General features: G+C 64.4%; 49 protein-coding genes (2 of these 49 running past the window's edge). 30 read left to right on the top strand and 19 right to left on the bottom strand.

What is annotated here, in order from left to right; all coding sequences use genetic code 11:
- From MC381_RS15680 to MC381_RS15665, 4 genes are all read left to right on the top strand, one after another.
- Positions 1-393 carry the 3' portion of an OmpA/MotB family protein gene (locus MC381_RS15680; protein WP_251978699.1) on the top strand. 273 nt of this gene lie to the left of the window's left edge, so 393 of the gene's 666 nt are visible here — the last part of the coding sequence; its start codon lies off the left edge, out of view; its stop codon occupies positions 391-393.
- A 241-nt stretch (positions 394-634) separates the two neighbouring features.
- The gene (locus tag MC381_RS15675; protein WP_251978698.1) at positions 635-1,138 is read left to right on the top strand and encodes a sugar dehydrogenase complex small subunit; all 504 of its coding nucleotides are present in this window, start codon (positions 635-637) and stop codon (positions 1,136-1,138) included.
- A gap of 41 nt (positions 1,139-1,179) precedes the next feature.
- Positions 1,180-2,784, top strand: coding sequence for a GMC family oxidoreductase (locus MC381_RS15670; RefSeq protein ID WP_251978697.1), 1,605 nt, complete (start codon positions 1,180-1,182; stop codon positions 2,782-2,784).
- Positions 2,777-4,153, top strand: coding sequence for a cytochrome c (locus MC381_RS15665; RefSeq protein ID WP_251978696.1), 1,377 nt, complete (start codon positions 2,777-2,779; stop codon positions 4,151-4,153). The genes MC381_RS15670 and MC381_RS15665 overlap by 8 nt, the downstream gene beginning before the upstream one ends.
- Positions 4,154-4,267: 114 nt before the next feature.
- Here MC381_RS15665 and MC381_RS15660 read toward each other — a convergent pair whose 3' ends face one another.
- The 3 genes from MC381_RS15660 to MC381_RS15650 are packed head-to-tail and all read right to left on the bottom strand — an operon-like array spanning position 4,268 to position 5,905.
- Positions 4,268-4,624, bottom strand: coding sequence for a branched-chain amino acid transport AzlD family protein (locus tag MC381_RS15660; RefSeq protein ID WP_251978695.1), 357 nt, complete (start codon positions 4,622-4,624; stop codon positions 4,268-4,270).
- Positions 4,621-5,361 (bottom strand): AzlC family ABC transporter permease, encoded by a 741-nt coding sequence (locus MC381_RS15655; RefSeq protein WP_251978694.1) that lies wholly within the window; start codon positions 5,359-5,361, stop codon positions 4,621-4,623. The genes MC381_RS15660 and MC381_RS15655 overlap by 4 nt, the downstream gene beginning before the upstream one ends.
- A complete protein-coding gene (locus MC381_RS15650; RefSeq protein ID WP_251978693.1) occupies positions 5,354-5,905 on the bottom strand; it encodes a helix-turn-helix domain-containing protein in 552 nt (183 codons plus the stop codon). The genes MC381_RS15655 and MC381_RS15650 overlap by 8 nt, the downstream gene beginning before the upstream one ends.
- 396 nt (positions 5,906-6,301) lie before the next feature.
- On the opposite strand from MC381_RS15650, the gene MC381_RS15645 reads away from it, so the two are divergent.
- The 6 genes from MC381_RS15645 to MC381_RS15620 all read left to right on the top strand — a co-directional run bounded on the left by MC381_RS15645 (position 6,302) and on the right by MC381_RS15620 (position 14,546).
- Positions 6,302-7,279, top strand: coding sequence for a dipeptidase (locus MC381_RS15645; protein WP_251978692.1), 978 nt, complete (start codon positions 6,302-6,304; stop codon positions 7,277-7,279).
- Between the two features lie 193 nt (positions 7,280-7,472).
- Positions 7,473-8,003, top strand: coding sequence for a DUF5943 domain-containing protein (locus MC381_RS15640; protein ID WP_251978691.1), 531 nt, complete (start codon positions 7,473-7,475; stop codon positions 8,001-8,003).
- Positions 8,004-8,120: 117 nt separating this feature from the next.
- Positions 8,121-10,190, top strand: coding sequence for a dimethylglycine demethylation protein DgcA (gene dgcA / locus MC381_RS15635; RefSeq protein WP_251978690.1), 2,070 nt, complete (start codon positions 8,121-8,123; stop codon positions 10,188-10,190).
- 219 nt (positions 10,191-10,409) lie between these two features.
- Complete coding sequence (locus MC381_RS15630) at positions 10,410-12,407, top strand: (Fe-S)-binding protein (RefSeq protein ID WP_251978689.1); 1,998 nt, start codon at positions 10,410-10,412, stop codon at positions 12,405-12,407.
- Positions 12,404-13,702: an electron transfer flavoprotein subunit alpha/FixB family protein gene (locus tag MC381_RS15625; protein WP_251978688.1), complete on the top strand. Its 1,299-nt coding sequence runs from the start codon at positions 12,404-12,406 to the stop codon at positions 13,700-13,702. Before MC381_RS15630 ends, MC381_RS15625 begins: the two co-directional genes overlap by 4 nt.
- The gene (locus tag MC381_RS15620) at positions 13,689-14,546 is read left to right on the top strand and encodes an adenine nucleotide alpha hydrolase family protein (RefSeq protein WP_251978687.1); all 858 of its coding nucleotides are present in this window, start codon (positions 13,689-13,691) and stop codon (positions 14,544-14,546) included. The genes MC381_RS15625 and MC381_RS15620 overlap by 14 nt, the downstream gene beginning before the upstream one ends.
- Here MC381_RS15620 and MC381_RS15615 read toward each other — a convergent pair.
- Complete coding sequence (locus tag MC381_RS15615) at positions 14,540-15,166, bottom strand: transglutaminase-like cysteine peptidase (RefSeq protein ID WP_251978686.1); 627 nt, start codon at positions 15,164-15,166, stop codon at positions 14,540-14,542. The genes MC381_RS15620 and MC381_RS15615 overlap by 7 nt on opposite strands.
- Before the next feature lie 221 nt (positions 15,167-15,387).
- Here MC381_RS15615 and MC381_RS15610 point away from each other — a divergent pair, with 221 nt between their 5' ends.
- Entirely contained in the window at positions 15,388-15,633 is a 246-nt protein-coding gene (locus MC381_RS15610; protein ID WP_251978685.1) for a hypothetical protein, read from the top strand.
- 108 nt (positions 15,634-15,741) lie between these two features.
- Positions 15,742-16,542 (top strand): sugar phosphate isomerase/epimerase family protein, encoded by an 801-nt coding sequence (locus tag MC381_RS15605; protein WP_251978684.1) that lies wholly within the window; start codon positions 15,742-15,744, stop codon positions 16,540-16,542.
- Positions 16,543-16,605: 63 nt separating this feature from the next.
- Here the strand turns inward: MC381_RS15605 and fhuB are convergent, their stop codons facing one another.
- Together fhuB and MC381_RS15595 are read right to left on the bottom strand one after the other, a co-directional pair.
- Complete coding sequence (fhuB, locus tag MC381_RS15600) at positions 16,606-18,603, bottom strand: Fe(3+)-hydroxamate ABC transporter permease FhuB (protein WP_251978683.1); 1,998 nt, start codon at positions 18,601-18,603, stop codon at positions 16,606-16,608.
- The gene (locus tag MC381_RS15595; RefSeq protein WP_251978682.1) at positions 18,600-19,508 is read right to left on the bottom strand and encodes an ABC transporter substrate-binding protein; all 909 of its coding nucleotides are present in this window, start codon (positions 19,506-19,508) and stop codon (positions 18,600-18,602) included. The genes fhuB and MC381_RS15595 overlap by 4 nt, the downstream gene beginning before the upstream one ends.
- Before the next feature lie 280 nt (positions 19,509-19,788).
- Between MC381_RS15595 and MC381_RS15590 the strand changes: the two genes are divergently transcribed.
- Entirely contained in the window at positions 19,789-21,960 is a 2,172-nt protein-coding gene (locus MC381_RS15590) for a TonB-dependent receptor (RefSeq protein WP_251978681.1), read from the top strand.
- A 144-nt stretch (positions 21,961-22,104) separates the two neighbouring features.
- On the opposite strand, the gene MC381_RS15585 is transcribed toward MC381_RS15590, so the two are convergent.
- From MC381_RS15585 to MC381_RS18315, 3 genes are all read right to left on the bottom strand, one after another.
- A complete protein-coding gene (locus tag MC381_RS15585) occupies positions 22,105-23,589 on the bottom strand; it encodes a sugar porter family MFS transporter (RefSeq protein ID WP_251978680.1) in 1,485 nt (494 codons plus the stop codon).
- 307 nt (positions 23,590-23,896) lie between these two features.
- Complete coding sequence (gene gbca / locus MC381_RS15580; RefSeq protein WP_251978679.1) at positions 23,897-25,186, bottom strand: glycine betaine monooxygenase oxygenase subunit; 1,290 nt, start codon at positions 25,184-25,186, stop codon at positions 23,897-23,899.
- Positions 25,187-25,336: 150 nt separating this feature from the next.
- Positions 25,337-25,462, bottom strand: coding sequence for a hypothetical protein (locus tag MC381_RS18315; protein ID WP_264297451.1), 126 nt, complete (start codon positions 25,460-25,462; stop codon positions 25,337-25,339).
- 86 nt (positions 25,463-25,548) lie between these two features.
- On the opposite strand from MC381_RS18315, the gene gbcB reads away from it, so the two are divergent.
- From gbcB to MC381_RS15535, 9 genes are all read left to right on the top strand, one after another.
- Positions 25,549-26,655 carry a glycine betaine monooxygenase reductase subunit gene (gene gbcB, locus MC381_RS15575; protein ID WP_251978678.1) on the top strand — a complete coding sequence of 369 codons (1,107 nt, stop codon included), beginning with the start codon at positions 25,549-25,551 and terminating at the stop codon, positions 26,653-26,655.
- Positions 26,656-26,892: 237 nt separating this feature from the next.
- The gene (fdhA, locus tag MC381_RS15570) at positions 26,893-28,086 is read left to right on the top strand and encodes a formaldehyde dehydrogenase, glutathione-independent (protein ID WP_251978677.1); all 1,194 of its coding nucleotides are present in this window, start codon (positions 26,893-26,895) and stop codon (positions 28,084-28,086) included.
- A 142-nt stretch (positions 28,087-28,228) separates the two neighbouring features.
- Positions 28,229-28,819 (top strand): DNA-3-methyladenine glycosylase I, encoded by a 591-nt coding sequence (locus MC381_RS15565; RefSeq protein WP_251978676.1) that lies wholly within the window; start codon positions 28,229-28,231, stop codon positions 28,817-28,819.
- 379 nt (positions 28,820-29,198) lie between these two features.
- The gene (locus MC381_RS15560) at positions 29,199-30,449 is read left to right on the top strand and encodes a sarcosine oxidase subunit beta family protein (RefSeq protein WP_251978675.1); all 1,251 of its coding nucleotides are present in this window, start codon (positions 29,199-29,201) and stop codon (positions 30,447-30,449) included.
- Positions 30,450-30,461: 12 nt separating this feature from the next.
- On the top strand, positions 30,462-30,851 hold the full coding sequence (locus MC381_RS15555; RefSeq protein WP_251978674.1) for a sarcosine oxidase subunit delta: 390 nt from the start codon (positions 30,462-30,464) through the stop codon (positions 30,849-30,851).
- Complete coding sequence (locus tag MC381_RS15550) at positions 30,848-33,889, top strand: sarcosine oxidase subunit alpha family protein (protein ID WP_251978673.1); 3,042 nt, start codon at positions 30,848-30,850, stop codon at positions 33,887-33,889. The genes MC381_RS15555 and MC381_RS15550 overlap by 4 nt, the downstream gene beginning before the upstream one ends.
- Positions 33,882-34,559 carry a sarcosine oxidase subunit gamma gene (locus MC381_RS15545; protein WP_251978672.1) on the top strand — a complete coding sequence of 226 codons (678 nt, stop codon included), beginning with the start codon at positions 33,882-33,884 and terminating at the stop codon, positions 34,557-34,559. Before MC381_RS15550 ends, MC381_RS15545 begins: the two co-directional genes overlap by 8 nt.
- A 45-nt stretch (positions 34,560-34,604) precedes the next feature.
- Entirely contained in the window at positions 34,605-35,489 is an 885-nt protein-coding gene (gene purU, locus MC381_RS15540; RefSeq protein ID WP_251978671.1) for a formyltetrahydrofolate deformylase, read from the top strand.
- 234 nt (positions 35,490-35,723) lie between these two features.
- A complete protein-coding gene (locus MC381_RS15535; protein WP_251978670.1) occupies positions 35,724-36,722 on the top strand; it encodes a TerC family protein in 999 nt (332 codons plus the stop codon).
- On the opposite strand, the gene MC381_RS15530 is transcribed toward MC381_RS15535, so the two are convergent.
- A complete protein-coding gene (locus MC381_RS15530; RefSeq protein ID WP_251978669.1) occupies positions 36,682-38,325 on the bottom strand; it encodes an alkaline phosphatase family protein in 1,644 nt (547 codons plus the stop codon). The genes MC381_RS15535 and MC381_RS15530 overlap by 41 nt on opposite strands.
- Positions 38,326-38,478: 153 nt before the next feature.
- On the opposite strand from MC381_RS15530, the gene MC381_RS15525 reads away from it, so the two are divergent.
- The 3 genes from MC381_RS15525 (at position 38,479) to MC381_RS15515 (ending at position 40,100) form a co-directional block, all read left to right on the top strand.
- Positions 38,479-39,156: an alpha/beta hydrolase gene (locus MC381_RS15525; protein WP_251978668.1), complete on the top strand. Its 678-nt coding sequence runs from the start codon at positions 38,479-38,481 to the stop codon at positions 39,154-39,156.
- On the top strand, positions 39,153-39,782 hold the full coding sequence (locus MC381_RS15520; protein WP_251978667.1) for a DUF938 domain-containing protein: 630 nt from the start codon (positions 39,153-39,155) through the stop codon (positions 39,780-39,782). Before MC381_RS15525 ends, MC381_RS15520 begins: the two co-directional genes overlap by 4 nt.
- A 78-nt stretch (positions 39,783-39,860) precedes the next feature.
- On the top strand, positions 39,861-40,100 hold the full coding sequence (locus MC381_RS15515; RefSeq protein WP_251978666.1) for a hypothetical protein: 240 nt from the start codon (positions 39,861-39,863) through the stop codon (positions 40,098-40,100).
- A 101-nt stretch (positions 40,101-40,201) separates the two neighbouring features.
- On the opposite strand, the gene MC381_RS15510 is transcribed toward MC381_RS15515, so the two are convergent.
- Both MC381_RS15510 and MC381_RS15505 read right to left on the bottom strand, forming a co-directional pair.
- Positions 40,202-41,617: a PhoH family protein gene (locus tag MC381_RS15510; protein ID WP_251978665.1), complete on the bottom strand. Its 1,416-nt coding sequence runs from the start codon at positions 41,615-41,617 to the stop codon at positions 40,202-40,204.
- A 321-nt stretch (positions 41,618-41,938) separates the two neighbouring features.
- Complete coding sequence (locus tag MC381_RS15505; RefSeq protein ID WP_251978664.1) at positions 41,939-43,594, bottom strand: peptidoglycan DD-metalloendopeptidase family protein; 1,656 nt, start codon at positions 43,592-43,594, stop codon at positions 41,939-41,941.
- 495 nt (positions 43,595-44,089) lie between these two features.
- On the opposite strand from MC381_RS15505, the gene MC381_RS15500 reads away from it, so the two are divergent.
- A complete protein-coding gene (locus tag MC381_RS15500; protein WP_251978663.1) occupies positions 44,090-45,022 on the top strand; it encodes a LysR family transcriptional regulator in 933 nt (310 codons plus the stop codon).
- Between the two features lie 97 nt (positions 45,023-45,119).
- Positions 45,120-46,148: a glutathione S-transferase family protein gene (locus MC381_RS15495; RefSeq protein WP_251978662.1), complete on the top strand. Its 1,029-nt coding sequence runs from the start codon at positions 45,120-45,122 to the stop codon at positions 46,146-46,148.
- On the opposite strand, the gene MC381_RS15490 is transcribed toward MC381_RS15495, so the two are convergent.
- Positions 46,131-46,580 carry a YaiI/YqxD family protein gene (locus MC381_RS15490; protein WP_251978661.1) on the bottom strand — a complete coding sequence of 150 codons (450 nt, stop codon included), beginning with the start codon at positions 46,578-46,580 and terminating at the stop codon, positions 46,131-46,133. The genes MC381_RS15495 and MC381_RS15490 overlap by 18 nt on opposite strands.
- A gap of 434 nt (positions 46,581-47,014) precedes the next feature.
- On the opposite strand from MC381_RS15490, the gene MC381_RS15485 reads away from it, so the two are divergent.
- Together MC381_RS15485 and MC381_RS15480 are read left to right on the top strand one after the other, a co-directional pair.
- Positions 47,015-48,730, top strand: a complete 1,716-nt coding sequence (locus MC381_RS15485) for a DEAD/DEAH box helicase (RefSeq protein ID WP_251978660.1) — start codon at positions 47,015-47,017, stop codon at positions 48,728-48,730.
- 225 nt (positions 48,731-48,955) lie between these two features.
- Complete coding sequence (locus tag MC381_RS15480) at positions 48,956-49,936, top strand: GntR family transcriptional regulator (protein ID WP_251978659.1); 981 nt, start codon at positions 48,956-48,958, stop codon at positions 49,934-49,936.
- Positions 49,937-50,003: 67 nt separating this feature from the next.
- On the opposite strand, the gene MC381_RS15475 is transcribed toward MC381_RS15480, so the two are convergent.
- The 5 genes from MC381_RS15475 to MC381_RS15455 all read right to left on the bottom strand — a co-directional run bounded on the left by MC381_RS15475 (position 50,004) and on the right by MC381_RS15455 (position 55,810).
- Positions 50,004-51,431, bottom strand: a complete 1,428-nt coding sequence (locus MC381_RS15475; RefSeq protein ID WP_251978658.1) for an FAD-binding oxidoreductase — start codon at positions 51,429-51,431, stop codon at positions 50,004-50,006.
- A 30-nt stretch (positions 51,432-51,461) separates the two neighbouring features.
- Positions 51,462-52,718: a TRAP transporter large permease gene (locus tag MC381_RS15470; RefSeq protein ID WP_251978657.1), complete on the bottom strand. Its 1,257-nt coding sequence runs from the start codon at positions 52,716-52,718 to the stop codon at positions 51,462-51,464.
- Entirely contained in the window at positions 52,715-53,203 is a 489-nt protein-coding gene (locus MC381_RS15465) for a TRAP transporter small permease (protein WP_251978656.1), read from the bottom strand. Before MC381_RS15465 ends, MC381_RS15470 begins: the two co-directional genes overlap by 4 nt.
- Before the next feature lie 88 nt (positions 53,204-53,291).
- On the bottom strand, positions 53,292-54,377 hold the full coding sequence (locus MC381_RS15460; protein ID WP_251978655.1) for a TRAP transporter substrate-binding protein: 1,086 nt from the start codon (positions 54,375-54,377) through the stop codon (positions 53,292-53,294).
- Positions 54,378-54,490: 113 nt separating this feature from the next.
- Positions 54,491-55,810, bottom strand: coding sequence for an L-fuconate dehydratase (locus tag MC381_RS15455; protein ID WP_251978654.1), 1,320 nt, complete (start codon positions 55,808-55,810; stop codon positions 54,491-54,493).
- A 254-nt stretch (positions 55,811-56,064) separates the two neighbouring features.
- Between MC381_RS15455 and MC381_RS15450 the strand changes: the two genes are divergently transcribed.
- A complete protein-coding gene (locus MC381_RS15450) occupies positions 56,065-56,994 on the top strand; it encodes a LysR substrate-binding domain-containing protein (protein WP_264297450.1) in 930 nt (309 codons plus the stop codon).
- 62 nt (positions 56,995-57,056) lie between these two features.
- On the opposite strand, the gene MC381_RS15445 is transcribed toward MC381_RS15450, so the two are convergent.
- Positions 57,057-57,671: the 3' portion of a fumarylacetoacetate hydrolase family protein gene (locus tag MC381_RS15445; protein WP_251978652.1), read on the bottom strand. It continues 561 nt past the right edge of the window; only the last 615 of its 1,176 coding nucleotides appear in the window; its start codon lies beyond the right edge, outside the window — the gene reads right to left on this strand; it ends in the stop codon at positions 57,057-57,059.

Below are 57,671 nucleotides of genomic sequence, written 5' to 3'. Positions count from 1 at the left end.
CGGGTCCTTCAGGGACAGGAAGGCATTACGCTGCGGATCGACGACAATCTGCTGTTCCCCAGCGGTCAGGCGACGCTGATTGCTCAGGGGCGGCACGTGATCGCCAGTCTGGTCGACGACCTGAAGACCTTCGACGGTCGCATCTCGGTCGAGGGGCACACCGACAATGTGCCGATCGCGACCCGGCGGTTCCCCTCCAACTGGGATCTCTCCGCGGCGCGAGCGATTGCAGTCGTGCGCTATCTCTCCGCCCAGGGCGTTGATGCCACGCGTCTGCGTGCGATCGGCTACGGCGATACCCGGCCGATGGCCGATAACGCCAGCGCCGAGGGGCGCGCGGCCAATCGGCGTGTCGATATCCTGCTGCATCGCGCCGCGCAGTCCAGGCCTTAGCGATGGGTCATCTCTTCACGCCGTCAAGGTGAAGAAGAGGCTATTGGGCCTTGGCGAAGACTCTCTTTGTCCGGCTAAATTGATCTAGTCATATGAATAATTGATGCTGCGACGTTTCGCCTCGGGTATCCTGACGCGCTTTCATAGCGTGGTAACGAGTTTGGCTTTTGCGTCGCCCCGGACGCGAAGCGGTCATCCGTCGCCTGGAAACCCACGGGCGACGTTCAGCAAGGGATCGACAATGACAGACATTTCACGCCGCCGCGTCATCCAGATGGCAGGCGGTTTTGCCTTGACCGGGGTCGCTGGGCGCTGGCTGGCGGTGCCCGAGGCACTGGCGGCGGCAGAGGCCCCGGCCACCGATCAGATGAACGACTTTCTCGCCATTTCGCGCCAGCTGACCCAAAACGAGTCGCTGGACGAGAATCTTGCAGGCGCGCTGCTCCAGGCCGGGAAACTGGCGCTGGCGGACTTCGACGACAGGCTGGCACGCCTGAAGTCGTTGCTGAGCGAGCAGCCACAATTGCTGGCGCAGCCGACCCTGGCGTTCGGCGAGGCGCATGCGGCGGAGGAAACCCTGGCGCGCGACATGCTGAGCGGTTGGTACACCGGCGTGGTTGGCAGCGGTGAGCAGGCGGTCTACGTCACCTACCTCAATTCGCTCTCCAATCAGGTCGTTGCCGACACCTTGGTTCCCCCGAGCTTTTCCTACGGTCCCTGCGGCAGCTGGCACCGGGCGCCTTGAGCTTCAAGCCGTCGCTTTTTGAAGAGAACAAGTGATATCCCATGAGTAACGAACAAGTCGCCGACGTCGTCGTGGTCGGCGCGGGCATCTGTGGTTCCCTGCTGGCGACCCGTCTGGCCAGGGCCGGACGCTCCGTGCTGCTGCTGGAATCCGGCCCGCGCAAGAGCCGCGGCGAGCTGGTCCAGCGCTACCGTGAATCGGCCTTCAAGTCCGACTACATGTCGCCCTATCCCTATTCGGAGATGGCTCCCCAGCCGCGCTTCACGCCGGAGCCGAACCACTACCTCGAGCAGGCCGGGCCGAACCCGTTCCACGCCCAGTACATCCGCATGTTTGGCGGCACCACCTGGCACTGGGCCGCGCAACTTTGGCGTTTCGTGCCCAACGACTTCCGTCAGCACAGCCTCTACGGGGTCGGCAAGGACTGGCCAATCAGCTATGACGAGCTCGAAGACTATTACTATCAGGTCGAGGTGATAGCCGGTGTCGGCGGTGAGCCGGACAACGGCTCGCCGCGCGCCAAGCCCTTCCCCATGGAGCGGGTGCCGGCCTCTTATCTGCAGCAGCGGGTCACCGACCGTCTGGCGCCCGACTACCGCGTCATCGACGACGCCACCGGACGCAACAGCCGTAGCTACGACGGTCGCCCGGCCTGCTGCGGCAATAACAACTGCATGCCCATCTGTCCGATCGACGCCCAGTACCATGGCGGCCTTGCTGCTCAGGAAGCGGAAGCCGCCGGCGTCGAAGTGATCACCGAAGCGGTGGTCTACCGGCTTGAGCATGATGACCGCGGTGCGATCAGCGCGGTGCACTATTACGACTGGCAGAAGAACAGCCATCGGGTGAGCGGGGCGACCGTGGTGCTCGCGGCCAACGCCATCGAGACGCCCAAGCTGCTGCTGATGTCGACCAGCGAGCGCTTTCCCAACGGCATCGCCAATGCCAGCGACAACGTCGGTCGTCATCTTTGCGATCATCCGGCGATCAAGGTCAGCTTCGACGTCGACGAGCCGATCTGGCCCGGTCGTGGCCCGGTCAGCCCCTGCTCGATCGGCCAGTTCCGTGACGGTGACTTCCGCGCCGAGCACGCGCCGTTCCGCATCGACATCTCCAACGGCTCCAAGGTCGCTTCGGTGACCAAGGAGCTGATCGCCGAGGGCTATCACGGCCGCCACCTGGAAGAGCAGGTGCGCTACCGCGCCGCTCGCCGTCTGGCGATCAAGAATGCCATGGAGCAGCTGCCCGACCCGAACAACCGCGTCACGCTGAGTGACAAGCGCGATGCGCTTGGCCTGCCGACGCCGCGCCTTTACTGGAGCATCGGTGAGTACGAGCGACGTGGTACCCAAGCGACACGTGAGAACTACGATCGCATCGCTGAGCGGCTCGGCGCGACCAACGTCAAGCACAGTGCCGATGGCGCCTTCTCCAATCGCCAGCACATCACCGGCACGCTCTCCATGGGCGACGATCCGGCGACCAGCGTGACCGACCGCTGGGGCCGCGCCCACGACCACGACAATCTGTACATGGTCGGTACCGGCGTGATGCCCACGGTCGGCACCTGCAACGTCACGCTGACGGCTGCGGCGCTGGCACTGCGTACCGCGGATCGCATCCTGGAGGAGACGCAGCATGGGTAATCGCCTCAACGCGCGTACCGGCCTGGTCGCCAGCGCGCTGCTGCTGATCGGCGGCCTGGCTCAGGTCGCCCAGGCCGACAGCGACGACCAGACGCTGATCGAGCGTGGCGAGGCGGTCGCCATCGCTGGCGACTGCGCCGCCTGCCATACCGAGCACGGGCAGCCCGCCTTCAGCGGCGGTCACCCGATCCAGAGTCCCCTCGGCACGATTTTCACCACGAATATCACGCCATCGAGCGAGGCCGGTATCGGCGACTATTCGCTCGAGCAGTTTTCGGACGCCCTGCGCCAGGGCGTGCGCGCGGATGGCAGCCACCTCTATCCGGCGATGCCCTACACTGCCTATGCCAAGCTGAGCGATGACGATGTCGAGGCGCTGTACGCCTACTTCATGCACGGGGTTGCGCCGGTCGACGCGACGCCTCCGCAGACGGATCTGCCGTTTCCGTTCAACCTGCGCTTCTCGATGGCGGCCTGGAATCTGTTGTTTCTCGACGATCAGCCGTATCAGCCGGACTCCAAAAAGTCCGATGCCTGGAATCGGGGCGCCTATCTGGTCCAGGGCGCGGCGCACTGCGGTACCTGTCATACTCCGCGTAACCTGCTGATGGCGGAGAAGCCGGATCAGGCCTTGGCCGGTGCTTCGCTCGGGACCTGGTACGCGCCGGATATCACCGCCGATCCGGAAACCGGTATCGGCGACTGGCGTCGTGACCAGCTGGTCGACTACCTGCAAAGTGGTCACGCCAGCAATGGTGCCACCGCCGGCGGGCCGATGCTCGAGGCGATCGACAAGAGCTTCTCTCGCCTGCCGCAGTCGGATCTCGAGGCCATCGCCACCTATCTGCTGCCGGCAGATAGCGGCGAGGGCGAGCCGGTGTCCGAACCCACCGAGGCGAGTCAGGGCATCGCCCCGCTGACGGATAACGATACCCCGGCGGCGCTGGCCGAAATCGGTTCGGGCGAGCGGGTCTACCGCGACAACTGCGCCGCCTGCCATGCGCCTGACGGGCGAGGTCTGAACGGTCTGCCGGCGCTGACGGGGCATCCGGTGCTCGACAAGCCCAATGCCGACAACGTGGCGATGGCGGTGCTCGAGGGTGTCTGGCCGGAACATGGGCAGGGCATGCTCGGCTTTGCCGACGAGCTCGATGACGCGCAGGTTGCCGACGTTACCCATTACGTCATGACCGCCTTTGGCGACAGCGACGTGACTATCGATGCGGCCCGCGTCGGCGAGCTGCGGGCGGGCGGGGCACCGTCGCCGCTGCTGCCGCTGGCCCGGGCCGGCATGGCAGTCGGTGTCGTGGCGTTGCTGGCACTGCTGGGTGGCTGGCTGTGGCGCCGTCGCCGACAGCATCGGCGCTAGGTTTACGCTGCCCCGCGCTGATCCCGGCCTTCGGTCCCGGTCTTGCGTTCACGAACCCCAGTGCCCTCGGGCGCTGGGGTTTTTGCGTTCAGGGCTGTCTCCCCGGTGGCGGGTTTATCCCGGGGGAAACAGGGCGCCGATCATCACGATGGCGACGCCGAAGATCGCGACGCCCGCTGCCACCGGCAATCCGAGCGAGCGGGTGCGTCGCCAGACCAGCCAGGTCGCGACCAGACCGAACAGGGTGGCCAGCCAGCCGCTCGCGTCTGCTGTCTTTGGTACCAGCGAGACACCCAGAACCGCCGCGATCATCATCGGCCCGAGCACGGCGAGCCACTCGGGCATCGCATCGACGCGCGACTGGGGATCGCGCCGTTTTAGTCGTCGCTGCATCCACCAAAGCGGCAGCAGGCGAATCAGATAGGTGCCCAGTGCCGCGGCGAGCAGGCCGAGCCAGAGTGACAGACTCATGGTTGCCTCCCGTCACGCGGCGGCAAGCGGATCAGGAAGAAGCAGAGTGCGCCCAGGGCGGCCGCCAGTGGAATCCCCCCGTTGGTGAAACCGCTCAGCGTGCAGACAAGCGCGGCGAGGATCGCGACCGCCAGCGCCAGCGACCAGCGGCGGGAGGTGAAACGAGGCGCGACCAGCACCAGAAACAGTGCCGGCAGGGCGAAGGGCATGATCTCTCCCAATAGCGGCCAAGCGGCTGTCATCCGCTCGCCGGCGACCGCGCCGAGCAGCGTCCCGCCGATCCACGCCAGCCACGCTAGCAGCGCCGCCCCGAAGAACCAGCCGACGCGTTGTCTCTCCGGCAACTGTGGCAGGCGAACATGTGCCAGCGCGAAGATCTGGTCGGTCAGGCCGTGCATCAGCCAAGGCCACCAGCGGCTGCGTGGCAGCCAGGGAGCGAGATTGGGGGCGTAGACGACATGGCGTAGGTTGATCAGCAGGGTCATTGCCACGGCCAGCCAGAGCGGCGCACCGCTGGCGGCCATGCCGACGAACAGGAACTGGGAAGCGCCGGCGTAGATCAGCGTGGAGATCGCCAGCGTTTCCAGCGTGTCGAAGCCGGCCTGGAGAGAGACCAGACCGAACGAGATGGCGACCGGGATATAGCCGCCCAGCAGGGGCAAGGCTTCCCGGACACCGGTACGCCAGCCGCTCAGCTGGCCAGCCGGCGGTTCACGTCGGTGCGTCGGGTCACTCATGCGTATCGGCTCCCTCATGGTGCTCTCCCGGCGTGGCGTAGAGGACGGTCACGAGCACGCTGGCTGCGTTGTCGCGGGTGCGATAGTGGTGAGGCCGGTCGGCGGCGAAGCGGTGCAGATCGCCTGCGCCGAGTATCCGGGCGGTATCGCTAGTGCCTGCTTCCAGCTCGCCGGCGATCACCTGCAGTGTCTCCCGCGTGCCGGTGGGGTGTGCCTCCGCCCGACGCAGGGTATTCGGCGCCAGATGCATCAGGTAGGCGTCGACTGCGGGTATCGCGTCGCTGCGTTCGATCAGCGTGACGCTGACGCCCGGTTCTTCCACCGGCGTCGCGATCGGTGCCACCAGGCTGCCGAACGAGGTATCGAGTTCCCGGGCCAGGCGCCACAGCGTGTCCAGCGTGGGGTTGCCTTGTCCCTGCTCGAGCCTCGACAGGTTCGATTTGGCGATGCCAGCGCGCCCGGCCAACTGCGATAGCGACAGCCCCCGCTCCTGACGCAACCCCTGCAGATGTTGGCCGAGCGACAGCCGCGCGGCGATTTCCATGAATCTCTCTCCTGCTTTTTCACCCGGCCCGTCGGCTCTCGCCACGTTCCTCGCGCACGCACCACGTTGATCAGGGCCACGCGCCGGTCATCGAACCGGCTAGGCAGTGCCTGAATCCGCAAGTGCAAGGCGCATGCCGAAGTGTTCTGTAAAAGGAACGTTCTATTTATAGAACGTTTTAGCCGGCGCCGAACACCTCGTCAAGCATCGCGGTCGGCACGCCGCTCAGGCAGGCGTGTCGTGGGCAGGCAAAACGGCGTGACGCAATCGGAACACTCGGATTCGCTTTCGGTCGGCGGGCGCTTCGGGTGCGGGGATATGCTGCGCGGAACAGTCGTCCCGCTGCTTCACCACAAGGCCAACTCGCGCGGACGCCAACCCGAGGAGGAACTTCGCATGTCGACACCATCCCTGCACGACGACGCCATCGTCATCGACGGTCTGATCATCGCCAAGTGGGACCGCTCCCTGTTCGAAGACATGCGCAAGGGCGGCCTGACCGCCGCCAACTGCACGGTGTCGGTCTGGGAGGACTTCGAGTCCACCGTCGACAACATCGTCTCGGTCAATCAGCTGATGCGCGACAATGCCGAGCTGGTGCGCCCGGTGCACACCACCCGCGACATCACCCGCGCCAAGGAAGAGGGCAAGACCGGCATCATCCTCGGCTTCCAGAACGCCTACGCCTTCGAGGACAAGCTCGGCTACATCGAGATCTTCAAGAAGCTCGGCGTGGGAATCACCCAGCTCTGCTACAACACCCAGAACCTGGTCGGAACCGGCTGCTACGAGCGCGACGGCGGTCTCTCCGGCTACGGCCGCGAGGTCATCGCGGAGATGAATCGCGTCGGCATGATGTGCGATCTCTCTCACGTCGGTGCCAAGACCTCCGAGGAAGTGATCCTCGAATCGAAGAAACCGGTCTGCTATTCCCACTGCCTGCCGACCGGCCTCAAGGAGCACCCGCGCAACAAGTCCGACGAGGAGCTCAAGTTCATCGCCGACAACGGTGGCTTCGTCGGCGTCACCATGTTCACACCTTTCCTCAAGGCCGGTGTCAACGCTACGGTCGAGGATTACGTCGAAGCGATCGTCTACATCATGAACATCGTCGGCGAGGATGCGATCGGCATCGGCACCGACTTCACCCAGGGCCAGGACGAAGCCTTCTTCGAGTGGCTGACCCACGATAAAGGCTATGCCCGCCGCCTGACCCGCTTCGGCGAGATCATCAATCCGAAGGGCATCCGCACCATCGGCGAGTTCCCCAACCTGACTCAGGCGCTGCTGGACCACGGCCTTTCCCAGTCGGTCGTGCGCAAGATCATGGGCGAGAACTGGATGCGGACCCTGCGTGACGTCTGGGGCGAATAACGCGATATGAGCCGGCTGTGCGTCGCGAATACGGCGTTGAAGGCTGCCGGTCTGTGCTCATGGACAACCGCGTCCACTGCGCGAGCCCGGCAGCCTTCGCCTTGTCTTCGCTAGCTCGCTCGGCTCCGCAGTATACCAAGCACAATCCAGCTCGAAGCCCGAAGCTCAAGAACATCTTCCGAGGTACACCGATATGACTCAGATGGCCCCTGAACTACCGATCAGCGTCGATAGCGACACCGGTGTCTGGACCACCGATGCGCTGCCGATGCTCTACGTGCCGCGCCACTTCTTCATCAACAACCATGTCGCGATCGAGGAGGCGCTGGGCGTCGAAGCCTACGCCAAGATCCTCTACGACGCCGGTTACAAGTCCGCCTGGTACTGGTGCGAGAAGGAGGCCGAGCTGCATGGTCTCGAGGGTGTCGCCGTGTTCGAACACTACATGAACCGGCTGTCCCAGCGCGGCTGGGGGCTGTTCATCACCGAGGCGATCGATCTCGACGCCGGTACGGCGACAGTGCGCCTCGAACACTCCTGCTTCGTCTACCAGCTCGGCAAGACCGGCAAGCATGAGGAGTACATGTTCACCGGCTGGTTCGCCGGCGCCATGGACCAGATTCTCGAGGCCCGCGGCAGTGCGCTGCGGACGCGTGCCGAGCAGACGCAGAGCGGTGCCGAACCGGGCTGCGAGGTTGGCTACTTCGAGGTCAAGCCGCGCTGATCGACAGGGGTGCCGACTCGCTCGGACCCAGACATTTTGCAATTCCGTGTACCAGAACGCTCGAGGCGACACACCTTTCCATAACGATGTCGCCCGAGTCCGAGGAGATGACCGGCCATGGCCCATGAAGCGCTATTCAAGCCGATCCAGATCGGCAAGTTGACGATCCGCAACCGTGTGGTCAGCACCGCCCACGCCGAGGTTTATGCCACCGATGGCGGCATGACCACCGACCGCTACGTCAAGTACTACGAGGAGAAGTCGAAAGGCGGCTGCGGCCTCTGCATCTGCGGGGGCTCCTCGCCGGTTTCCATCGACAGCCCGCAGGCGTGGTGGAGCTCGGTCAACGTCTCCACGGACCGTATCATTCCGCATTTCCAGAATCTCGCCGATGCCGTGCACAAGCATGGCGGCAAGATCATGATCCAGATTACCCACATGGGCCGTCGTTCGCGCTGGGATGGTCACGACTGGCCGACGCTGGTGTCGCCCTCGGGGATTCGCGAACCCGTCCATCGCGCCACCTGCAAGACGATCGAGGAAGAGGAGATCTGGCGCATTATCGACGACTTCGCCCAGGGCGCACGCCGGGTGAAGGAGGGGGGGCTCGACGGCTGCGAGCTCTCCGCGGTTCACCAGCACCTGATCGATCAGTTCTGGAGTCCGCGCGTCAACAAGCGAACCGATCAGTGGGGCGGCAGCTTCGAGAACCGCATGCGTTTCGGCATGGAGGTCTTGAAGGCGGTGCGCGCCGAGGTCGGCGACGACTTCTGCGTCGGCCTGCGCATCTGCGGCGACGAGTTTCATCCGGACGGTCTGTCCCAGGATGACATGAAGCAGATTGCCGCTCACTACGATGCCACCGGCATGGTCGACTTCTTCGGCGTCGTCGGCTCGGGCTGCGACACGCATGACACCCTGGCCAACGTCATTCCCAACATGTCCTACCCGCCGGAGCCTTTCCTGCATCTGGCCGCGGGCATCAAGGAAGTGGTGTCGGTGCCGGTCATTCATGCCCAGAACATCAAGGATCCGACACAGGCGGAACGCGTCCTCGAAGGCGGTTACGTCGACCTGGTGGGCATGACCCGGGCGCACATCGCCGACCCGCACCTGATCGCCAAGATCAAGGCTGGCGAGACCGACCAGATTCGCCAGTGCGTCGGCGCCAATTACTGCATCGACCGCCAGTATCAGGGGCTCGACGTGCTCTGCATCCAGAACGCCGCGACGTCGCGCGAATACATGGGGCTGCCGCACATCATCGAGAAAACCAGCGGACCCAAGCGCAAGGTGATCGTCGTCGGTGGTGGCCCCGGCGGTATGGAAGCGGCGCGCGTCAGCGCCGAGCGTGGCCATGACGTCACCCTGTTCGAGGCCGAGCCGCAGTTGGGCGGGCAGATCACGCTCGCCGCGAAAGCGCCGCAGCGCGATCAGATCGCCGGTATCACGCGCTGGTACGAGATGGAGCTGGCGCGTCTGGGCGTGGATGTCCGCCTCGAGACGCGAGCCGATGACTCGACCCTCCGCGATCTGCAGCCTGATGTGGTGGTGCTCGCCAACGGTGGTCACCCCTATCTCGAGCAGGTGCCGGGCTGGGGCTACTCGGACAATCCTGACGAGAGCCTGGTCGTCAGCAGCTGGGACATTCTCAGCGGCAAGGTCGAGCCGGGCAAGAACGTGCTGGTCTACGACACCATGTGCGAATTCAGCGGCATGTCCGCCGCCGACTATCTCGCCAGCAAGGGCGCGAAGGTCGAGATCGTCACCGACGACACCAAACCTGGCGTGGCGATCGGCGGGACGACCTTCCCGACGTACTACCGTAGCCTCTACCAGCAGGCGGTGGTGATGACCGGTGATCTGGCCCTGGAGAAGGTCTACCGCGAGGGCGACAGCCTGGTGGCGCTGCTCGAGAACGAGTACACCGGCGAGCACGAGGAGCGTGTCGTCGATCAGGTCGTGATCGAGAACGGCGTGCGCCCTGATGAGGGGCTCTACTACGCGCTCAAGGAACGTTCGCGCAACCACGGCCAGGTCGACCTCGAGGCGCTTTACGCGATACAGCCGCAGCCCACGCTGGCGGCATCGGGCGAGTTCGCACTGTTCCGGCTGGGCGACTGCGTGGTGCAGCGCAATACGCATGCGGCGATCTATGACGCGCTTCGTCTCTGCATGCACTTCTAGCGGAATGCGATTGCGCTCGACGAGTCGATGTTGAACCCCCCTCGTCGCCGTGCTCAGGGACAAACAGGTCCACTCCGCTGGCTGCTCGGCATGCGCCTGGTCTACGCGTCCCGATCTCGTCGTCGCTCGTTATCGTATCGAGGCGACGGCGAGCGTCAGGGCTCTTCTGACAGGGTGTGCCGTAATGACTGATGTCAGCGACTTATTCGGAGAAGTCCGATGCTGCAGACGCTACTCCCCATTCTGATCTTCGCGGCGCTGGCTGTAGGCGCGGTGGGTGCGGCGCGCCGTATCCGCCTGTGGCGTCGCGGTCAGCGCAGCCCGATGGGCTGGCATCGCCTCGTGCGCATGCCCAAGCGCTATCTCAATGACCTTCACCACATCGTCGCCCGCGACAAGGCGATGGCCCACACGCACGTCGCCACCGCCGGCGGGTTCGTCGCGGCCATGGCGCTGGCGCTGGTGGTGCATGGTTTCGGCTGGCGCAACCCGATCCTTGGCGGGCTGCTGCTGCTGGCGAGTCTCGGCATGTTTGTCGGGGCGCTGGCGGTCAATAGGCGCCGCCTCGACCCGCCGGCCAAACTTTCCAAGGGCCCTTGGCAGCGGCTGTCGAAGAGCCTGCTCGCCTACTCGGTCGGCATGTTCCTGGTCAGCCTGCCGCTGGTCGGGGTGGCACCGACGACACTGGGCGGCGGCGCGCTGGCCCTGGTACTGACGTTGCTGGTTGCCTGGGGCCTTCTGGAAATGATCGTCGGCATGGGCTGGGGCGGCCCGATGAAGCATGCGTTCGCCGGTTCCCTGCACCTGGCGTTTCACCGTCGCCCCGAGCGCTTCGATGACCAGCACGGCGAGCCTCAATCGAAGATCCCGCACGACGTACATCGCGGCAGCCGCTCCACGGCGTTGTTCCCGCTCGATCTCGCGGCGCCGAAGCTGGGCGTCGAAAAGCCGTCGGATTTTCAGTGGGAGCAGTTGCTGGGCTTCGACGCCTGCGTGCAGTGCGGCCGCTGTCAGGCGGTCTGCCCGGCATACGCCGCCGGACAGCCGCTCAATCCCAAGAAACTGATTCAGGACATGGTCGTCGGCATGGTCGGCGGTAGCGACGCCCGCTACGCCGGTAGCGCCTACCCGGGGATCGAGGTCGGCAAGCACCGGGGCGCGCCCGCCGAGCCGATCGTGCCGCAGCTGGTCGAGGCGGAGACGCTGTGGGCCTGCACGACCTGCCGCGCCTGCGTCGAGGAGTGCCCGATGATGATCGAGCATGTCGATGCCATCGTCGACATGCGTCGGTTCGTGACGCTGGAGCGGGGCGAAACGCCGGAGAAGGGCGCCGCGGCGATCGACAACCTGATCGCCACCGACAACCCCGGCGGGCTCGACAACGCCTCGCGGCTCGACTGGGCGGCGGATCTCGACATCCCGCGCATCCAGGATCGTCCGGAGGGAGTCGACGTGCTGCTGTGGCTCGGTGACGGCGCCTTCGATATGCGCAACCAGCGTACCCTGCGCTCGCTGGTCAAGATCCTGCGCGCCGGCGGCGTCGATTTCGCGGTGCTCGGCGACGAGGAGCGCGATAGCGGCGACGTCGCCCGCCGCCTGGGCGACGAGGCGACGTTCCAGCGACTCGCCGAGCGCAATATCGCCACACTCTCGCGCTATCGCTTCCAGCGCATCGTGACCGCCGATCCGCACAGCTTTCATGTGCTGGGCCGCGAGTACGGGGCCTTTGGTGGCCATTACACGGTTCGCCACCATTCGACCTTCATCGCCGAGCTGTTCGACGCCGGTCGCCTGCACGTGAAGGCCGCCGAGCAGCGCGAGACGGTGACCTATCACGACCCCTGCTATCTCGGCCGTTACAACGGCGAGTTCGCCGCGCCGCGTCAGGTGCTGGCCGCGCTTGGCGTCGAGTTCGCCGAGATGGAGCGCTCGGGATACCGTTCGCGCTGCTGCGGCGGCGGCGGCGGGGCCGCGCTCTCCGACGTGCCCGGCAAGGCGCGCATTCCCGACATGCGTATGGAAGACGTGCGTGAGACGGGGGCGTCGACCGTTGCCGTGGCCTGCCCGCAGTGCACTGCCATGCTCGAGGGGGTGGTCGAGCCGAGGCCCCAGATCAAGGATCTGGCCGAAATGGTCGCAGAGGCACTGATCGAGCCAGCGAGCGACACTGCGTCGCCGACCGCTACCGCCGACACGCGAGAGGAGATTCCGGCATGAGTGTCAGACGAGTCGACCCCCACGCCGAGCGGATAAGGCGCAACCGCCTGCATCCGCGTCATCACGAGTTCGCCCGCCCGGCCTGGCGCTGGACAAGTGCGGCCGGCGTGACGCGGATCAACCCGCATGCCGTCGGCGCCATTGGCCCCAATGGGGTCAAGCGCATCGATCGCAGCGGGGCCTCGGTAGAGGCAAGTAGCGCCGGTGGTGCTCAGACCAGTACCGAGCCGGCGCGGCGCCCGATCACGCTCGACGCGCCGAGCGGTTACCTCATGGTGGTGCCGGAGCTGGCGGAGGGACGCCTGAGCGATCACGATCGCGACCTCCTCGGTCTGGCACGACAGCTGGCCGCCGATACCGACCTTGCGGTGACCGCGGTAACCTTTCAGCGTGAGGTTGCCGGCCTCGAGGATGCCGGCGCCGACCGCCGGCTCGAATTGGCGGATCTCGTCGATGCCGACGCCTACGACCCCGAATCCCGGCTGGCGGCACTGGTCACGGTCGAAAGAGAATTGGCGCCGTTGCACTGGATCTTTGCCGACGATTTTCCCGGTGGTGGCGATCTGGGCCGTCGTCTGGGCGCCAGACTGGCAGCCGGCGATTCCGGCGACACGCGCGCCCGCCCGGCGACGCGCGTGTGGCAGGTGGTCGACGGCCAGACGCGTTCGCGGGCCGGTGACCGTCAGGATATTCAGCGCGACGTGCCGAAGATTCTGATCGCGCTGGCGGAGTGCGCGGAGCCGATCAGCGAGACGCGTCACGAGGCCAGGCCGATCACCTTGGCGAGCGCGGCATCGACTACGGCACCCGCGCCCGAGGCGCGCAGCGAGGCCGGCAGCGCGGGCGTTGTCGATCGCGGTCGGGTAGCGGTCGATCCGCAGCAGATCCCGCTGGCCCAGGCGCCATTCATTCTCTCCGCCGGCCGCGGCATCGGCGACTGGGACGGCTACCACCACGCCGCGCGCGTACTGGGCGCCAGCGAAGGCGCCTCGCGCGTGGCGGTCGACGACGGTTACATGCCGCGCGCCCGCCAGGTCGGCGCCACCGGCACGTTTGTCACCGCCAGCTGCTATATCGCCGTCGGGATTTCCGGTGCGGTCCAGCACCTGCAGGGCATCACCAAGTGTCAACGAGTGATCGCCATCAACAGCGATCCGAGCTGCGACATGGTCAAGCGCGCCGATCTGGCGATTATCGGTGACGGCGACGCCGTGCTGGCGGCGGTTTGCGAACGCCTGGGGCAACCTCGGGCGGCGCAGGGCGAACCTCGGGAGGTGCAGCATGACGCAGCCTGACAACGTGACGGTTGGCGCGGCGGTCAAGACCGTGGCACTGGTTTCCAGCGGGCGCCATCCGGTCTCCGGCCGCGCCGGACGCGCCCGTGAAGATGCGCGTGCGGTGGAGATGGGGCTGTCCCTGAGCGGCGGAACGCTCACGCTGCTGCACGCCGGCGATGCCGACGATGCGGCGCTGCCGGAATATCTGGGCATGTATCACGGTCTGTCCGCCGGCGCCGGGCCAGGCCGACTCGACTTGCTGCCGATGGCGCCGGATGGCGATGCCTTGCCGGCTCTGGCCGCGCGGCTGCGGCAAAGCGATGCCCGTCTGGTCCTCACCGGCCAGCGGGCCGAGTGCGGCGAAGGGTCCGGTATGCTGCCCTATTTGCTGGCGGAAACGCTGGGGTGGTCGATCGCGACCGGGATTGCGGCGATCGAGCAGTGTGACGGCGACCACGTGACGGTGCTGCAGGCATTGCCGCAGGGACAGCGCCGTCGCCTGGAGGTCGCGCTACCGTGCCTGCTGGCGGTGGATGGCGTGGCGCCCGCGCCGCGTCAGAGCGCTTTCGGCCCGGCGCGTCGCGGTATTACCGATAGCGTGGCCACCGCCGCGCCGGCTGCGGATCCAGGCTGGGCGGCCTGGCAGTGGCAGCCGGCGCGTGCCAGACCCAAGCGGCTCAAGGTGGTCAAGTCCACCAATGCGCGCGACCGTTTCAAGGCAGCCGCAGCCAAGTCAGCCGCGTCCGGTGGTCAGGTATTGACGGACCTGGCGCCGGACGAGGCTGCCGATCGGCTGCTCGCCTATCTGCGCAGCGAGAAGGTGCTGGCGCCGGTCAGCGACGCCGAAGGTGCCGATCAGTAGTCCAGTAGATGCGGCATGCGCTGGGCCAGGCGCTCGCCGCCCAGCTCGATGCGCGCGGGGGCGACCGCGTGGAAAGTGCCATCGTGAAAGTAGGTGGCGCGCTCCCGGTCGAACGTCACCAGCGGCGTCAGGTCGGTGCGCTGGCGCTGGGGCAGCATCATCGGCGTGAGATTGTCGAGAATCAGGTGACTGCCGTCGTCCTCGCGATAGCGCAGTACGGCATGGTAAGTCGGTGTCAGCGTGTCCTCGGCCGCTAGAAAATCGAGTCGGGCCGAGGGCGTGCCCGCCTCGATCAGGATCTGGTACTTGGCGATGGCAAAATCCTCGCAGTCACCGAAGCCGTCGCGGACCAGGCGGTCGAATCCCTTCCAGACATCTTCTTCTTCAAAGCGCTGACGCGCGGCATTGTTGACCACACGATTGACGAATCGTAGGCGGGCGAGTCCCTCACGTTGACGGGCCTGCGCCACGAATTGATCCCGCCGCAACGAGATGGCCGAGGCACTGGGGTCGTCCCAGTAGGTAAAGCGCGTCGTGTCCGCCTGCGCCGACGGCATCGGTATCAGCAGGCCAAGCGAGGCGGCGAGCAGGGCGTGTCGACAGAAAGCGGGCGCGGGCATGACCCCTCCTGGAAGCACTGTCTGGCCATGACACCCTGGCCATGACATCGGATGTCGCGAAACCGACACGGCGACCTCGAGCCTCTCGACGTCAGCGTGGCGAATCGGATACATAATGACCGACAGGTGCCGAAAGTGCGACGCACCCGGCAGCAATCCATTCGAGACGACAATCGGCCGAGCGGGGCGAGCGCGAAGCCGATAGGCGAAGGAGGTGGGGCATGATGATCGTAGATCTTATCGATGGCGAGGACTTCCGTCAGCGGCTGGTGGGGCTCGGCATTCATATCCCCGAGGAGGCGTGCCCGGAAACCTGCGCCCGACTGGCGGCGGGCTGTCATCGGGCGCGCGGCGTCGAGGGGCTCGAGGCGAGCATCCGCGAGCTGATGCAGCAAACCGACGTCATGCTGCCCTCGGTGCGCGAGGCGATCGAAAGGCATCTGCTGCCCGTGTTCGGCACCGCCTGAGGCGATTCCGGTCGGCGTCGATTGTCGTCGTCGCGATGCCTTGCCTATGCTGAGCGGGGACCGCCCGCGATTCGTCGGGCCAACGCGCGAAGAAAGGAGAGGAAGGGCATGAGCATCGGACTCTGTACCTGGACACTGGGCCTCGATGATCTCGACCTGCTGATGGACAAGGTGGCCGAACTTGGATTCGACGGCGTGCAGATCAACGACCTCTGGGAACGTGACACGCCGTCGGACATTCGCCGCGCCCTGGATCGGCGCAACCTGCGTTTGATGGCGGTAGATGCCCAGCGGGTGATACCCGAGTCTGGCCAGACACCGACACCCGCGGCGGGGATTGACGCCTATCGACGCGTCATCGACATCGCTGCCGAACTCGAGGCGCCCTACGTCACGCTGCCGCTACTGTCGTTCTGGGTGCAGGGCCAGGCCGAGCCGTTTGCCGCGCTTGTCGAGGCGTGCCGCGAGCTTGCCGACCATGCAGCAACGCGCGGGCCGCAGCTGCTCTATGAGGTCGTCAATCGCGACGAAGTGCCAATGATCCACGATGCCGAAGCCGGCAACCGGCTGGTGCGTGATGTGGATCGCGATAACCTGCGCCTGATTCTGGACAGCTATCACATGTACTTCGAGGAGCGCGACCCGGTAGCCGCGATCGAGGCGAGTCGCGAGTCACTGGGCATCTATCACATCTCGGATTCGACGCGCGGCGGTATCGGCAGCGGCAGTATTGATTTCCGGGCCCAGTACGATGCCCTGAATGGCATCGGCTTCGAGGGCCCCGTCATCATGGAGTGCCTGCCGCCGATGCATGATCCGGGCGCGCCGGTTTCCAGCGACGGCAACCGCCGCATTCTGGAAGACGAGCTGTCGCGATCGCTGGAGATCTGGCGCAGCTTTGCCGCTTGAGCGTATCCGCCTCCACATGGCGATCCGCGCCGGTATCGAACGGCGCCTGGTATTGAACAGCGCCTAGAGTCGCCGCAATCCCCACATGAAGTAGACCCCGCCGATCAAGGCCGCGATCAGGCCGGCCGGCAGCTGGTACGGGAAGAACAGATTCCGGCCCAGCCAGTCGGCCAAGATCATGACCAGCATGCCCAGCAGGCTGGCGCCGAGCAGTTGATGGCGCGCGCCGTGAAAGCCCATCAGCCGTGCCATGTGAGGCGCCATCAAGCCGATGAAGGAGAGCGGACCGATGACCAGCGTGGCGGCGACGGTCAACAGCGCGACCAGCGTCAGCAGCAACAGACGGCTGCGGTCGACGTCCATGCCGAGCGCTTTCGCTGTGGGCGCCCCCAGCGGCAGCAGCGTCAGCCACCGATGCAGCGGCAGCGTCAGTGCGAACAGGGCCAGGGCGATGACCACGATCCAGGCTGAGGAAGAGAGGCTGGCGTAATAGGTCGACCCCCCGAGCCATGAGAGCAGCTGCTGTGCCCTAGGGTCGTCGCTGGCCAGCACGATGGCACGCATGGCATCTAGCAGCGAGGAGATGGCGATGCCGGTCAGGAGCAGGCGTTCCGGGGCGAAGCCGCTGCGCCGGTTGCTGACCACCAGCACCAGCAGCGCGACGGCGGCGCCGCAGAACCCCGTCACCGAACCGCTCAATGGGGCAATGCCCAGTGGCAGCAGCATCAGCGCGATGACGCCGATCGCCACGCCGGCGCTGATCCCGAGTACCTCGGGGCTTGCCATCGGGTTGCCGGTCATACGTTGCAGGAGCGTGCCTGCGATCGCCAGCATCAGCCCGGCGGCGGCGGCCGTGGCCACCCGTGGCAGGCGCCATTCGAGGATCAACCCCCAGTCAGCCGGGCCCGCGATACTGGGATGCGCGCCACTGCCGGAGAGCATGAAGCCGAGCACCAGGCTCAGCAGTGCGCCGATCAGCGTCAGCGCCGCCAGCAACCACAGGCGACGCTGGGGATCGGCGCGGCGCGGCAGCGTCAGCCCTGTCGCCGGCGTGGGGCGAGAACCGCCGATCTTCAGCCGTGGCAGCAGCCATAGCAGTAGCGGTGCGCCGAGCGCCGCGGTCATCGCGCCGGTTGGCAGCATTGAAGCGGTAAACGGGGACAGCTGCTGGACGCCGAGGTCGGTGACGACCAGCAGCAGGGCGCCGATGATCATCGACCACACCAGGCGCTGCGGTAGCGTACGCGCGCCGGAAAGCCGGGCGATGGCGGGAGACGCCAGACCGATGAACCCGATCAGGCCGACGGCGCTGACCACGCAGGCCGTGATGAAAATCCCCAGCCCCAGCGCGGCGAAGCGCAGCTTGCGCAGCGAGATGCCGAGACTGCGTGCGCCTTCCTCCTCGAGATCCAGTAACGCCAGTGGCCGCAGCAGCGGCAGGGCAAGGACCAGCGCGATGGCCAGTCGAACGAGCAGGAAGCGCGTGTCGTGCCAGTTGTCCTGGGCCAGGGCCCCCGAGCCCCAGATGAAGAGTCCCGACAGACTCTCCTGATGAAACAGCAGCAGCGCGCTGTTGATGGCGCTGAAGTAGAGCCCGACGACCATGCCGGAGAGCACCACGACCATCGGCGCCAGCCGGCGTTTCCACGAGAGCGCGAAGACCAGGAGCGTGGCGGCGATGCCGCCGATCAGGGCGATCCACTCGCGGCCTGCCAGCATCCAGCCCGGCGCCCACAGCGTCGCGACCACCAGCGCAAGCTGGGCGCCGCTGGTGACTCCAAGCGTCGCCGGTGATGCCAGCGGATTGCGCAGCACCTGCTGCATCAGGCAGCCGGCCAGCGCCAGTGCGGCACCGCTCAGAAGGGCCACGACCAGGCGCGGCGCGAAGGTGTAGTGCATCACGATCTGGCGGATGCTGGCGTCGTCGGGAGAGACGGCCGCCTGCCACCAGTGGCCGCTGAGATCGCCGAATTGCAGCGTCAGCGTGGCGTAGCCGAGCCCCAGTGCCAGGAGACCGAGGGCCAGCGCGAACCAGAGCGGAGATGAGGTGCGCGGGCTCATGAGTGATTGTCCTTGGCGACGGGGGCCATCACGTCGACCATCGACTCGACGAGACGCTGTAGCGAGATCAGCCCACCGTAGGGCCAGACCGGATCGATGCTGCTCAGGCGACCCTCGCGCACGGCCGGTAGATGCTGCCAGATCTGGTTGTCGTCGAGTTCGCGCTCGACCTGGCGCGGGTAGGGCTCGATGACCACGATGCTCGCTTCCGGATGCGCGGCCAAGCGGTCGATCGGAATGCTGGCATAGCCCCAGGCATTGGTCGGGCCAGTCCAGGCATTTTCCAGGTCGGTTCGCGCGAACAAGGTGCCGACCATGTTGCCCTCGCCGAAGACGCGCACGTGCTGGGCATCGCTGAACTGCACGATGTAGACCGGGGTATCGATGCCTTTCAATGCCTGACTAGCTGCCTCGAGCTGACGCGTGGTTTCCGCAATCAAGGTTTCCGCCTGCGCCTGATGGCCGGTCAGTTCTCCGATCTGGCGTGTCATGGCGATCGTCGCTTCGAAAAAGGGCTGGTCGGTGTAGAAACCGTCGATCATGCGAACCGGCATCAGACGTTCGAGCCGAGCGTTATCGCGAGAGAAGAGTGCGCTGCTCAACAGCAGATCGGGCGGATGCTGGGCCAGCAGTTCCAGGTTCGGTTCGTTGCGCAGGCCGATATCGATCGTCGCCGAGGGGATCGCCGGTGCCTTCACCCAGGCGTTGTAGTTGGGGATGTCGGAGACGGCATAAGGCGTCACACCGAGCGCGATGAGCGTTTCGGCCGCCGTCCAGTTGGCGGCGGCGATGCGCGGCGAACGTTGCGCTTCGTCGGCCAGGGCGGTATTCGCCAGCGTCGGGCTCCCCGTCAGCCAAGCCACGACGAGGGCGAGTGAAAGGATGAAGGGACGAACACGCGGCAAGATGAAGGGTTCCCGGCAACATGAGGCGGATGACAAACAAAACACCGCGCCAGGGCGCAAGCGCGCGGTTCAATGCGTCGGGCCGTGATGGTAGATCGAATGACAATCGTTATCAATGAACCCCGCGTAGCGCAAGCGAATTCACGTAAACATAAGAAACGTTCTCATTTCCATTTGGTGAATAGCCGTATAGAATGCCGCCAATATCGCTCACCGGGTGGCGTCGAGACTCGAAAAAAAGCTGCCCAGCTCCTGCTAAGCCAACAACAGGTTCATTCTCATGACTTCAGGGAACTCGTCTTTCGAAGGTCAGCGTCGGACCTTTCGTCTGCTGACCTTCGTACTCATCGGCACCGCGCCGCTAGCGTCCGTCGCCTGGGCCCAAAGCGCCGACGACGGATCAGAGTCGCTGGATACGGTTACCGTGACAGCGGCTGTGCCCACCTACGGCGACACGCCGCCACCGGCGTTTGCCGGGGGGCAGGTGGCGGCAGGTGGCCGTGTCGGGTTGCTGGGCGAAAAGGATGCGATGGACATCCCGTTCAATGTCACCAGCTACACCAGCAAACTGATCGAGAATCAGCAGTCGCAGACGTTAGGCGATACGCTGCAGAACGATGCGTCCGTCTCTGTTGGGCAGGGTTATGGTATTTATGGCGAAGCCTTCAAAGTACGCGGCTTTAACCTGACGGGTGACGATGTCGCCTACGGCGGTCTCTACGGCGTGCTGCCGCGCCAGATTATCAACAGCGATCTCGCCGAGCGGGTCGAAGTCTTCAAGGGGGCCAGCGCTTTTACCTCAGGTATTCCTATTGGCGGCAGCGGTGGCATTGGCGGCACGATCAATATCGAACCCAAGCACGCAGGCGACGAGCCGATGCTCAAGCTCTCCAGCGGCTACCGTTCCGACAGCTATGGTGAAGTGGGCGTGGATGCCAGTCGCCGTTTCGGCGATCAGAAGCAGTGGGGGGCTCGTGTCAGCGCTGTCCGTGGCCGCGGTGACACCGCGATCAATGACGAAAGTCAGCGCGATACCTCGGTCGTCGTCGGCTTGGATTACCGAGGCGATCGTGGGCGGGTCCTGTTCGATTTTGGTCATCAGAAGATGACGCTGGAGGGGGGGCGCTCGAGCATCTACACCGGGGCGGCGACGGAAGTCCCTTCGGAACCTGACTCGGATTCTAACTACACGCCCTCCTTTGGCGGCACCGAGCTGGAAACCAACTTCGGCATGGTGCGGGGAGAATACGATCTCAACGATGACTGGACCGCTTTCGCCGCTGTCGGCGGCAACCGGACTATCGAAGGCATCGTATCGGCCAACCCGAGCCTGACCGATGACGATGGTAATGCCAGCGTCAACGATTTCGAGACTGGCAACCATATCGACAACTTTGCCAGTCAGGCGGGTATCCGTGGCTATGTCCTTACCGGGCCGGTGAGCCACGACATCACGTTTGGGTACTCCAGTGCCTATCGCAAGTTTGATACGGAGTGGGGGTTTCTGGCGGCCGGCACGACCAATATCTACGATCCGCAGGATCTATCCCGACCAGAGGGGGAGCCCGGAGTCGGCGGCAGCGTGACGCGAACCCGTTCCCAGGGTGTCACGTTGAGCGATACGCTTGGTTTTCTGGACGATCGGTTGCTGCTGACGTTAGGGGCTCGTTACCAGGAACTGGAAATCGACGAGCGTCCTGACGGTGACGAAGACAATCGTTATGCGGATCGCCGCGTCACGCCGGCGGTCGGGGTCGTCTTCAAGGCCAATCCGAACATCTCGCTCTACGCCAATTACGTCGAAGCCCTGCAGGACGGTGGCACGGTTACCGATACCACGGCATCGAACTATGGCCAGCATCTGGGGATCGCTCATGCTGAGCAATACGAAGTCGGCACGAAGTTTGACTACGGCAACGTAGGCGGCGGTATCAGCCTGTTCCAGATCGAACTCCCGACGGCCGCCGTCGTCGATGGTGTCGGCAAGCTGGATAACGAGCAGCGCAACCGCGGTGTCGAGCTGAGCCTGTACGGTGAACCCGTTGATGGCCTGCGTCTGTTCAGTAGCGCCACTTGGATCGATGCGGAGCTGACCAAAACGCGGGATGGCACCGAGGGTAACGATGCGACCGGCGTGCCCGAATATCGCTTTGTGCTAGGTAGCGAGTGGGATATTCCGCACGTTGATCGTCTGACCGCCACCGGGCGCGTTGTCCGTACAGGGTCGCAGTATGCGGACACCGCCAACAATCTGGAGCTGGACCCTTGGACTCGTCTCGATCTGGGTATGCGTTACACCATGCCGATCGGTGGCGCGGACTGGGTGTGGCGTGCCGGCATCGACAACGTCACTGATGAAGATTATTGGGCGGGGGCCTCCACGGCATTTGCCGGTTATCTGATTCAGGGCGAGCCGCGGACGTTCAAGCTCTCGGCGACGGTCGAGTTCTGATCCCAGGTTGCTGCCGGGCAAGCAGCCGGGCATGAACGAGAAAAGGGCGCTCCCGCGAGGGGGCGCCCTTTTTCATAGTCGATGTGATGGTCTTGAACGTCCGAGTTGGAATATATACCGATCGCTAGCAGGAACCGCCGCGTATCACGCGGCGGCGGTGCCACCCTTCCGGTAGCCATCGACGCTCTTGACGCGGCCGCGCTTGAATTTCTCGCGCATCAGCGACTCCATCGACTCGAGCGGCACGCCCTTGGTTTCCGGGACGAAGCGCCAGACGATCAACAGACTGCCCAGTGTGATTGCACCGAAGAGCCAGAACGGGAAGGCGCCGTTGAAGACATTATTGAGCCAATCGCTGCCGCGCATCATGGGGAAGGTCTGGGCGACGATAAAGCCGGCGGTCCACTGGGCACCCATGGCCATCGCCATGCCGGCATCGCGGATCGAGTTGGGGAAGATCTCGGAGAGCAGCGCCCAGCTGCAGCAGCCCCAGGAGATGGCATAGCCGACCACATAGACCATGATCGCGATCATGGCTGTATAACCCTGCACGTCGAACCAGAAGATCGCGCCCAGTACCGCCATGCTGGCGATACAGGCGATCGAGCCGATGGAGAGCAGCCGCACGCGACCGGCGCGGTCGATCAGATACATGCCCAGCGCGTTGCCGAGAATGAAGACCAGCCCCACGTAGCCTGTCTGCAGCAGGGCACTGCCGGTGCTGTCGGTGACGCCGGAGAGCACCGTCGGCGCGTAGTACATCACCACGTTGATGCCCGAGAACTGCTGCGCGGCCGAGAGAAAGATGCCGACGAGTGCAATGCCCATCATGATCGGGCGGCGGATGGCGCTGCGCGAGCTGCGGCGCTCGTCGCGGCGCTGGCGGTTCATCGCGCGGCGGCCGGAGGAGCGGCCGCCATCCAGCGAGTCGCGCACTTCCTCGACCATACGGTCGATCTCCTCGCCGGCGGTGAAGCGCTTCAGGATGCGCCGGGCCCGGTCGGTCTGCCCATGCATGATGCACCAGCGCGGCGACTCGGGAACCAGCAGCAGCAGCAGGCCAAACAGCAGCGCGGGAATCATCTCCGAGCCCAGCATCCAGCGCCAGCCGTAGTCGGTCAGCCACTCGCTCGCCGCATCGCGAGCGATGAAGTAGTTGACGAAGAAAACGATCGTCTGGCCCACCACCAGCGACTGCTGGAACATGCTGAGCGTGCGCCCGCGCCAGTGCTGTGGCGCCAGTTCGCCCATGTACATGGGTGAGACGACGCTGGCGATGCCGACGGCCACGCCGCCGACGACGCGCAGGACGATGTAGACCCAGAAGCTTGGTGCCAGTGCCGAACCGAGCGCCGAGATCAGGAACAGCAGGGCGGCGGTCATCATGGTCAGCTTGCGGCCGAGGACGTTGGCCAGCCAGCCGGCCCCCAGGGCGCCGAAGATGCTGCCGATCACGACGCTGGAGACGGCCCACCCCTTCATCGTCGGTGACAGGCCGAAGTGTTCGGTAATGGAATCGATCGCGCCGGAAATGACGGCGGTGTCGTAGCCGAAGAGGATGCCGCCAAGCGCGGCAACGAGGCAGATGGCCAGGATGTATCCCAGGCCCGCCGAGGTTTGTTCCTTCATGATGTCAACGTCTTCCTTGAACGCGTGAATCCCGCCCGACGACCTCCTGTCGCCGGCACCCAAGACTTTAGTCGAAACTCTTTGATGTCTCGAATTGAAATAGGGAAAAGTCGTTATGTTTTCAAGGGGATGTCTTTCACGGGGATGCTGAAAAGCGTGTGCGGTGGTGCGTAACCGTTTTGGGGCGCGAGGCGAGAAACGGGCGGGAGAGGACCGGCTGGGAAGCGCCGATAAGCGTCAGGACAACATTCAGGGCTGCTCGCCGGCGCCTTGATCAGGCGCCGGCGAGCGAGTGAGGTTCACACGATCAGGTGGCCGCAATCTGCAGCGAGGCCGGCGAGTCGACGCCAAGATTGGCGCGCAGGGTCTCGGTGTACCAGTCGATGAAGTCGATGACGCCGAACTCGTAGGTCTTGGAGTAGGGCCCCGGCTGGTAGGCGGTGGAGTTGATGCCGAGCTGGTTCTCCTCGGCCAGTCGCCGGTCCTGGTCGTTGGTGGCATCCCACACCTGGCGCAGGCGTGCCGGATCGTAGTCGACGCCCTCGACTGCATCCTTGTGCACCAGCCACTTGGTGGTGACTAGCGTCTCCTGTGGGCCGAGCGGCAGCACCCGGAAGACCACGGCATGGTCTCCCATGAAGTGATTCCAGGAGTTCGGCAGGTGGAGGATGCGCAGCGAGCCCATGTCCGGGTCGGGAATGCGGCCCATCAGCTTGTTGCAGCCGGGCTTGCCGTCCAGGGTCATGGAGACGATGCCGTCGATCAGCGGGGTCCGCGTCAGGCGGTTGCGCTTGCCGAAGCGGGCGAGCTGCCAGGGAACTTCGCAGGCGGTCCAGTCGGCCTGCTTCCGGGCGACCAGGTCGCGATACTCACCGGTGGAGCGCGGGTCGTCGGTGTCGTCGAACTCGATCAGCGAGTTGAGCAGCTCTGGATGCGAGCCGCTGCAGTGGTAGCACTCACGGTTGTTCTCAATCACCAGCTTCCAGTTGGCCCGCTCGACGATGTTGGACTCCACCGCGACCTTGACGTTGTCCATCTCGTAGGGTGCCAGGTAGTGCTCCAGCGAGACGAGGAAGTCGTCGATCGGCTCCGGCTCGTCGCTGAGGTTGACGAACACGAAGCCGCCGGCGCTCTTGACCGCGACCGGCTTGAGGCCGTAGCTGCCGAGATCGAAGTCGTCGCCCATGTCGCTGCCGGCGAACAGGAGACGGCCGTCGAGTTCGTAGGTCCACTGGTGATAAGGGCAGACGAGTTTCGCCACCTTGCCCTTGTCCTTCAGGCAGAGACGGGAGCCGCGGTGACGACAGACGTTGTGAAAGGCGTGAATCTGGTTTTCGGCGCCACGGATCACGATGATCGAGTTACTGCCGATCTCGACCTTGAAGTAGTTGCCCTTGGCCGGGATCTCGCAGCTCATGCCGGCGAACAGCCACTGCTTCTCGAACACTTCCTGCATGTCCAGCTGGAACAGTCGCTGGTCGTTGTAGAACGGCTGGGGCAGGGAAAACGCCGGGGCCCGCTGATCCAGCATTTCGGCAACGGCAACGCGGGTTTCGGCCAGGCTATCCTCCAGGCCATCGCGTGGAAGTGGTGACATGGGTCGCATCCTCATCAGGGTAGGGTCTTTCCCGAGCGCAGCGACGGGATCGACCGAGTGAATATTGTTTGGCATCTGCAATGGCATGCTTTTGGCGGAGTGTCGCTCAGGCGATGGCAATGAAATTGTTCACTCGCGACATTCGTCGAATCAGGGGCGACCGAGCCCGGATTTTTTTACGGGCCCGGTGAGCACGACGAATGTCGCATCGACGGTGAGGTTGGGGGTGGCTGGCATGCCCGTGTCGCTACGGGGAAAGTCGTCGGCGAGTGCCATGCCCAGAATCCGCTCATACGGGTAATCCACTGGAAGCATGTAGGGTGTGGCGACGTCTCCCTGGCTGTTTCCCCTGATCGAGCGCGATGACGATGCAATTTTTCAATCCGGTCAATACGCAAACCTGGACCAACGGTCGCCATCAGGTCCGCTGCGTCAAGGTGATCCAGGAAACCTGGAACGTGCGGACATTCTGCTTCATGGCCGATCAGCCGGTGATGTTCTTCTTCAAGCCGGGCCAGTTCGTCACCCTGGAGCTGGAGATCGGCGGTCAGCAGGTGATGCGCTCCTATACGATCTCGAGTTCGCCCTCGATTCCCTACAGCTTCTCGATCACCGTCAAGCGGTTACCGGGCGGTCAGGTCTCCAATTGGCTCCACGACAATCTCAAGATCGGTGACGAGATGGTGGTGCACGGGCCGGTCGGCGACTTCAACGCCATCGACCATCCGGCCGAAAAGGTGCTGCTGCTCTCCGGCGGGGTCGGCATCACGCCGCTGATGTCGATGACGCGCTGGTTCTTCGATACCAACGCGGCGGTCGATCTGGAGTTCGTACACTGCTCCCAGGCGCCGAACGACATCATCTACCATCGCGAGCTGGTGCATATGTTCTCGCGCCTGCCGGAGTTTCGTCTGCATATCGTGTGCGAGCGCAGCGATGAGCTTAGCCAGGCGTGGTCGGGGTTCCGCGGCTACCTGACGCGTCAGATGCTGTCTCTGATGGCGCCGGACTACCTGGAGCGCGAGGTGTTCTGCTGCGGGCCGGCGCCGTTCATGAAGGCGGTGCGCCAGGTGTTGCTCGAGGATGGCTTCGACATGTCGCACTACCATCAGGAGTCGTTCGGGGCGACGCCGCTGGATGTGCAGGAAGACGTCATCGAACTCGCCGAGCAGGCCGAGGCCCAGGCCGAAGAGGTCGATATGGCAGACCTGCTGCCGGTCGAGTTTTCCGGCAGCGGCAAGAGCATTCGCATCAGCGAGAACGAGACCATCCACGCGGCAGCGGCCAAGCTCGGACTGCATATTCCCAAGGCCTGCGGCATGGGCATCTGCGGCACCTGTCGCGTGCTCAAGACCGAAGGCGAGGTCGAGATGGAGCACAACGGCGGGATCACGGAGGAGGACGAGGCCGAGGGCTACATTCTTTCCTGCTGCTCGAAGCCCAAGGGCAAGGTGGTTATCGATTTCTGAACGTCGCTGCTCGTGAACCCCCGAGGTCGCTCGATTGCCGGTCCTCCCGCCTCCAGGCGAGAGGGCCGGTGTGTTTTCGTGGGCGCGTCTACGACCTTTGGACCGGCGGACTGTCGTCACGGCGCCACCCGGTGACGTCGGCGGACAAGAGCGTGGCAGGGTGGCTCCCCTAGGCTGAGCGGGTACCGACGACGCAGAGCGTCGGCGCGCCAACTACCCTGTAATGGAGTTCACGCCATGTCTTCACCCGCCAATCGCGGCGTCGTCTTTCGCGGTGCCGGCAAGGTTGCCGTTGAAAGCATCCCGTTCCCCGAGCTGGCCCTGGGCAGCCGTCAGTGTCAGCACGGCGTCATCCTCAAGATTCTGACCACGAATATCTGCGGCAGCGACCAGCACATGGTGCGCGGACGCACCACGGCGCCGGAGGGGCTGGTGCTCGGCCACGAGATTACCGGCGAGGTGATCGAGTGCGGCCGCGACGTGGAGTTCATCAAGAAGGGCGACATCGTCTCCGTGCCGTTCAACGTTGCCTGCGGCCGCTGCCGTAACTGCAAGCGCGGTGACACGCATATCTGTCTCAACGTCAACGAAGAGCGCCCCGGTGGCGCCTACGGCTATGTCGATATGGGCGGCTGGGTCGGTGGCCAGGCCGAGTATGTGATGGTGCCGTACGCGGACTTCCAGCTGCTGGTCTTCCCGGACAAGGAGCAGGCGCTCGAGAAGATTCTCGATCTCACCATGCTGTCCGACATCTTCCCGACCGGGTTCCACGGCTGCGTCACGGCCGGCGTCCAGCCAGGCTCCACGGTCTATATCGCCGGTGCCGGTCCGGTCGGTCTGGCCGCCGCGGTCTCCGCTCAGCTGCTGGGGGCGGCCTGCGTGATCGTCGGCGACATGAACGACAAGCGACTCGACCAGGCCAGAAGCTTCGGCTGTGAAGGGCTGGACCTCAAGCAGGATGCCACCATGTCCGACCTGATCGAGTCCGTGCTCGGCGTGCCGGAGGTAGACTGTGCGGTCGACGCCGTTGGCTTCGAAGCCAACTGCCACGGCCACAACCATGCCCATGAGCAGCCGGCGACGGTCCTCAATGCCGCGATGGAGATCACGCAGGCGGGGGGCAGCGTGGGCATTCCCGGGCTCTACGTCACCGAGGATCCGGGCGCCGAGAGCGAAGAGGCCAAGCACGGCAGCATCGCGATGAAGTTCGGGCTTGGCTGGGCCAAGGCGATGTCGTTCCACACCGGACAGACGCCGGCGATGCGCTATCAGCGTCAGCTGATGCAGGCGATCCTTCACGATCGCGTGCAGATCGGCAAGGCGGTCAACGTGCAGACGATCTCGCTGGACGAGGCGCCGCAGGGCTATGCCGCGTTCGACGGTGGGGCGGCGCAGAAGTTCGTCATCGACCCGCACGGGACGCTCAAGTAATTCAGGGTGATACTGGCGACGTCTCATGGCGTCGCCGGCTGTCGTTTGACTTCTGGCAGGCCGTTTGAATTCTGGCAGGCCGTTTGGCAACGCGGGCGAATGTCGGCGAGAATCGGACGCTTGCCCTTCATGAGTGCCGACCATGTCCGAATCGCTCGACGACCTGCCACGCTGCGCCTGGGCGCGTACCCACTGGTTGAATGCCGACTACCATGATGCGGAGTGGGGCGTACCGGAGTACGACAGCCGGGCGCTGTGGGAAAAGCTGATTCTCGACGGCTTCCAGGCGGGACTCTCCTGGTTGACCATCCTCAAGAAACGCGACGCCTTTCGTGAGGCCTTCGAGGGCTTCGACCCCGAGCGCATTGCCCGGTATGACGATCATGATGTCGAGCGGCTGATGGGCAACGCCGGCATCATTCGCTCGCGGGCCAAGATCGAGGCGACGATCGGCAACGCTCGCGCTTATCTTCGCATGCGCGACAACGGGGAGGATTTCTCCGGCTTCCTGTGGGGGATGGTCGGTGGGCAGCCGATCCAGCGCGACTTCGACAACGACGGCCCCGTCCCCACGCAGACACCGCTCTCCGTCGAGATATCCAAGGCGCTCAAGCGTCGCGGCTTCAAGTTCGCCGGACCGGTCATCGTCTATGCCTGGATGCAGGCGGTCGGCATGGTCAACGATCACGAGCCGAGCTGTCACCGGCGCCAGCCAGTGGCCCGCCTGGGCTGAAACCTGCATGGTGACGTGCCGCACGGGGCCATGATTCCTGCCGTTTCTCGGTTTTTCGCCTCTCGCCTCTTTGTCTCCTCGGCGTCTTTCCTAGCCGGCCGGGGCGCGCTTCTTATCGCTTGCTTCTCAAAGGTGGCGATTGTCTCGTCGTGCGGCTATCGCCGCGTCGGCGTGCCCGACGCCTCGGGCCGTCCACCGCGCCCGGCTGCCTAGCGATCTCTCGACGCCCTCCATGACTCTCGTGTCGCGATTTCTACAGCGATGTCGCAAACACGTCCGAGCGTGACGTCGCCGAACATCATGCCCCCCGGGGCGGGCGATACCATCGCCGAAAATCACCGTTTCGCCGACCGCCGCTGCCGTGGCACAGAGAGGGTATATGCAACGCTATTCCGGTTTCAGCCTGGTCAAGCACGCGCTGAGTCACCATGAGAACTGGCAGCGCCACTGGCGCAATCCCACACCCAAGAAGCGTTACGACGTCATCATCGTCGGCGGTGGTGGCCACGGTCTGGCTACCGCCTGGTATCTGGCGAAAGAGTTCGGCATCACCAATGTCGCGGTGATCGAAAAAGGGTGGCTGGGTGGCGGCAATACCGCGCGCAACACGACGATCGTGCGCTCCAACTATCTGTGGGACGAAGCGGGGCGGCTCTACAACCACTCGCTCGATCTGTGGAAGGGGCTGTCGCAGGATCTCAACTACAACGTGATGTTCTCGCAGCGTGGCGTGCTCAACCTCGCCCACACCCTGCAGGACATGCGCGACGTGCAGCGCCGGGTCAATGCCAACCGCCTTAACGGTATCGACAGCGAAGTGGTGACGCCCGAGCAGATCAAGGAGATCGAGCCGGCGCTGGATACGTCGAAGCGCGCACGCTACCCGATCATGGGCGCTTCCTGGCAGCAGAGCGCCGGTGTCGCCCGGCATGACGCGGTGGCCTGGGGCTTCGCACGTGGCGCTGACTCGCTGGGTGTCGATCTGCTGCAGAATACCGAGGTGACCGGCTTCAAGATCCGCGACGGCCAGATCTACGGTGTGCACACCAATCGCGGCGATATCGAGGCGCAGACGGTGGGTTGCGTGGCGGCGGGCAATTCCGGCGTGCTGGCCAACATGGCCGGGCTGAAGCTGCCGCTGGAGTCGCATCCCCTACAGGCGCTGGTCTCCGAGCCGCTCAAGCCCATTCTCAACACCGTGACCATGTCCAACCATGTCCATGGCTATGCCAGCCAGTCGGACAAGGGCGATCTGGTGATCGGCGCCGGGATCGATGGCTATCTCGGTTATGGGCAGCGTGGCAGCTTCCCCACGGTGGAGCACACGCTGCAGGCGATCGTCGAGATGTTCCCGATGTTCTCGCGAGTGCGCATGAACCGGCAGTGGGGTGGCATCGTCGATACCTGTCCGGATGCCTGTCCGATCCTCTCCAAGACGAAGGTCAAGGGGCTCTATTTCAACTGTGGTTGGGGCACCGGCGGCTTCAAGGCCACGCCGGGCTCCGGGCACGTTTTCGCTGCCAGCCTGGCGAAAGGCGAGATGCATCCGATCGCTGCTCCCTTCTCGATCGACCGATTCCATACCGGCGCACTGATCGACGAGCATGGCGCCGCCGGCGTCGCACACTGAGGAGAGACCATCATGTTCTATATCTTCTGCCCGTACTGCGACGAGCGCCGCGAGGAAGAGGAGTTCCATCCCAGCGGTCAGGCGCATCTGGTGCGTCCGACCGATCCGGAAAGCGTGAGCGATGAAGCGTGGGGCGACTATCTGTTCTTCCGCGACAACCCGCGCGGGATTCACCACGAGATGTGGGTGCACCGACTCGGCTGTCGCAAGTTCTTCAATATCACGCGCGATACCACGACCTACGAGATTCTCGAGACCTATCCCATGGGCGAGCAGCCGACGATCACGGCCGAGACGGCCCGCGTGCGCCGCGAACAAGGGGTACAGACCGCCGATGGCGGCTGGCAGACCGTCGGCGCACAGCCTGAAAACAGCACGCTCAACGAGGAGACGTCGTCATGACCCAGCCCAACCGTCTCAATCAGGGTGGTCGGCTCGACCGTTCGCGGCGGCTGTCGTTCACGTTCAATGGTCAGCAGTACACGGGCTTTGCCGGCGATACGCTGGCCTCGGCGCTGCTGGCCAACGGTGTGGATATCGTCAACCGCAGCTTCAAGTACTCGCGTCCGCGGGGGATTACCGCCGCTGGCCCCGAGGAACCGAACGCGATCATGCAGCTCGGTGCCAGCGAAGCCGCGCAGGTGCCCAACGTTCGGGCGACGCAGCAGGCCCTCTACGATGGTCTGGTGGCGCGCAGCACCAACGGCTGGCCCAGTGTGCAGCGCGATGTGATGAGCTGGGTCGGGCGTCTGGGCGGTCACCTGATGCCGCCGGGCTTCTATTACAAGACCTTCATGGCGCCGGCCTCGATGTGGATGACCTACGAAAAGTGGATCCGCAAGGGCGCCGGTCTCGGGCGTTCGCCCGCCGAGGCCGATCCGGATATCTACGATCATCTCAACCAGCACTGCGACGTTCTGGTGATCGGCGCCGGCCCCGCCGGACTGACGGCGGCGCTTTCGGCCGCGCGTGCCGGGGCTCGCGTGATCCTGTGCGACGAGCAGGAGGAGATGGGAGGCTCGCTGCTGGACAGCCGCGAGTCGATCGATGACGCGCCGGCGGCGGCCTGGGCCGAGCAGACGGTCGCCGAGCTGGCCGGCATGGACAACGTCACGCTGCTACCGCGCACCACGGCCAACGGCTACCACGATCATAACTTCGTCACCCTGCACGAACGACGTACCGAGCACCTGGCCGACACGGCGGCGGCGGCAGGGCGCGACGGCGAGGTGCGCTCGCGCCTGCATCGCGTGCGTGCCGAACGTGTGGTGCTGGCGAGCGGCAGCCACGAACGTCCGCTGGTCTACGCCAACAATGATGTGCCCGGCAACATGGTCGCCGGTGCGATCTCCGTCTACCTTCGCCGCTATGGCGTGGCTCCTGGCCAGAAGCTGGTGCTGAGCACTAACAACGATCATGCCTACCGGGCGGCACTGGACTGGAAAGAGGCTGGCCGCGAGGTGGTCGCCGTGGTCGATTCCCGCGCCAACCCGGACGGCGATCTGGTGAAGCAGGTCCGCGATAGCGGTATTCGCGTCGTGACCGGCAGTGCGGTGATGGAGGCGAGCGGCAGCCAGCGCGTCACCGGTGCCCGGGTCGTGGCGATCGATACCGAACGCTTTGTGGTCACCGGCAAGGTCGAGACGCTGGCCTGCGATACCATCGCCAGTTCCGGCGGCTACAGCCCCGTCGTGCACCTGGCTTCGCACACCGGCAAACGCCCGCAGTGGCGCGACGACCTGCTCGGATTCGTGCCTGGCGAGGTCAAGAGCATGCACTTTGCCGGCGGCGTTCAGGGCGTCTACGCCTTGGGCGAAACGTTGGCCGACGGCGGCCGTGCCGGCGCCGAGGCGGCGCGAGCGGCGGGCTTCGCACAGGCCGAAGCGATCACTCTGCCGAGCGTCGAGGCGCGCCACGAGAGTCCGGCCAGCGCGCTCTATCAGGTGCCGCACGAGAAAACCACGCTGCGCGCTCCCAAGCAGTTCGTCGATCTGCAGAACGATGTCACCGCCGCGGCGGTGGAGCTCGCGACCCGTGAAGGCTTCGAGTCGATCGAGCACGTCAAGCGCTATACGGCGCTCGGCTTCGGCACCGATCAGGGCAAGCTGGGTAATATCAACGGTATGGCTATCGCGGCACGCTGCCTGCATCGCGCCATCCCGGATGTAGGCACGACCGTCTTCCGGCCCAACTACACGCCGGTCAGCTTCGGGGCGATCGTCGGCCGTCACTGCGGCGAGCTGTTCGATCCCGAGCGCTATACCGCGCTGCATCAGTGGCACGTGGAGAATGGCGCCGAGTTCGAGGATGTCGGGCAGTGGAAGCGTCCGTGGTACTACCCCCGCAAAACCGGCGGCAAGACAGAGAGCCTGCACGACGCCGTGGCGCGAGAGTGCCTGGCGGTCCGCGAGAAGGTCGGCATCCTCGACGCGTCGACGCTCGGCAAGATCGATATCCAGGGTCCGGACGCGCGTGAATTCCTTGGCCGCGTCTACACCAACAAGTGGGCCAAGCTGGCGCCGGGCCGCGTGCGCTACGGGCTGATGTGCAAGGACGACGGCATGCTGATGGACGACGGGACCACCAGCTGTCTCGGCGACAACCACTTCCTGATGACCACGACCACGGGCGGGGCGGCGACCGTGCTGGAGTGGCTGGAACTCTGGCATCAGACCGAATGGCCGGAGCTGCAGGTCTACTTCAACTCGGTGACCGATCACTGGGCCACGATGACCGTCACCGGCCCGGAGGCGCGCAAGCTGATGTCGGAAGTCACCGACATCGATCTGGATCGCGAGCAGTTCAAGTTCATGGACTGGAAGCAAGGCAACGTGGCGGGCGTGCCGGCGCGGGTCTTCCGTATCTCCTTCACCGGGGAGCTGGCTTTCGAGATCAACGTCCAGGCCAATTACGCGCTGCATGTCTGGAAGACGCTGTTCGCCCATGGCGAGAAGTATGAACTGACGCCCTACGGCACCGAAACCATGCACGTGCTGCGCGCCGAAAAGGGCCTGATCATCGCCGGTCAGGACACTGATGGCTCGGTGACGCCGGAAGACCTCGGCATGCACTGGGCCGTCGGTTACGACAAGCCATTCTCCTGGATCGGCAAGCGCGCGCTGACTCGTCCGGACACCGCGCGCACGGACCGCAAGCAGCTGGTCGGTCTCAAGCCGAAGGACCCCAAGGTGGTGCTGGAGGAGGGCGCACAGATCGTTCTCGATCCCGCCGAGGCGATCCCGATGACCATGATGGGTCACGTCACATCCAGCTACTACAGCCCGGTGTTGAAGAGCGGCTTCGCGCTGGCGGTGCTCAAGGGCGGGCGCGACCGCATGGGCGAGACCGTCTATCTGCCCATGGCCGATGGCACCACGCACGAGGCCGAAGTGGTGAGTACCGTATTCGTTGATCCCAAGGGGGAGCGTCAGAATGTCTGAAGCCCATTTCGAAGCCAATGGCGGTAACGTCGCCGTTTTCGATACGCATCCGAGCGAGGTGATCGCTGCCGAATCGCCGCTGCACTGGAGTCGCGAGCGCGGCCTTGTCGACGACGTGGCCGGGCATGACGGTGACGTGAAGGTCGTCGAACGCCCCTTTCTCGGTCATCTGATTCTGCGTGGTGGTGCCATCACGCTCGACGAAGCGGTGCGCGCCGAGCTGGGCATCAGCCTGCCGGGCAAGCCGCTGGGGCTCAACGTCGATGCCGACGGCAGCCGTTCGGTGCAGTGGCTGTCGCCCGACGAGTGGTTGGTGATCGTTCCCGGTGGCGAGGAGTTCGAGCTGGAGAACCGCCTGCGCGAGCATCTGGGTGATGCGCACTTCGCCATCGTCAACGTCAGCGGTGGCCAGACTCTGGTCGAGCTCTCCGGCGACAAGGCTCGCGAGCTGCTGATGAAGTCGGTGACCTACGATGTGCACAGCCACGGTCTGCCGGTGGGCAAGGCGGTCGGCACCGTGTTCGCCAAGACCAGCGTGGTCCTGCGCCGGCCAAACGAGACCGGTTTCGAACTCGTCATCAGGCGCAGCTTCGCCGACTACTGCGTTCGCTGGCTGCTGGATGCCGGGCGTGAATACGGTTTACGTGTCGAATCTCCCTCTTCCCGATGATCGCCCGCCACCGCTGCGGCGGTGGCTCTCCTGGCTGGAGCCTCCATGCAAACTGATAACAACAGGCACCCCGATAACGACAGCTGGATTCTGGCTGCCCAGTGCCCGAGCCGGTTGGGCACGGTGGATGTCGTCACGCGCTTTCTGAAGGAGCAGAGCTGTTACATCACGGAGCTGCACTCCTTCGACGATTATCGCGGTGGGCGTTTCTTCATCCGGGCCGCCTTTCGCCCCGAGCTGGGCGACTTCACCGAAGCGGCTTTCCGCGAGCACTTCGAGGCTCGCGCGGCCGAGTTTGGCATGACCTTCGAGTTGATGGCTCCCGGGACGCGCCTGCCGGTCGTGATCATGGTCTCCAAGGCGGATCACTGCCTCAACGACCTGCTCTACCGTTACCGTACCGGACAGCTGGCGATCGATGTCCGCGCCATCGTCTCCAACCACCCCGATCTGGAGCCGCTGGCGAGCTGGCATGGCCTGCCATATCACTATCTGCCGATCACGGCGGAAACCAAGCCGCAGCAGGAAGCGGCCGTCAGGCAGGTGGTGGAAGAGAGCGGCGCTGAGCTGGTGATCCTGGCGCGTTACATGCAGGTGCTCTCTCCGCAGCTGTGTCACGACTTTGCCGGACGCGCGATCAATATCCATCACTCGCTGCTGCCGGGCTTCAAGGGCGCCAAGCCTTATCACCAGGCCTACGAGAAGGGCGTCAAGCTGGTCGGCGCGACAGCGCATTACATCAACGACGACCTCGACGAGGGGCCGATTATCGCTCAGGGCGTGGAAGCGGTGGATCATGCGCACTACCCCGAGGATCTGGTTGCCAGGGGGCGCGATATCGAGTGTCTGACGCTGGCGCGCGCGGTGCGCTATCACCAGCAAAAGCGGGTCTTCTTGCACGCCGGTCGGACCGTGGTGCTCTCGGGGTAAGAAAGGCTTTACGCGTATCGGGTGACGCCGGCTGGCGAGTGCTTGCTTCGCGGCTGGCATCACGCCACAATGCGCGCAGCACGGAAGGGGAGTATCCCGCGAGCCGGTTCTCGAAATCGCCTCGACCGTGACGTCGTCAGCACGGGCCATATGCCCCGGCGTCATGGGTCGCTTCGTCAACGGAGCGATGGGAGAGACTTTCGGTGACGTTCACCGTCTACCGGAGGTTTCCCCATGCATGTCCCTATCTGGGTCTGGCTAGCGACTGTCGCTGGCATTGCCGCCCTGTTTGTCTTCGACTTTTTCGCTCACGTGCGCAAGCCGCACGATCCGACCTTCAAGGAAGCGGCCTGGTGGTCGGTCTTCTTCATCGCCATTGCGCTGGTCTTCGGGGCGGGGCTCTGGTGGGTCTGGGGCGCACAACACGGCGCCGAGTACTTCGCGGGCTTCATCACCGAGAAGAGCCTGTCGGTCGATAACCTCTTCGTCTTCCTGATCATCATGGCCAAGTTTGCGGTGCCGCGAGCCTATCAGCAGAAAGCGCTGCTGATCGGGATCGTGATCGCGCTGATCCTGCGGGGTCTGTTCATCGCCGTCGGCGCCGCCGCCATCGCCCAGTTCAGCTGGGTGTTCTATCTGTTCGGGTTGTTTCTGCTCTACACCGCGATCCAGCTGGTCCGTGAAGGCACCGGAGGGCATGACGAGACCGAGGAGTACGAGCCCAACGCCATGGTGCGCTGGATTCAGCGGCGGCTGCCGGCCACCGACGAGTTCGATCGGGATCGGTTGTTCACCGTCCAGAATGGCAAGCGACTGGCGACGCCGCTGCTCATGGTCGTGGTCGCGCTCGGCATGACCGACGTGCTGTTCGCGCTCGACTCCATCCCGGCGATCTACGGGTTGACCAAGGAGCCCTATATTGTCTTTACCACCAACGCCTTCGCGCTGCTGGGGCTGCTGCAGCTCTATTTCCTGCTCGGCGGACTGCTGTCGCGGCTGGTCTACCTGAGTCTCGGACTCTCCTTCATTCTCGCCTTCATCGGCGTCAAGCTGATCATTGAAGCGATGCACACCAACAGCCTGCCGTTCATCAACGGTGGTCAGCCGCTGCATCTGGTGCCGGAGATTCCGATCTGGCTATCGATGACGATCATCCTGGGTACGCTGGTCGTGACCACGGTGGCCAGTCTGATCAAGAGTCGTCGGCTGCAGCAGCCTTCCGAGTCCCGCTAGCGGCGTTGCCGTAGAGGCGATGCAGCAGGCCGCGCAGGTCGGCCATGGGCATCGCCTGTTTCGGCCCGGGAGGGATCATGCCGGGCCGAAAGCCGGCGTCTCGAAAGCCTTCGAGTAGTGTCGGATCGCCGCTGATGACGTGCAGAGGGACGTCGCGCCCCGGATTGTCGCCGACGATGGCGGGGGCCGCCTGGTGGTCGCCGAGCACCATCAGCAGGGTCTGTGCGTCGACATGCGCGGTCGCGAAAGCGCCGGCGGCCTGCAGGGCATAGTCGATGGCCGGTGCGTAGTTATCACGCATCGCCTGTGCGTTCTGCCAGAGCGAGGCGTAGTCGTCGCCGACACCGCGCCAGCGCTCGAAGGCCGCGCCGTCGTCCAGCGGCGTGTCGGCGTCGATCAGCTCGATAACCGGGGACCAGGGCGCGTGACTGGAGAGCGTCGCCAGTTCGGTAAAGGTCGGCCGGTCGTGGGCGGCGAGGGCGTAGTCCTGCACGCGTTGCCAGGTGAACTGGTCGGGCATGCTGGCCCAGCCAAGTCGAGGGCCGCGATAGTGCATGCGGTCGGCGGTACGAATCTCGTCATAGCCGTAGCGTCGGCCCTCCGGCCAGTCGCGCAGAATCCCGGGCATGATAGCGGTGGTGATGTGGCCGGTCGCCTCGAAGTCGTCGATCAGGGTCGAGCGCCGGCTATCGAGCATCAGCTCGAAGCGCAGTTGGGAAGTGACCGGCAGGCCGCTCAAAAAGGTGGCATGGTTGAGCCATGACTGACCGCCCAGAGTAGCGGCGGTGATGCGACCGGTGACCACCGACATGCCGGCGTCCGAGAGTTGCTGCGCGAGCGTGTCGAGTCGCGGGCGGATCTCGGCGGCGAAAGGGGCGCGTTCGATTGCGGCGACGCCGTAGGATTCGATGAAGCCGACGATCACGTCGCGGTTCGCCAGTCCGGGCAGGGGACGGCTGTCGACGGGGGCGTTCTCGAGCAGCCTACCGAAGCTGGCAAGGGCGCGCCGCGTCTCCAGCGCGCGGTCCCACTCGAAAGCCACGAAACCGACCGCCGGTTGGCCGAACCGGTCGGCCCAGCCATCACTGCCGCCGGGAACCGCTTCCAGACGAGCGATGCCAGCGGCGCTGAGTAGGGCCAGCAGCACACCCACCGGCCAGGGAACCGCGCGACGATGCACGTCGCGCAGCAGTGAGTTCAGCGCTTGCGCGGTCGTCAGCAGCGCAAGCCCCAGTGCCACCAGTCCGACGATCGTCAACGTGAGCCCGAGATTGGCGACCAGCAGCTCGATCAGGATCGGCAACAGCCCGAGATCGGTATAGAGATTGAGCGAACGCCCCTGCATTCGCTGCATCAAGGCATCGCCGATGGCGCAGAGAACCAGGATGACCGCGAACAGGGAGACGGCGCCGGTGAGCGCTCGATGCCCCCGAAAGGGCGGCAGCATGGCCAGCACGCCCAGGGTCAACGAGGCTTCCAGGGCAACCCAGTGGTGGGGCGGAAAACCTGCCCAGACAAACTCCGGCGAGAGCAGCAGGACGTCGAGCAGCAGGAAGGCCAGCAGCAAGCGCCAGTACCAGGCTCGCGGGGGTGAAGCGATCATGTCTCGTCCTTGAGCCATTGCGTGAAATCGCCTCAGCATAGCACCGCGAGGCGCCATGATCTTGGTGCCAGCGGGCATCGTCCGGGATGCCGCGTTAGACTATGCGTCAGTCACGGATCTTGGTCCGGCCTATTCCCTCAGGAGCCCATTGCCATGTCTTCACAGGAAGAACTGATCATCGAGCCCGCCAGTGGCGAGGCGAAAGCCTGCGTCATTCTGCTTCACGGTCTGGGCGCGGATGGTCACGATTTCGAGCCGCTGGTGCCGGCCTTGAACCTGCCGGAGGCGCTCGGCGTGCGCTTCGTGCTGCCGCATGCGCCCAAGCTGCCGGTGACGATCAATGGCGGCATGACAATGCCGGCCTGGTACGACATTCTCGAGGCCAATCTTTCGCGGCGGGTCGATGAGGCCCAGCTGCGCGCGTCGGCGCGTCGGGTACAGGCGCTGGTCGAGGCGCAAGTCGCGGCCGGCATCGACAGCCGCCGGATCGTGATAGCCGGTTTTTCCCAGGGCGGGGCGGTGGCTTACGAGGCGGCACTCTCCTGTGAGCGTCCCCTTGCCGGACTACTGGCGCTGTCGACCTATTTCGCCACCGCCGAGGACATTGTGCTGGCCGAGGCCAACCGGCAGCTACCGATCGAAGTTCACCACGGTACGCAGGACCCGGTGGTGCCCGAGGCGCTGGGGCGTGAGGGTGCCTCGCGTGCCGAAGCCTTCGGTTATCCGGTCAACTACCGCACTTACGACATGGGGCACAGTCTCTGCCCCGAGCAGGCTGCGGATATCTCGGCCTGGCTGGCGCGCCATCTGGAAGGCCCGGGCGAGCCATGAACAGTATGGACGATATCGACGGCGGCGCCGATCAGCGACTCTCGAGTCCCGCGGCTCGACGCAATCGCCAGCCCATTCTGGAGATACTCGAGGCGGCGCTGCCGCCGACGGGGACGGTGCTCGAGATCGCCAGCGGCAGTGGCGAACACGCCATTCACTTCGCCGCCGCGCTATCACGGCTCGAATGGCAGCCGAGCGATCCCAGCGAGTTGGCTCGTCAGTCGATCGCAGCGTGGCGAAAAGAGGCGGGGCTGGCCAATCTGCGGGCCCCGTTGGCGCTCGACGTGACCGGCCGCTGGCCCGCCATCGACAACCTCGCCGCGGTGGTCTGTATCAACCTGCTGCATATCTCGCCCTGGTCGGCCAGCGAGGCACTGTTTGCCGAGGCCGGCCGTGCGCTACCACGCGGTGGCAAGCTTGTGGTCTACGGACCTTTCAAGCGCGGCGGTCAGCACACGGCTGCAAGCAATGCGCAGTTCGATGCCGATCTGCGTGCGCGTGATCCCGGCTGGGGCATCCGCGATCTGGAGCGAATCGAGGCATTGGCGGTGGCCAATGATCTGGATCGCGAACAGATTCACGCCTTGCCGGCCAACAATCTCTGCGTGGTCTGGCGTCGCGGCTGAGCGGCAGGGCTCGTCAACTCAGCTACACTGAGCGATAACACCACTGACCATTCCCGACGGCCGACAAGGAGTAACGCCGTGTCTGATTTTTCCGAAGAATTTCGCATGCCCAAGAGTTGCCCTAACTGCGGCAATCACATGATGAAGGTTTCCCAGGAGAAGAACGCCGACGACGGCGTTTTCTGTGCCTCCTGCAATACGGAAGTGTGCAGTTGGGCGGATGCCGAGCAGATTCTCGCCGAGACACCGCGTAGTGAGGCGGAGCAACTGATCGAGGACGTCAAGAATAACAAACGACCCACGGATGACGACGTTTGAACGGGCGGTGATTTCTGGCTGAAACCAATGCCCCGGCCGATAGGCCGGGGCATTTGCCGTTGCGTATGTGGATGTCGATAGTGCAATCGCGAGTCGATCCGCTAGAGCAGCTCCTCGGCGGCAAGCGCCAATCGCGAGCGCTCGACGCTCTTGAGAGTAATATGGCCGGCGTGGGGCCAGTTGCGGAACCGCTCCACCACGGCCGCCATGCCGCAGGTGTTGGCGGTGAGATAGGGGGTATCGATCTGCCCCACGTTGCCTAGACAGATGATCTTGGTGTTGCGCCCGGCCCGGGTGATCAACGACTTGAGCTGCTTGGGCGTGAAATTCTGCGCTTCGTCGATGATCAGCAGCGTATCGTTGAGCGTCCGCCCGCGCATGAAAGTCGGTGAGCGGATCTGCACGCGTGAGCCGATCAGCTGGCGCGTGGCGCCGTCGTTCCAGCTCGACGAACCCTCCCGTTCGTCGCGCAGCAAGTTGTCCATGTTGTCGTGGAAGGCGCCCATCCACGGCGACATCTTCTCCTCCTCGGTACCGGGCAGGAAGCCGATGTCCTCGCCCATGGGGACCGGTGCCCGGGTAAACACGATGCGCTCGAATCGCTTGCCGTCCAGCGTCTGCTGGAAGGCCGCCGCCAGCGTCATGAAGGTCTTGCCCGTGCCGGCGCTGCCGGCGATGGTGAGGATGTCTATCTCCGGGTCCATCAGCAGATTGAGTGCGAAATTCTGGCGACTGTCGTGAGCGTGAACGCCCCAGACGCCATCGTGATGCCGATAGTTGGTGAGCAGTTGAAGCGTGGCCCGGTTCGGTCCGTGGCTACGCACGATGGCCTCGAACTCGGCGCCGTTCTCGCTATCGGAGACCAGCATGCCGAGGTGCCACTCCTGGGGTATCTGTCCTTCCAGATGGTAGAGCGTCTGGCCGTCGCTGCGTTCGACCATGACGTCGACGTCGAGCGATTCCCACAGGCTGTGACCGTCGCGGCCCGCGCCGGTGTAGATGCGGGCGCCTTCGATCATGGCATCGCGATCGTCGAAGACCCGGTCGTTAAGGTAATCCTCGACCGGTACCTCGAGCGCGGCGGCCTTGACGCGCAGATTGATGTCCTTGGTGACCAGGATGACCGAGGCGTCGCGGCGCTCATCGCGCAGACGACAGGTCTCGGTCAGAATGCGGTTGTCCGGTGACTGTTCGAGCGATTCCGGTACGCTCAGGTCGCGATAGCAGAGGAAGCGGAGCCGACCGGCCTGGCCGCCGTCGACACGCGGGATGGGAATGCCTTGCTGGATCTCTTCGGGGGTAACGTTGGTGGTCAGGTCGGAAAGGGTGCGGCTGATCTGGCGCGCGGTTCGCGCGATCTCGCGCATGCCGTTCTTGTGCTTGTCCAGTTCCTCGAGCACGGTCATGGGGATCACGACGTCATGCTCGTCGAATTGATAGAGGGCTGCGGGGTCGTGGATCAGGACGTTGGTGTCCAGTACGTAGAGCCTGTTCGCTTTCTTGTCGATTCGCACCATCGGCAAAAGCACTCCTGTGAGTTCAAGGCTACTCGACCCTGACAGAGCGCCGTGACAGATCGATGTCGCGGGCCTCACTCCATCAGCGCCACGTTGCGTGTCGAACGTGTAGGCGGTGTCGGCGTCACCTCCCTGATGGTAGGAATGATCTTCAGAATGATCCTGTCGGCGCGAAAACGCTACCCCCTTGATGTGCCGATGACCCTAAATATTGCGCACGGCAAGAGGCAGGCGCGCGTGCCAGGCACGAGCGCTACGGGAGCCGGGCACGAAAAAGCCCCGCCAGGGCGGGGCTTTTCGGGGACGCCGGAGTGATGCCGCTCAGGAGTTATCGTCGTCGTTACGCTCGTTGCTGTCGGTGCGTGCGATCGCCGGTTCGTTGCCGCCACGGGTATCGAGCTTGGCAAGCAACTCTTCGGACTCTCGCTGGAAAGCGGCGAGCGCTTCCCCGGTCAGGCTCTGCGATTCCGGCAGCTTGACGCGCATGGCGTCGACCTGGTGGTTGTTGACCAGGACCTCGTAGTGCAGGTGCGGGCCGGTCACTCGCCCGGTACTGCCGGACAGGGCGATTTCCTGCCCCATCGTGACGTGGTCGCCGGGGCTGACCAGCGATCGGCTCAGATGCAGGTAGCGAGTCACGTAGCCGTTGGGGTGACGAATCACGATATAGCGGCCGGCGAGCGGATGGTTGACCACACGCTCGACCACGCCGTCGGCCGGGGCATCGATCGGCGTGCCGGTGCGCATCGCGAAGTCGGTGCCCTTGTGCGGACTGATACGACCGGTCACCGGATGGTGACGACGCAGGTTGAACGACGAGCTGATCCGATAGTGACCCTCGAACGGGTAGCGATTGAAGGCCGGATCTAGGCTGTTGCCGTCGGGCGTATAGAAGTGGTCGTCGGCGCTATTGCGTACGACCGTCAGGTCCATTCGCTGACCTTCGTATTGCGCCGCGAGAATCTTCGAGTCCATCGACTGGCCGTCGATCATGTCGGACTCGACGACGACCTGGAAGTGGTCGCCGGCACGAGCATTGCGACGGAAATCGAGCTTCTTGGAGAGGAGCTGCGTCAGCTCGGCTACTTCCGCATTCGACAACCCGGTCGATTGGGCAGACAGCGCGAAGGAGCCATTGACCGTGCCGCTGAAGACGCGCTGCGTTGCCTCGCCGGTCCGTTCGATGGGCGAGTAGGCGAAGTCTTCGCTCTCGTTGTCGCGCTGGATGAGGTAGCCCTCGCGAGGGTTCTTCATCAGACGCAGCGCGATCAACTGACCGTTCTCGTCGAGCTGGTAGTCGAAACTGCGACCCACGCGCCAGCGGGTCAGCACCTTGCTGTCGGGCACGGTATCGAGAATCTGCATCACCGCGGGGTAATCCAGTCCCAGCGTGCGCTCCGCCGTTCTCGCGAATGAATCGCCGCCCTGAATGGTGTAGCTCTGCCACTCTGGCACGTAGTTCTCGCGCGAGGCGATCTCGTCGCCGAGTTCAGGATCTCCGTCGATCGGCAGTCCGCTATCCAGCACCCAATCCTCGTAGGAGGTGCCGCCGATGTCGCCATCTTCATTCGTGGCGCTACGGCTGGGAATCTGCAGCGCCAGGCGCAATGCCTCGGCGTTCAGGCTCGGCTTAATGGGGGCCGCAAAGGCCGTGGCGGGGGCGGCCTCTTCGACCGACGCCTCGTCGGCGCGAGCCTGGGGAATGATGTCGACGTCCATGATATCCAGCGGCTGCAGTTGCGCCAGTGGCATATCGAGTGAGACCCGGTTGCCGGTCTCGGCGGGATCATTGTCCGCTGCGGCATTGACGAGTGACTGGGAAACGGTCGCGGTCACGACGGTTGTCTGCGATGGAGCATCTCCGGCATCGCCGAAAACGCCGATGATCTTTTGCGCGCCCAGCACGGTAACCATGGTGGCGACCGGCAATAACAGGATCTTGTGCGTGCGGGGCAGCGAATGGAAGATTCGCAACATGAAAGTGGTGGCCCGAAAGAAAAAGATGACAGAGGTAAATGAAAGGCTCGAGAACCTTACCCCAAGGAAGTATTAATTGCCTAGTCTGTGTTTATATCCAGTGCATAAAGGCACGCCATCCGGGCAACTGACCGGTTTGTGCCTCGATGCTTTCAAAGGCCGAGAATGCGCCTTGTCAATACGGATGCTAGGCTTTTTGCACCTTCATGGTGCGTTTAAAAGTCGCACTTTTTGCAAGATTGACGCGCTGTAAAACCGTTGTACGAGTTTCGTAACCGACACCGGTTTACGGTTTTCGACGCGCATGATCCCCAACAATGGAGGCATTGTCCCTGTCGATCGCGAACAGGGCCGCGCGCGGGTCTCGCAATCTGTGCCGACGGTCCTGCCGAGCTTACGTCGCGTTGCCGAGACCAAAGCGTCGAAAAGCCACTTTTCATGGCAGTATTATCCCGGTTATCGAACGGCGGTGGCCATTTCGAAAGGAGCCAAGACGTGCCCAAAGTGACCTTGCTGCAGTGGCAGATGCTGGCCGCGGTGGCCGACCATGGTGGATTTGCCAGGGCGGCAGAGATCATTCACAAGAGCCCGTCGACGCTGAATCATGCGATTCACAAGATCGAGGAGCAGCTCGGCGTACAGCTGTTCGAACCTCGCGGTCGTCAGGTGGTACTGACCGAAGCGGGAGATATGTTGCTGCGTCGGGCGCGTCAGTTGATCGAGAACGCGGCGATGCTGGAGGACGTGGCGGATCGACTGGCCGGTGGTCTGGAGGCAGAAGTGGTGCTGGCCGTGGATCAGATATTTCCCGGAGATGCCCTGGCGGATGCCTTGACCCGTTTTTCGGAAACCTTTCCGCATGTGCGGGTGCAACTGCACGAGACCGTGCTCAATGGCGCTGTCGAAATGTTGTATCAGGCGCGCGCCGATCTGATTATCTCGGGTTTCAGCGCCGAGGGATTCCTCGGTCAGCCGCTGGTGGACGTGCCCTTCGTGGCCGTGGCGCATCCCGATCATCCGCTGCAGCAGCTCGAGCGCGATCTGGATCTGCGCGATCTGGAGCAGTACCGCCAATTGGTGATCCGGGATTCGGCGGTCGGTTATCGGGTCGATGTCGGTTGGCTCAAGGCTGAGCAGCGCTGGACGCTGAGTCATCTATCGACCTCGATCGACATGCTGGAACGCGGCCTCGGTTTTGCCTGGGTGCCGGAAAATCGCATTCGCACGTCGCTGGCGCTGGGACGTCTCAAGCCTTTGCCTCTGCGGGTTGGCGCCGTGCGCCATGAGTCGCTGCAGATCATTCACCGCGATATCGATGGCGCTGGACCCGCGACGCTGGCGCTGGCCGAAACCCTGGCCGACAGCGTGGCTCGATGCTGCCAGCGACAGACGGCGGCGATCCCGGCGTCGAGTTTCCCGAATGAATGAGCCAATTCATTGCGCTCGATATTCGAGACACAACGCTTATCCTGTGGCTATCGACGGATCAGTAGCTATCGACGGATCAGTAAAAAGGACATCGAACATGGGATTGCTTGTCGACGGAGAGTGGCGCGACCAGTGGTACGACACGGCCAGCCATGGCGGCGAATTCGTGCGGGAGTCGGCGAAGCTGCGCGACTGGGTGACGCCGGGCGGCGAACCGGGGCCTGAGGGCCAGGCCGGCATCGCGGCAGCAGCCGGGCGCTTTCACCTTTACGTCTCTTTGGCGTGCCCTTGGGCGCATCGCGCATTGATTTTTCGCAAGCTGAAAGGGCTTGAGTCGCTGATCGGGGTGTCGCATACCAGCCCGCTGATGCTGGAGCGCGGGTGGTCCTATCGTGTCGACGAGGGCTCGAGCGGTGATGCGATCAACCATGTCGAATTTCATCACCAGCTCTATACGCTGACCGACCCGCACTATACCGGCCGCGTGACGGTACCGGCGCTGTGGGACAAGCAGGCGCGATGCATCGTCAACAACGAATCGGCCGAGCTCCTGCGGATGTTCAACGGCGCCTTCGATGGCTTGACCGGCAATCATCTGGATTTCTATCCGGCGGACCTGCGCGAGACAATCGATGCCGTCAATGCCGATGTCTACGACAACGTCAACAACGGGGTCTACAAGACCGGCTTCGCGACCGAGCAGGCCGTCTACGAGAAGCATTTCCAGGCGCTATTTGCCTGCCTGGATCGCCTTGAGGCCCGCCTGGCGGAGCAGCGATACCTCGCGGGCGAGTGGTTGACCGAGGCCGATATCCGGCTGTTCACCACGCTGGTTCGCTTCGATCCTGTCTATCATGGGCATTTCAAGTGCAACCGGCAGCGCATTGCCGACTATCCCCAGCTGTCGAACTACCTGCGCGAACTCTACCAGTGGCCGGGCATTGCCGAGACGGTCAACCTCGACCATATCAAGCGCCACTACTATTACAGCCATCCGACCGTCAATCCGACGCGCATCGTGCCGCTGGGGCCGGAGATGGCGCTGGACGCCCCGCACGATCGCGAGCGCCTGCCGGGTCGCGGCATTCGCGACGCAGCCGCGTCGAGTTCAGGCGTGACGGCGTAGCCAGCGATCCAGAGCGTTGGCGAACTCGCGGCGATCACCTTCGTCGTAGGCGTTGGGGCCACCGGTGTGCTCGCCGCTCGCGCGCAGGGTCTCCATGAAGTCGCGCATCTGCACGCGGGCGCGAACGTTGTCGGTCGTCAGGGCCTCCCCGCGAGTGGTCATCACCTCGGCGCCACGCTCGATCACCGCCTGTGCCAGCGGGAGGTCGCTGGTGACGACCAGGTCCCCCGCTGCCACCGCATCGACAATCGCGCTGTCGGCCGCGTCGAAGCCGTGAGCGACGGTGCGTGACTTGACCCAGCGAGAGGGCGGCAGGGGCAAGGCATGATTGGCGACCATGCAGGTGGGGGTCTCGGTGCGCTCGGCGGCGCGTATGATGATTTCTCGGGCCGCGCGGGGGCAGGCGTCGGCATCGATCCAGAGCGTGGGCATGACGATCTCTCGTATCCTGGGGAGCGCCAGTCTACGCGCTGGCGGCGCCAGCGGCACGCGTCGGAATTTTACGTTTACAGTGGTGAGATCGCTGCGCCAATGGTATAGTTGCGCTTCCTCGCATGTGTTGACCCCACCATCCAGCCGATATGTCTGCCAATCGCGCCATCGACCCGTGAGTCGATGCCTCATCGGACGTATCTCTTGAATGACGCGCGGCGCAAGCCGATTGTTCGCGTCCGGATGCAACGATGGAGCGCCCTCGCCATTTTCCGCGATCGGGCGCATGTAAGGTCGCCACATATGCCGTCGACGCCACGCACATTGGCCGTGACGCGATAGGCAACGCCAGGTGCGACCGGTATCGAGCAGGCCATTCGCCGCCGATGCCATGACATTTTCGCCGGTGCCCACCGGCCACTCCAAGGTGTGAAATGACCTCGACTGACGTTACGACGCCAAGCTTTGGCGATCTGGCGCTATTGCCGGAAGTCCTGTCCGCTCTCGACAAGCTGGGCTACGAAACTCCTTCACCGATTCAGGCGCAGACCATCCCCGCGCTGCTCGACGGCCGCGATGTTCTCGGCCAGGCCCAGACCGGTACCGGCAAGACCGCGGCATTCGCTCTGCCGCTGCTTTCTCGCGTCGATCTCGATCGTCGCCAACCCCAGGTGCTCGTGCTGGCACCGACCCGCGAACTGGCACAGCAGGTCGCGGTCTCCTTCTCCAAGTATGGCCAGAACCTCAAGGGTCTGGATATCGCCACGCTCTGCGGCGGCCAGGACTATCGTGAACAGCTGACTGCGCTCAAGCGTGGCGCGCAGGTGGTCGTCGGTACGCCCGGCCGTATCATCGACCACCTGGATCGCGGCAGCCTCAAGCTGGACGGTCTCTCCGCCCTGGTGCTGGACGAAGCCGACGAGATGCTGCGCATGGGCTTCATCGACGACGTCAAGCGCGTCGTCTCGGAGACTCCGGAAGGCTCTCAGCGCGTGTTCTTCTCTGCCACGCTGCCGACCGAGATCGAGCGCATCGTCAATCGCTACCTGGTGGACCCCGTCAAGGTCGCGATCGAATCCAAGGTCAGCACCGGCGAAAACATCGAACAGCGCGTCGTGCGTGTCGAAGGGCCGAGCAAGCTGGAAGCCCTGGCGCGCATTCTCGAAGTCGAGCCCGTCGATGCGGCGATCGTCTTCGTGCGGACGCGTGCCGCCTGCACCACGCTGGTCGAGCAGCTCACCGCACGCGGCATCAACGCCGCCGGTCTGTCGGGCGATCTCGACCAGAGCCTGCGCGAGCGCACCGTGACGCGTCTCAAGCGTGGCAAGGTGGACGTGCTGGTGGCGACCGACGTTGCGGCTCGTGGTCTCGATGTGCCGCGGATTACTCACGTGGTCAACTACGATCTGCCGCAGGATTCCGAGGCGTATATCCACCGTATCGGGCGTACCGGCCGTGCCGGTCGCGATGGCACGGCCATCACGTTCGCCGGTGGCCGCGAGACGCGCAAGGTGCGCTGGGTCGAGCAGGCCACTGGCCAGCCGATGACGGAAATGCCACTGCCGGACGAGTCCGCGATTCGCCGTCATCGCGACGACCGTTTCAGCGCTCGCCTGCGCCAGATGCTCGAAGCCGGTGCCGATCAGCAGCGCGAGCTGATCGAGAAACTGGTCGAGGAAGGCCACGATCCGGTCGATCTGGCTGCCGCGCTGGCGACGCTGGCGCGTGCCGGAGAGCCGAGCATCGGTCGTATCACCAGCGGCCCGTCGCGTCGCGACAACGGTCGCGACGGCGGTCGTGAAGGGAACCGCGAGCGCGCCCCGCGCCGCCGCGACAGCGCCCCGCGCGAAGGCATGACCCGCTATCGCGTTTCGGTCGGCCACAAGGATGGCGTCAAGCCGGGCCAGCTGGTCGGTGCATTGGCCAATGAAGGTGGCATCGAAGGGGCGCGTATCGGCCGTATCGATATCCGCAACGCCTTCTCCGTGGTCGAGCTGCCGAGCGGCCTGCCGTCCTCGATTCTGGCGAAGATGTCCCGCGCCCGCGTCGGCGGCCGTCCGCTGGAGATCTCTGAAGATCAGGGCGCGCCCGAGCGCGCTCCCCGGCGTCGCAACGACGGCGATGCGCCGGCGCGCCGTTCGCGCGCCTGATCTCGCTGCACGTCGCTGACCGCCAGAGCCGCCCACCTTATGTGGGCGGCTTTTTTTTGGCGGGTATCGGCTATCTACCGTCTGGCTGTTGCCCGGCGTCCTCGTGAATCATCGACCCTTGGCCCATCGTCGGGCAGTCTGCGCGACCTTTGTATGCAATAATCGTTATCGCTGAATCGTGGCAGTTGCCGGATTCGGTCTCTGGACAAGCGAAGCGGTGATGCCATGGCCAAAACGCTGAAGGATCAGTTGTACGACGCGCTGTTGCGGAGCATGGCCAGTGGCCATCTCGAGCCTGGGCTGGTGCTGCTGGAGGGCAATATCGCCGAGATCTTCGGCATGAGCCGTTCGCCGGTGCGCCAGACGCTCAGTCGGCTCCACGAGGAGGGGGCGATCAGCCGCTTCGAGGGCCGCGGCTTTCTGGTAGGGCAGGCGCCGCGAGAGATCGTGCGTCGTTCGTTGAGCGCGGCGGACTTTCGCGCTGCCGGCGGCCGGGCCTCGGTCAGGCGCACCGAGTCCTGGCGCGCGCTGGCCGAGCAGGTCGAGCACGATATCGTGCTCTGTTCGATGAAGGGGCGGCTCGAGCTCAACGAACTGCAGCTAGCGAAGACGCTTGATGTCAGCCGAACCATGACGCACCGCATCCTGCTACAGCTACAATCGCTCGGCGTAGTGGAGAAGATCAAGTATTCGAGCTGGAACGTCGTGCCGCTCGATGCCGATCGGCTACACCAGCTCTACGATGCGCGGCGTCAACTGGAGCCGTACATGATTGCGCGGGCCAGCGAGCGGGCCAGCGACGGCGAGATCCAGCGCTATATCGCGCGGCTCGACGATGCCTGGGCACGCTATCCGGCGGTGGAGGCCAGTCAGCTCGATGCGCTCGAGAACGATCTGCATCACGAGGCGCTCGAGTTGGGCGGCAACCCGGAGATCCTGATCATGCTGCAGCGTACTCGCCCGATCCTGCTGATCAGCAAGCACCTGCTCGGCGGCGTCGTGGCGTTACCCTCGGACGATCCCTTCTTTGCTGCCCACCGGCGTGTCTTCGAGGCGATGCTGTCACGCCAGGGGCGCCAGGCCAGCGAGGCGCTCTTCCATCATATTCACGACTCCGAATCGCTGGTGCAGGCGCGTCTCGCCAACTTTCGCGACGACGGCCAAATCGATGTGCCGGGCTATCTTCGCTGGCTCGATCGTCGGTGATGACGCCCGGGACTCGCGGCTGCCCCGGCTGTCTCGTCGGGGCGGTTCGTCACTTCGCGGGCGGGCGTCACTTCGCGGACGGTGGCAGGATGCGACCCGGTGACAGCAGGCCGCGGGGGTCGAGCAGATGCTTGAGGCCGTGCATCAGCTCGAACTCCGGTTCCGATAGGCGCTCCAGAAAAGCCGCCTGCTTGAAGCGGCCGATGCCGTGCTCGGCGCTGATGCTGCCATCGAACTCGGTGACGATCTCGAACAGTCTCTCCTCCAGCGTGTGGAGCAGCGCCGTGCAGCGGTCGGGGGTCAGATTCGCCGGCGGGAGAATATTGAAGTGCAGGTTGCCGTCGCCGATGTGACCGTAGGCGATGATGGTGGCCTCCGGCGACATGGTCCCGATCGCTTCGCTGGCACGGGCGTGAAACGCGCTTAGCGCCGAAATCGGTAGCGCGACATCGGTGCGCAGATGTTCGCCTCGATTGCGTTGGCCCTCCAGCATGGCTTCGCGAATCCGCCATAGGCGTTCGGCTTGCACGACACTGCCGGCCAGGACACCGTCGCTCAGCAGATTGGCTTCCATGCCCTGCTCGAACAGACTTTCGATCATGGCATCAAGGTCGACCGGGCCGCTGGCGGCGACCTCCATGAGCACGTAGACCGGCGAAGGCGCATCCAACGGGTCGCGGAGATCCGGCGCGGCTTCCAGCGCCAGCTCCAGGCAGGCGCGTGGCACCAGCTCGAAGGCGGTGAGCAGGTCGCAGCAGGCGCGGCGCGCGAGCGCATAGAGGCCCAGAACGGCCTCCACGTCGGGGCAGGCCAGCAGGGCACTGCGGGTCTCGCGTGCGCGCGGGAAGAGCTTCAGCACGGCGCCGGTCACGATGCCGAGCGTGCCTTCAGCGCCGATGAATAGCTGCTTGAGGTCATAGCCGGCGTTGTTCTTGTGCAGCGTCTTCATGCCGTTGTAGAGGCGCCCGTCCGGCAGCACGACCTCCAGTCCCAATACCAGTTGGCGCATCATGCCGTAGCGCAGCACGTTGAGGCCGCCGGCATTGGTCGCGACGTTGCCGCCGATCTGGCAGCTCCCCTGGGCGCCAAGCGACAGGGGGAAATCGCAATCCGCCTCGGCAGCGGCATCCTTGACCGTCTGCAGCACGCAGCCGGCGTCCACGCTGATCGAGAAGTTGATCGGGTCGATGTCGCGGATCGACGCCAGGCGTTCCAGGCTCAGCACCAGTTCGGGCGTGTCGGCGTCCGGTAGGGCGCCGCCGACCAGGCCGCTGTGTCCGCCTTGCGGCACCAGGGGCACGTCATGGCGGTGGCAGTAGCCGACCACGTCGGCGACCTGTTGCGTGGTTGCCGGGCGCGCCACGGCAAGCGGCAAGGCGCCGCGATGGCCGGGCCAGTCGACCCGATAGCGCTCCATGTCGTCGGCGGTGGTGATCAGACCGCCCTTGTCGAGCAGGGGGGCGAGGTCATCGAGTATCTTCGCGGTTGAAGGCATGGGATCTCTCTTCTTCATGGCGCCGGTGTGTCAGCGAAACCACAGCACGAGCTGCGGAAAGATCAGAAACAGGGCCAGCAGGCCGACCAGCGTGAAGTAGAAGGGCAGCAGGCTCTTGACCAGCTGTTCCATGCCGACCTTGCCGACGCCGCAGCCGACGTAGAGCACTGTGCCGACGGGCGGCGTGATCAGGCCGATACCGAGAATGAACGACATCAGGACACCGAAATAGACCGGGTCGATGCCCAGCTTGACGACCACGGGCGTCATTAGCGGCGCCAGAATCACCATGGCCGGCGTCAGGTCCATGAAGAAGCCGACCACCAGCAGGAACGCCGACAGCAACAGCAGCAGCAGGAGCTTGTCGTCGGTTACCGCGGACAGACTGACCACCAGCTGCTGAGGAATCATATTGGCGGTCAGCAGCCAGGCCAGCACGCTGGCGAAGGCCAGCAGCAGCATGACGACCCCGGTGAGCTTGCCGGTGTTGATGCACAGCTCGAAGAAGCGCTTGAGCGACAGGCTGCGATAGACCACGAAAGAGACCACGACGGCGTAGACCAGCGCAATGGCCGCGCTCTCGGTAGGGGTGAACACGCCCGACAGAATGCCGCCGACAATGATCACCGGCAGCAACAGCGCCAGCGCAGCATCCTTGAGGGCGCTGGCGAGCTCCTGCATGGAGAACGGCTGCCCGCGCCCGTTCTGTCGCGACTGCACGTAGGTCGTCACGGCCAGGCCGAGCGTGATCAGGATGCCGGGCACGATGCCGGCCAGGAACAGCTCCGAGATCGAGGTGCCGGTGACCACGCCGAACAGGATCATCGGGATCGAAGGTGGAATGATGATGCCGACCACCGACGCGGCGACCACGATCGCCGTGGCTAACGGGCCAGAGTAGCGGTGCTGCTTCATCGGTTCGATCATCATGCTGCCGACGGCCGAGGCATCGGCGACCGCGGAGCCGCTGATCCCGCCGAAGAACATCGAGGTCAGTACGGCCACCTGCCCCAGCCCACCGGCGACGAAGCCGACGAGTGCGCTGGCCAGTCTCACCAGCCGGGTGGCGATTCCGCCTTCGCTCATGACTTCGCCGACCAGGATAAAGAGTGGAATCGCCAGCAGCGGGAAGGAGTCGAGGCCATTGACCGCCTGGGCGACGATCGGCGACAGCGCATAGTCGGCCTCGAAGAAGATGAACAGGGTGATGGCGCCCAGCCCGAACGAGATCGGCAGGCCGATCACGATGCAAATCGCCAGGCCGATCAGGATGCTCGATAGAATCATGATGTCTTACCTCGCAGCAGGCCGACGAGCGCGATCGTGTTGGCGATCAGGGTGAGCCCGGCCATGACCGGCATGGCGCTGTAGAGCCAGGTCTGGGGAATGCCGAGCATGGGGGTGGCGCTGGTGTACCCCGAGATCAGATCGCGGAAACCCAGCAGGATGCAGACGCAGACGAGGTAGATGATGGCGATGGCCAGCAGCGACGCCAGCTGCTTGAGGCGCGTGGGCGCCTTGTCGCGGAAGAAGGTGACCGCGACGTGCTCGTTGCCGAGACTGCCGACGCCGGCGCCCAGCAAGACCAGCCAGATAAAGAGCACGCGGGAGAGCTCCTCGGCCCAGGTGTACGAATAGTTCAGCACGTAGCGGCCGAAGACGTTGGCCGTGACGCAGAAGACCACGCCGAGGACGAGTAGCCCGACGGCGATCTCCAGCGTCAGCTTCAACCAACCCAGCAGCCCGCGCGGGGTAGATGGCGTCACGTTCATGGCGATCTCCTGGCGATAACAGTGGCGGGGCCCGACGGCAGGAGGCCGCCAAGGATTGACGGCCTCCACGACGGCAGCCCTGGGGCGCTTACTCGGTCTGGACGGCGTTACGAATGCTGTCGATCAGCTCGCCGCCGATCTTGTCGCGCCAGTTGTCGTAGACCGGCTCCAGCGTCTCCTGGAACACCTGCACCTGTTCCGGCGTCAGCTCGGTCACTTCCATGCCCTCGCTGGCGAGATCCGCCTTGATCTGATCATTGAGGGAGCGGCTGACGTGGCGTTCGTACTCGCCCATCTGGGTTGCCGCCTCGCGCAGGAGCTGCTGGTAGGATTCCGGCAGACGATTCCAGAAGCGTTCGGAAACCAGGGTGATAAACGGTGTGTAGACGTGATTGGTTTCGGTGGCGTACTGCTGCACCTCGTTGAACTTGGAAGACTGGATCGTGATCCAGGGGTTCTCCTGGCCGTCGACCACGTGCTGCTCCAGCGCCGTGAACAGCTCGGCAAAAGACATCGGCGTCGGGTTGGCGCCGAGCGTACGCCAGATATCGAGATGGATCGGGTTCTGCATGGTCCGGATCTTCAGGCCCTCGAGATCGGACGGTTGAGTCACCGGACGGTTGCTGTTGGTCAGCTGTCGGTAGCCATTCTCCGACCAGCCGATGGCCACCAACCCTTGCGTGGAGGCTTCTTCCAGCATGCGCTGCCCGATCTCGCCATCCAGCACCTCATCGGCGACCTCCGGCTCGGGAAACAGGAACGGCAGATCGAAGACCGCGAACTGCGGAAACATGCTGACCATCGGCGAGGTGGAGGGCGAGGTCATCTCCAGCGTTCCCGCCTGTAGCGCGCTGACCGATTGCAGATCGTCGCCGAGCTGGGCGCTATGGAACATCTGGACGTTGATATGGCCGTCGCTGCGCTGCTCGACGATCTGCTTGAAATACTCGAGACCGCGATACTGGGCGCTGGACTGTGTCAGGCCAATGTTGAACTTCAGGCTGTAGTCGCTGCCGTCACCCTGGACGACATCGCCGGTCACATCAGGGAACGGCGGCATCTCCGTTGCCGCCTGGGCGGTGAGGCTACCCAGCCCGAGTGCCGCGGCCGTGAGCAACGAGGCGACGGAACGGCACAGCGGCAGGGCACGGGATTGCGTAGGAACTGTCTTCATCTTCGGCTCCAGGACGTTTGGCGCGGTGGGCGGCAGTGACGTCGTTCGTGTGAGTGGCGTTGCAGGCGTAAGGCGTGGCGTGGGTGTGGAAAGGTGGCTCCGGGCGCGTCACGTCATGACGGTTTGTCCGACGGGTCGCGCCAGGCACTACCGTCGGGGAACTGATGTGCCGCCAGCGATGCCGGTTTCATGGTGGCGCTGTAGCCGGGCGCCTCCGGCAACTGATAACGGCCGCGTTGGATGCGCACCGGGTCGACGAAGTGTTCGTGCAGGTGGTCGACGTACTCGAGGACACGTCCCTCGAGCGAGCCGGACACCGCGATGTAGTCGAACATCGAGATATGCTGCGTGTACTCGCAGAGTCCGACCCCGCCGCCGTGCGGACACACGGGGATGTCGTGCTTGGCGGCGAGCAGCAGCACGACAATGACTTCGTTGAGCCCGCCGAGCCGCGCAGCGTCGAGCTGACAGACATCCAGTGCCTCCGCCTGAAACAGCTGCTTGAACATGATGCGGTTATGGCAGTGTTCGCCGGTGGCGACGCGGATCGGGCCGAGACGATGACGGATCTCGGCGTGGCCGAGAATGTCATCGGGGCTGGTCGGCTCCTCGATCCAGTACGGGTTGAACTCGGCGAGACGGCGCATGTTGGCGACCGCTTCGTCGACGTCCCACATCTGGTTGGCGTCCATCATCAGCACGCGCGATTCGCCGATCTCCTCGCGCAGGATGCGCGCCCGGCGTCGGTCCTCCTCGATATCGCCGCCGACCTTCTGCTTGAACTGCTCCCAGCCCTGGGCCAGAGACTCGCGGCAAAGATCACGCATTTTCGCTTCGGAGTAGCCGAGCCATCCGGCGGACGTGGTGTATCCCGGGTAGCCGTGCTCGCGCAGCCACGCCTCGCGCTCGGCCTTGCCGTCCTGCCGACGCTTCAGCAGGCCGATGGCCTCTTCCGGCGTCAGCGCGTCGGTCACGAAGCGGAAATCGAGACAGCGCACCAATGCCTCCGGTGTCATGTCGGCAAGCAGCTGCCAGAGCGGTTTTCCTTCCTGCTTGGCCCACAGGTCCCAGACAGCGTTGACGAGCGCGGCACTGGCCAGATGGATGACGCCTTTTTCCGGCCCCAGCCAGCGCAACTGACTGTCACCGCTGGTCAGGTCGCGCCAGAAGCACCCCATGTCGGCGGTGATCTCGTCAAGCTCGCGCCCCTCGAGGCGCTGACCCAGCGCCTCGACGGCGGCCACGCAGAGGTCGTTGCCGCGCCCGATGGTGAAGGTCAGACCATGCCCGCTGAGCGCGTCGCCAGCGTCGGTGTGCAGGATGACGTAGGTTGCCGAGTAGTCCGGTGCGGCGTTCATGGCGTCGGAGCCATCGAGCTGACGCGAGGTGGGAAAGCGAATGTCGCGAACCTCGATGTGGGCGATCCTGGGCATGCTGGCCGGGTCCTTGTGGCAATGGGCGAGAATGTCAGTTGGAGAAACACTCTTTATTTCCCGAAATTCGGCCTGTTTCGGAGATAAAACTTTAGTAATAGGCCGTGATTTTATTTCGAGGATAAGCAGTTTTTTCCTGCCACACAGGCTAATGAGATCGCCGCATTCAGGGCCAATCGTTTTTTTTGCACCCTGACTAACCTGGGGTTATTGTTTTTGACCAAAGGCCTATTTTGCGTGGTGATTTCAGGGAAATGATCTCCAACGAAAGTCGAGTTCATGTCAAAAGCTGGCTACGAATCAAGCATCTCGTCTTGTTGGTCATGCTGGACGAAAGTCGCAACCTGCATAGCACCTCGCGGCACATGAACATGAGTCAGCCCGCCGCCAGCAAGATGCTCAAGGACATCGAGACATTCTTTGGCATGACGCTGTTTCGCCGCTTGCCACGGCGGATGGAAACCACCGATGCCGGGCGACTGCTGGTGCGCTATGCGCGCAGCATTCTCAACGACACGGATCGGCTGATCGATGACCTGGTCTCGCTGCGCGAGGGCGGTTACGGCAAGTTGGCAATCGGTGCCGTACCCGGCGCCGCGCCGCTGCTGCTGCCGTGGGCCATTACCGCCATCAAGGCTCAGCGGCCGCATCTGGCCGTTAGCCTGGTGGAGAACTCAAGCGACCGGCTGCTGGCCGATCTGGAATACAAGCAGCTTGATGTGGTGATCGGGCGGTTTACCGATCCGGCGCAGCGACATCTGTTTCACTTTCTGCCGCTGCAGGCGGAGCCGGTCTCGGTCGTCGTCAGGGTCGGGCATCCGCTGTGCGACGCGGTGCCGGGGCTGGGCGAGGTGATACGCTGGCCGTGGGTTCTGCATCCGATGAGAAGCCCGATGCGCGGGCTCTTCGAGGTGGCGCTGGCTGAGGCCGGCGTACCGTCGCCACGCAATGTGGTGGAGACCACCTCCACACAGACCACGCTGCAGATGGTGAGTGCTTCCGATGCCATCGCGCTGCTGCCGACGTCGGTGCTGAAAACGGCCGTGTCGGCGGGCAAGTTCACGGCACTACCGCTGACGATCGGCGAACCGCTCGGCTATTACGGCGTGCTCACGCGCAAGCACGAAGAATCCTCGGAGCAGGTCCAGGCATTCATTGAGCGTTTGCTGCACAGCGAGTCTTGAGCGTCGGATCGGTCGGAAGGGCGACCCGGCGGACTCACACCGCCGGTGTCGGGGAGTGTCTTTCAGGTAGGGCGCCGTGCGAGATGTTCGATAAGCGCGCGAATGCCGAAGGTCCAGGGCGGCAGGCGGTCGCTGCGGTCGACCACGTTGGTCAGGCGGCCGAGTCGTGGCGTGCTGATACTGACCCGGTCATCGATGTGGTGGGTGAAGCCTTGGCCCTCGCCATCGCGATCCTGAATCGGCGAGAACATCGTGCCGAGAAACAGCATGAAGCCGTCCGGGTACTGATGGTGCGCGCCCCAGGTCTGGGAGACCAGGTCGAGCGGATCGCGGCTGATCTCGCGCATGTCACTTTCGCCCTCGAGTATAAAACCGTCGTCGGCGCCCTCGATACGCATCGAGACCTTGGCCGTGCGCACGTCGTCAAGGCTGAAGTCGTCGTCGAACAGGCGGATGAAGGGACCGATCGCGCAGGAGGCATTGTTGTCCTTGGCCTTGCCCAGCAGGAGGGCGCTACGGCCCTCGATATCGCGCAGATTGACGTCATTGCCTAGCGTGGCCCCGCGAGCCTGGCCGGCGGCGTCCACGGCGAGCACGATTTCCGGCTCCGGATTGTTCCATTGGGAGGCCGGGTGCAGGCCGACGCGGGCACCGTGGCCGACCGCCGAGAGCGGCTG

The organism is Salinicola avicenniae, from assembly GCF_023736115.1.
Taxonomy (GTDB): domain Bacteria; phylum Pseudomonadota; class Gammaproteobacteria; order Pseudomonadales; family Halomonadaceae; genus Salinicola; species Salinicola avicenniae.
The sequence above is the reverse complement of the archived record's forward strand: the minus strand, read 5'-3'. Positions and strand labels throughout refer to the sequence as shown.

Excerpts from the sequence above, each read along its gene's own strand:
- MC381_RS15675 (WP_251978698.1), top strand. The coding sequence starts at position 635 with ATGACAGACATTTCACGCCGCCGCGTCATCCAGATGGCAGGCGGTTTT.
- MC381_RS15670 (WP_251978697.1), top strand. The coding sequence starts at position 1,180 with ATGAGTAACGAACAAGTCGCCGACGTCGTCGTGGTCGGCGCGGGCATC.
- MC381_RS15665 (WP_251978696.1), top strand. The coding sequence starts at position 2,777 with ATGGGTAATCGCCTCAACGCGCGTACCGGCCTGGTCGCCAGCGCGCTG.
- MC381_RS15660 (WP_251978695.1), bottom strand. The coding sequence starts at position 4,624 with ATGAGTCTGTCACTCTGGCTCGGCCTGCTCGCCGCGGCACTGGGCACC.
- MC381_RS15655 (WP_251978694.1), bottom strand. The coding sequence starts at position 5,361 with ATGAGTGACCCGACGCACCGACGTGAACCGCCGGCTGGCCAGCTGAGC.
- MC381_RS15650 (WP_251978693.1), bottom strand. The coding sequence starts at position 5,905 with ATGGAAATCGCCGCGCGGCTGTCGCTCGGCCAACATCTGCAGGGGTTG.
- MC381_RS15645 (WP_251978692.1), top strand. The coding sequence starts at position 6,302 with ATGTCGACACCATCCCTGCACGACGACGCCATCGTCATCGACGGTCTG.
- MC381_RS15640 (WP_251978691.1), top strand. The coding sequence starts at position 7,473 with ATGACTCAGATGGCCCCTGAACTACCGATCAGCGTCGATAGCGACACC.
- dgcA (WP_251978690.1), top strand. The coding sequence starts at position 8,121 with ATGGCCCATGAAGCGCTATTCAAGCCGATCCAGATCGGCAAGTTGACG.
- MC381_RS15630 (WP_251978689.1), top strand. The coding sequence starts at position 10,410 with ATGCTGCAGACGCTACTCCCCATTCTGATCTTCGCGGCGCTGGCTGTA.
- MC381_RS15625 (WP_251978688.1), top strand. The coding sequence starts at position 12,404 with ATGAGTGTCAGACGAGTCGACCCCCACGCCGAGCGGATAAGGCGCAAC.
- MC381_RS15620 (WP_251978687.1), top strand. The coding sequence starts at position 13,689 with ATGACGCAGCCTGACAACGTGACGGTTGGCGCGGCGGTCAAGACCGTG.
- MC381_RS15615 (WP_251978686.1), bottom strand. The coding sequence starts at position 15,166 with ATGCCCGCGCCCGCTTTCTGTCGACACGCCCTGCTCGCCGCCTCGCTT.
- MC381_RS15610 (WP_251978685.1), top strand. The coding sequence starts at position 15,388 with ATGATGATCGTAGATCTTATCGATGGCGAGGACTTCCGTCAGCGGCTG.
- MC381_RS15605 (WP_251978684.1), top strand. The coding sequence starts at position 15,742 with ATGAGCATCGGACTCTGTACCTGGACACTGGGCCTCGATGATCTCGAC.
- fhuB (WP_251978683.1), bottom strand. The coding sequence starts at position 18,603 with ATGAGCCCGCGCACCTCATCTCCGCTCTGGTTCGCGCTGGCCCTCGGT.
- MC381_RS15590 (WP_251978681.1), top strand. The coding sequence starts at position 19,789 with ATGACTTCAGGGAACTCGTCTTTCGAAGGTCAGCGTCGGACCTTTCGT.
- MC381_RS15585 (WP_251978680.1), bottom strand. The coding sequence starts at position 23,589 with ATGAAGGAACAAACCTCGGCGGGCCTGGGATACATCCTGGCCATCTGC.
- gbca (WP_251978679.1), bottom strand. The coding sequence starts at position 25,186 with ATGTCACCACTTCCACGCGATGGCCTGGAGGATAGCCTGGCCGAAACC.
- MC381_RS18315 (WP_264297451.1), bottom strand. The coding sequence starts at position 25,462 with ATGGCACTCGCCGACGACTTTCCCCGTAGCGACACGGGCATGCCAGCC.
- gbcB (WP_251978678.1), top strand. The coding sequence starts at position 25,549 with ATGACGATGCAATTTTTCAATCCGGTCAATACGCAAACCTGGACCAAC.
- fdhA (WP_251978677.1), top strand. The coding sequence starts at position 26,893 with ATGTCTTCACCCGCCAATCGCGGCGTCGTCTTTCGCGGTGCCGGCAAG.
- MC381_RS15565 (WP_251978676.1), top strand. The coding sequence starts at position 28,229 with ATGTCCGAATCGCTCGACGACCTGCCACGCTGCGCCTGGGCGCGTACC.
- MC381_RS15560 (WP_251978675.1), top strand. The coding sequence starts at position 29,199 with ATGCAACGCTATTCCGGTTTCAGCCTGGTCAAGCACGCGCTGAGTCAC.
- MC381_RS15555 (WP_251978674.1), top strand. The coding sequence starts at position 30,462 with ATGTTCTATATCTTCTGCCCGTACTGCGACGAGCGCCGCGAGGAAGAG.
- MC381_RS15550 (WP_251978673.1), top strand. The coding sequence starts at position 30,848 with ATGACCCAGCCCAACCGTCTCAATCAGGGTGGTCGGCTCGACCGTTCG.
- MC381_RS15545 (WP_251978672.1), top strand. The coding sequence starts at position 33,882 with ATGTCTGAAGCCCATTTCGAAGCCAATGGCGGTAACGTCGCCGTTTTC.
- purU (WP_251978671.1), top strand. The coding sequence starts at position 34,605 with ATGCAAACTGATAACAACAGGCACCCCGATAACGACAGCTGGATTCTG.
- MC381_RS15535 (WP_251978670.1), top strand. The coding sequence starts at position 35,724 with ATGCATGTCCCTATCTGGGTCTGGCTAGCGACTGTCGCTGGCATTGCC.
- MC381_RS15530 (WP_251978669.1), bottom strand. The coding sequence starts at position 38,325 with ATGATCGCTTCACCCCCGCGAGCCTGGTACTGGCGCTTGCTGCTGGCC.
- MC381_RS15525 (WP_251978668.1), top strand. The coding sequence starts at position 38,479 with ATGTCTTCACAGGAAGAACTGATCATCGAGCCCGCCAGTGGCGAGGCG.
- MC381_RS15520 (WP_251978667.1), top strand. The coding sequence starts at position 39,153 with ATGAACAGTATGGACGATATCGACGGCGGCGCCGATCAGCGACTCTCG.
- MC381_RS15510 (WP_251978665.1), bottom strand. The coding sequence starts at position 41,617 with ATGGTGCGAATCGACAAGAAAGCGAACAGGCTCTACGTACTGGACACC.
- MC381_RS15505 (WP_251978664.1), bottom strand. The coding sequence starts at position 43,594 with ATGTTGCGAATCTTCCATTCGCTGCCCCGCACGCACAAGATCCTGTTA.
- MC381_RS15495 (WP_251978662.1), top strand. The coding sequence starts at position 45,120 with ATGGGATTGCTTGTCGACGGAGAGTGGCGCGACCAGTGGTACGACACG.
- MC381_RS15490 (WP_251978661.1), bottom strand. The coding sequence starts at position 46,580 with ATGCCCACGCTCTGGATCGATGCCGACGCCTGCCCCCGCGCGGCCCGA.
- MC381_RS15485 (WP_251978660.1), top strand. The coding sequence starts at position 47,015 with ATGACCTCGACTGACGTTACGACGCCAAGCTTTGGCGATCTGGCGCTA.
- MC381_RS15480 (WP_251978659.1), top strand. The coding sequence starts at position 48,956 with ATGGCCAAAACGCTGAAGGATCAGTTGTACGACGCGCTGTTGCGGAGC.
- MC381_RS15475 (WP_251978658.1), bottom strand. The coding sequence starts at position 51,431 with ATGCCTTCAACCGCGAAGATACTCGATGACCTCGCCCCCCTGCTCGAC.
- MC381_RS15470 (WP_251978657.1), bottom strand. The coding sequence starts at position 52,718 with ATGATTCTATCGAGCATCCTGATCGGCCTGGCGATTTGCATCGTGATC.
- MC381_RS15465 (WP_251978656.1), bottom strand. The coding sequence starts at position 53,203 with ATGAACGTGACGCCATCTACCCCGCGCGGGCTGCTGGGTTGGTTGAAG.
- MC381_RS15460 (WP_251978655.1), bottom strand. The coding sequence starts at position 54,377 with ATGAAGACAGTTCCTACGCAATCCCGTGCCCTGCCGCTGTGCCGTTCC.
- MC381_RS15455 (WP_251978654.1), bottom strand. The coding sequence starts at position 55,810 with ATGCCCAGGATCGCCCACATCGAGGTTCGCGACATTCGCTTTCCCACC.
- MC381_RS15450 (WP_264297450.1), top strand. The coding sequence starts at position 56,065 with ATGATCTCCAACGAAAGTCGAGTTCATGTCAAAAGCTGGCTACGAATC.